This window comes from Ignatzschineria cameli, from assembly GCF_003121895.1.
Lineage (GTDB): Bacteria > Pseudomonadota > Gammaproteobacteria > Cardiobacteriales > Wohlfahrtiimonadaceae > Ignatzschineria > Ignatzschineria cameli.
Genome location: NZ_QEWW01000008.1, coordinates 1 through 57671, shown reverse-complemented (window position 1 = coordinate 57671; position 57671 = coordinate 1). Strand labels below are relative to the sequence as shown.

Genomic DNA, 57671 nt, shown 5'->3' with positions numbered 1-57671 from the left:
CCTAATGCTTTCGCTAAAGTCACAACATCTGCCTTCAATGGAAGCTGATCAGAATAGAGAACCGTTCCTGTACGAGACATCCCACATTGAATCTCGTCAAAGATTACCAACGCCTGATGTGTTTTTGCCAAACGCTCAATCTCTGCGATAAATTCTGCGGTCGCCGAGGTCAATCCTCCTTCTCCTTGAATAGGTTCTAAGATGATCGCACAGACATTGTCATTAAAGCTTGCTTGTAATGCTTCAATATTATTAAATTCGATCTCAACTGTATTAGGAATAAGAGGACGATAATCTGCTTGATACTTTTCTTGCCCTGTTACCGCCAAAGTTCCTGTCGTCCGCCCATGAAAAGAATTTTTCATATAGAGAATGACATTTTTCTCCAAAGAGAGCTGCTTTCCATACTTTCGTGCAATCTTCAGCGCTAACTCATTGGCTTCCGCACCACTATTGCAGAAGAAGACTCGATCATAACCGGTCGCGGTAAGAAGCTTCTCCGCGGCTCGATTTTGTGCTTCATTGTAGTAGAGATTGGAGACATGAAGTAAGGTCTCTGCTTGCTTTTGAATTGTTTCAACCATCTTTGGATGGGCATGACCTAATGCATTGACTGCAATACCGGAGACAAAATCGAGATATCGATCCCCCTTATCATCAATCAATGTTAATCCTTCACCCTTTACAAAATTGACCGGAAACCGATTATATACATTGAGTAGCATCTCTTATCCTTTTGGTTCTATCGCCTTAAATTATTATTTATAAAAATATTCTCTATTAAACTATTCTTTGTTAAATCTATTCATTCTGGAGCTGATATTTTCTCTTCAACTCATTACGCACTCATACGCGGATTAATCTTTATAGATCATTGTTCCACATCCCTCTTCGGTAAAGAGCTCTAATAAGATGGAGTGACGAATCTGTCCATTTAAAATAATGACATGATGAACACCACGCTCAATAGCTGCAAGACAGGTATTGACCTTAGGAATCATTCCACCACTGATAATTCCATTATCGATATAGGATTTTGCCGTCGATACCGACATATCAGCAATCAGGGAACTCTTATCTTCAAAGTCTCGATAGACACCATTCACATCGGTTAAGAAGATAAGGCGATACGCTTCTACCGCAGCGGCAACCTCGCCGGCAACATAATCGGCATTAATATTAAATGTCTCCCCTGATGGGCCGATACCGATCGAAGAGATCACAGGAATATAATCTTGCTCCACTAAGATATCAATCAAGCTTCGGTCAACTGATTCGATCTCGCCAACAAAACCGATATCGATCATCCCCCCCTCTTTCTCAATATATTTCTTGCGAGCCGTTAACATCCCCCCATCTTTTCCACTCAAACCGACCGCTTTAGCGCCTAAACGATTGAGATCAGCCACGATCCCCTTATTGATTTTTGCCGATAAGACCATCTCTGCAATCTCTACCGTTTCCGCATCACTGACACGATTACCCTCGACAAAACGGCTCTCCTTATTAACCCGCTTTAACATTGCGTTAATTTCAGGCCCGCCGCCGTGAATGATGATAGGACGTAGACCGACATACTTCATCAGAACAATATCCTTCATAAATTCATCACGCACCTTTTCATCCACCATCGCGGCGCCCCCATACTTAATGACAACCGTTTTATCTGCATATTTGCGAATAAATGGTAGGGCCTCAACTAAGATGTGAGCTTTATCGTGGTTGGTAATCATCCTCTATCCTTCTTTGATCATTTTATATTGCTATCTTTAATTATTACTGTGAGTGATTATTTTCAAACTCTATTTCAAACTCTATTTCAAACGCTATACGTCTATTATTTAGCGTTCATCTGAAATCTCATCAGAAGCTGATAAAACAGCCTATTCTGATGAGGTTTCATCGCTCAATAATCACAATCTTAGGTGCGATAATCAGCATTGATCTTGATGTAATCATAAGAGAGATCACAGCCCCATGCCGTTGCTGTACTCCCGCCATTCATCAGATCAACAAAAATCGTGATATTTTCCTCTTTTAAAAGCGCATCGAGCGCAGCAGGATCAAATGACGCGCCAGCACCATCTGCAACGATCTGTACTGATTGACCACCTGCTTCGATAAAGATCTGTACTTTTGCAATATCATACTCTGCGGTTGCATTACCTACGGCACAGATAATTCTGCCCCAGTTTCCATCTTCACCAAAGATCGCTGTCTTCACAAGGCTAGAGGTAACAACTGATTTTGCCACACTTTGAGCATCTGCTAAGGAGCGCGCATGTTCAACGCGAACCTCTAATAATTTTGTTGCCCCTTCTCCGTCACGTGCAATCTTCTTCGCTAAAAGCTGATTAACGGTATCTAATCCCCGTTTAAATTTAAGATAAGCATCACCGCTTGCCTCAATTTTGGGGTGCTTCGCAAGTCCATTTGCAAAGATAAAAGCGGAATCATTCGTACTGGTATCTCCATCAACAGAGACCATATTGTAAGAGGTATTCACACTAGCGGAGAAAGCCTTCTGTAACATCTCTTTCGAGATATTAGCATCGGTCGTTAAAACAGCGATCATCGTCGCCATATTAGGATGAATCATCCCTGATCCCTTCGCCATTCCCGCGATTGTGACAATCTCACCATCAAGCTCAAAGTAGATCGCAACCTCTTTAGAGACTAGATCGGTTGTCATAATCGCCTCTGCAGCCTCATTACCCCCTTCACGACTTAATGCCTTTGGAACTTCCGCGAGCCCTTTACGGATAATCTCCATCGGAAGTTGCTGTCCAATCACACCGGTAGAAGCAACAAAGATCGATTCTGTCTCCACTGCCATCTCTTTAGCGATCAACTCACACATCTCTAGCGCATTTGCTGCGCCCTCTTCACCCGTACAGGCATTCGCATTACCACTGTTGATAATAAGACCGCGGTGAGTCTCATTTGCTAAAAAGCCGGCACAAAGATCGACCGGCGCTGCACGAAATTTATTTTGAGTGAGTGCCGCAGCTGCTACTGCGGGTGTTTCACTCCAGATAAAAGCGAGATCTTTCTTCCCGCTCTCTTTAATTCCTGCCGTAATACCGGCTGCTTGAAATCCCGGGGTCGAGGTAATTGTCCCGTCTTTCAAAATTGTAATCATGATTCTACACTCCTAATATTGAGAATCTTACTTCCCTAAAACGTCCCCTTAATCAACCTAGCGGCTTAAATAATTAACAGCTAAATAGGTTAGATCTCTTCAAGTTTAGTTGAGTTAATTGAGATCTTTAAGGTCGATATAAAATAGAAACTGCTTGTAAAAAACGGTAACGCATCATCAATCATGCGCAAAAAAGGATTCTATTATAGCGGGATAGTAAAATCGATGAGATCTTATCTAACCCACCTGTTGTACCTGTTGTAACATCAAAATTTACCGATCAATCTCTAATGCACTCTACAGATAGCAGTAGATAGAGGTGAATATTGAGGTCGATAATTTTTAAAGAGTCTTTTGTTAAGAGCCTTTTTCTAAAAATATTGAGTATTGAGTATTGAGTATTAGGTATTGAATATTGAATATTGAATGTTGAGTATTGAGGATTCAGTATTCGATAGACCACTTTAGATATACATCGAAAGCGTCTTTAATCCTTCATCTTCTGGTCGTTTAAACATAATATTCATACTTTGCATTGCCTGCCCTGCGGCCCCTTTAATAAGGTTATCAATCGCTGAAATCACAATCACTTTTCGTCGCTTCATATCGACGCGTAACGCAATATCACAAAAATTGGTACCCCGCACATGGCTCAATTCAGGAAGGTTTCGGCGAACCCGAATAAAAGGTTCATCTCGGTAAAAATCTTCATAGAGCTGATAAGCTTCTGCCTCGTTAAAATCGGTATGATCGTTAAAATCAAGATAGATCGTTGAAAGAATTCCACGATTGAGCGGCAATAGATGGGGTGTAAAGAGCACTGTGATCTCTTTTCCCACAGGTTGCAACTTAGCGAGCTCCTTCTCCATCTCCGGCGTATGGCGGTGATGGAGAAGCCCATAGGGCTTGAAATTTTCATTCACTTCACAAAAAAGTGAGGCGGTTTTCGCATCTCTTCCGGCACCGGTTGTCCCTGTTTTAGAATCGACAATCAGATCAGGTTTTACCCATTGATGCGCGATCAATGGCGCTGCACCTAAAATAGCAGATGTGGGGAAACAGCCTGGAGAAGCCACTATTGGCGCATCGATAATTTTTTCACGATGAAGCTCCGGCATACCATAGATAGCGTGATGCGCGAGTTCTTTAGCCTGATGGGGTACTTTATACCAAGATTCATATTGAGAGATATCTTCAAACCGGAAATCGGCACCTAAGTCGATCACCTTCACACCGGCGGCATAGGCCTCTTTTGTTAAACCTTGCGATAATCCATGGGGAAGTGCCATAAAGAGAAGATCGATCTCATCAAGTCGCGCCATAAAGTCACGATCTTTTAAGAGTATGTGGCTTAAGCGCCCCTCATAGTTAGGGTAGACCTCAGCAATATTCATATCAGCGTAAGATTTTGAAGAGAGAAGCCTTATCTCAACCTCGGGATGCTGCTCTAGTAACCACAATAGCTGCTGGCCGGCATAACCCGTCACCCCGATAATTCCAACCCTGATCATTTCCTCTCCTAATTGATGATGTGATACTGATAATTTTATAGATACTTATAGATCATTTTCGGCAACCACCCTCACAATATCATTACGTTGCCACAAAATATTTTGTGATACTTATGAGTGACAATTATAGTGATACATATGATAATGATCCTTGTGATACTCATTTGCGATATAGAGAATCTGCAAGATAGATCTGTTGCCAGTTTCTGCTTCTTGATCCTGCTCTGAACATTATTTTTCTTATCTCTCAATGTAGCAGGAGTTATTCTCTTTGAAAAGAGGCGATCTCTTTTAATTTAATAGCTGATCTCTTTTGGCGATAACTTGATATAATCTCCCTAATTCGGCGCGACTTCATGGTAGAATCATTTTTCACAACCCATTTTTCACAACCGGGGGAATCCGTATTGTGATTGCTGTTGTGTATTGTTGATTTGCACTACTGAATTTTCGCTATTGAAGTTGCACTATTGATGACACCCGCTAGATTGATCGATGATATCAAGGAACTTAAAAGCAACCCTATGAAAAAAAAGCTGCTCTTAGTCAAAACCTCCTCTATGGGAGATTTAATCCACACCTTTCCTGCATTAACCGATCTTTCACGGGAATATCCCGATCAATATGAGATCACTTGGGTCGTTGAAGAGTCCTTTGTCGATATTGCTAAAATGCACCCTATGACTAAAGAGGTGATCGTTTTTGGTAGTCGCCGTTGGAAGAAGCAGCTCCTCAAACGGGAGACTTGGCATGAGTTTGCTACCTTTAAGCATGAACTACGGCAACATCAATGGGATCTAATTATCGACTGCCAAGGCTTAATTAAGAGTGCCATCATTACCAAAATTGCAGCTCAAAAAGGCACCGTTCCAACATATAGCTACTCTAAAGCATCTATTCGAGATCCTTTTGCCGCACGCTTCTACCAACATGGTATTACGGTCGCAAAAGGATTGACGGCCATTGAACGTAATCGTCAACTTTTTGCCGGCATCTTTCATTATCAGATTAAGACGCCTGTAGATTTTGGCATTCAACATTGGCAAACAAAATCACCACTAACTCCGGATCGCCCCTTTGCAGCGCTGATTCATGGAACGAGTGCAGAAAATAAAGAGTGGCCTGAAGAACGTTGGATCTCCATCGGCAACTGGCTTGATGAACAGGGGATTGCTTCTGTTCTCTTTTGGGGCAATGATCGAGAAAAAGCGCGAGCAGAACGGCTAGCTGAAGAGATTCCCGGCGCCATATTGATGCCGAAGGTCTCAATTGCTGAAGCAGGGCTAATTCTTTCCCAAGCAACACTTATTATCGCCGTAGATACCGGTTTTGCCCATCTTGCTAATACACAAGATCGCCCAGTTATTGGTCTCTTTCTCGGCAGTGATGCGCACTATGCAGGCGTTATTCCAACAGCCCACAATCCTCATGCTATCAACTTAGGGGGAAAGGGAAAAAATCCTGAGGTTTTAGAGGTTATCCGCGCTATTGAGTCATTTAAGATATTGCCGGAATAATGATTACAAAGTAATGATTTGAGGTAATTATAAGATTTACTCTTTCGCTCTAACGGAGCTCTCTAACGGAGCTCTTTAGGGGCAATCTCTGACGTGGAATCACTTTGGAGATCAGAACGAAGATCAGCACGAAAATCTACATTCATATCACTCTTAATATGAATATCTCTGATACCCTCTCTTTGAGTATTCTCTTCTCTATTCTCTTCTCTCTCTTTAGCAAGATTCTCAATTGAACGCTCCCAATAGGTCAAAAGAGAGGAGATTCCCCATGCTGTTAAAATGCCGGCAAAATCAACAAAAAGATCACTAAACTCTCGAGTCTTTCCTGGAATAAAGTATCCCTGTATCAACTCACTCAGTAGTGCAAAGTAGGCAATTAAAAGCAACATGCATCGCGCGGAGTAGAAAAAGCAGAAATGGCAATAATACTCCTGCGTGACTCGTTCACGTCGACGATTTTCAATATGAATTCCGCGCAATACCAAACCCGTTAGCGTTGCAAAAGCACCAAAATGGAGCCAATTATCGAGCCACTCATCTTCCATTGTTAAAAATGGGATATTCTCACCTGGATAGAAAAAGATAATATTCATGATTAAAAACCAAATGATTGTTACAACCTTATAGAATCTACCTTTCATGATATCTTCTCATTATTTCCCATCTTATTTTATTGTTCTGTTGAAGTGCTATCAGAGCGCTCTTTCAGAGTCTTCTCTAATAACAGATATTCTCCTAAAGATCCGTCGAGCAAATTGCGCTCTTATCATGATCTTAGCCTCTTCATCACCTCTATCATAAACCGAATATAACAAGGGATACAAAAGAAACTACGGAGTATTGTACCCCTAAAAGAGAAGAATCCTAGATCAACCTATTGACCTAAATCACAACTAATTGAAATATAGATGAGTATTAAAATTATTTTTTACGATATGTTTACATAAAACTTACAGATTCAACTTTCGATATAATATATTGACAACTCTATAACCTATTGGCAGCTTGATATTAGTAGCTAACTACCGATTCTCTCATGAAGCGTTCATCTAGAGATATCAAAGCAGATTAAATCAATGAAAAGAGATAGAGAAATCCATTAAGGGCGGCAACCCCAACAATGACACTTAAAAAGACATTACGCCAACGTCCATAGCTCGCCAAGACGAGTAAAAGTGCTAATATCTTCGCAATAATAGAAAACCAATCAGGAGCGGAAAAATCGATCTCCATACTATGAATAATCAATACCGCCATAACACTTAGAGGAAGTGCATAATTGAGATAACGCAAGAGATGTGAGTCTAGGATACGTTTCGGTACAAATGTTGGAAAGGCGCGTAAAACAAAGGTGATCATCCCCATTGCGATAATTGCTATGATCAAAGCATTGATTGTCATATTCCCCATTATCTCTGCTCCCTTTTAGATTGAAGTGCCGCGCGAAATAGAATCAAGAGTACTGCGAAAAGTAGTGTCAAAATCAGCACATATTTAGGTGCTATTAGTAGCATCAAGAGATAGAGCCCTATCGCAATAAGTGACGGCCACCAGATCCGCTTACTACGCATCTGTTCAAACCACAAGATGACAAATAACGCCGGAAGTGCAAACTCTAAATTAGGGATCAAGCGCGCTAACTCCTCACCGGCAATAATCCCCACAATTGTAGCAATAACCCAATAACTATGAACTAAGAGTGAGACTTTAGGAAAGAGCCCCCTCTGATCCTCTTTTGTTAGGCTAGTCATCACAGAGAAGCACTCATCGGTTAAACAGAAGAGGCAGTAAGCGCGCTTTAAACGGTTTTTAGGAAGAATCTCTACTAAAGGTAATGCATAGAAAACATGGCGCAAGTTGATCACTAAAGTATTGACACTAAGATTGAGAATACCCGCTCCCGTTGCGATCAGTGGAATCGCAGCATATTGCGCCGCACCAGAGAAGACTACAATAGAGATAAAGATCGATATCCACCACGGGATTCCCGCTACACTCGCCAAAACACCAAAGGCCATTCCTGCTGGCGCATATCCCATCGCAACAGGCGAAGTGACCTTCAATGCCCGCTTCCAGCTAAAATCTTGCGAACCTTTTTCTTCCACCACCAATTTCAACTCCTTCCCCAACCTGGCTGAATAGTCAATCAACCATTATTCATCTTATTATTACTTATATTGATTACTTATATTGTTACTTGCTACTTATATTGCTCTTTAAGCATTTATTCTACTCGACATTCTACCGGATCTCTCCACCACCTCTCTATCAAATATCGATTAATCTGACATCAACTAGCCTGATCAGTTACCGCTACTGACTCTCTTTAGTTCAGTATCTTTAGTTCAGTGCCTTTAGCTCAACGCTTTTTTGCAATTGTACCGGGTCGAGATAATACTCTAAATATGCGACTAAACGCTCCGTCACCTCAGGCAAGGTTACTGTCGGAACGAAATCCTGCATCTGAATAACCTCAAGCCCCTCATATCCACAAGGATTGATGCCAGAGAAAGGGGTTAAATCCATCGCAACATTGAGGCTCAATCCGTGATAGACCGCCCCTTTACGAATACGCAAGCCTAAGGCTGCGATCTTTTTTCCATTCACATAGACACCAGGAGCAGAGACATCTCCGCAACTCTCAATACCATAGTCGGCTAAAGTCGCGATCACAGCATTCTCTAAAGCACGGATAAGAGAGCGAACACCACAACCGCGTTTCTTAAAGTCGATCAATGTATAGACAACAATCTGTCCAGGTCCATGATAGGTCACCTGCCCGCCTCGATCGACCTGCACAATAGGGATCATCGCCGGATTGAGGATATGCTCCGGCTTGCCATTTTGCCCTTGGGTATAGACCGGCGGATGCTCTACAACCCACAGTTCATCGAATGTCTCTTCCGTTCGACACTCTGTAAAATGCTTCATCTTGTCATAGACATTTTGGTACGGAGCTAGCCCTAAGTAACGCACTATCATCGGATTGATCCATCTTCTCTCTATTGTAAAAGCATTTATTGTACCCGAAATTCCTCTTAAGTGACGATAAGCTCTCTTTTTCGTCCACCAATAAAGAGATAGATAACCGGCACTACAATGAGTGTCAGCAATGTTCCGATACTCATTCCTCCTACAATCACCCAACCGATTGCGGATCTTGATTCAGCGCCTGCACCAACAGAGAGCGCTAGCGGCACCGCCCCTAAAACCATTGCCCCTGTCGTCATTAAAATCGGACGAAGTCGCAATGTTGCCGCCTCAATAATCGCCTCTCTCTTTGCAATCCCTGTTGCTCGAATCTGATTGGCAAATTCAACAATTAAGATCCCATGTTTGGTGATCAGCCCGACTAAGGTGACGAGCCCGATCTGACTATAGATATTGATTGTTCCCCCTGAGAGATAGAGTGCCCCTAAGGCTCCAAAGCCTGCTAAGGGAACAGAGAGAAGAATGATAAAAGGATCAATCCACGACTCAAATTGCGCTGCTAAAACGAGATAGATAAAGAGCAATGCCATCACAAAGATAAAGAGCATCGAAGAACCGGACTCCAAAAATTCTCTAGAGGAGCCCTGGTAATCGAGCATTGCATCGAGGATTACTTCTCGGATAATCTCCTCCACTAGAGCAATTCCCTCCCCTTGCGAAACGCCTGATTGCAGGTTCGCAGAGATGGTCACTGATCGGAGTTTATTAAAATGGCGTAAATTTTGTGGCGCAATGGTCTCTGTTACAGTGACAATATTGGAAAGGGGCACCATCTCACCATATTTTGAGCGAACATAGATCCCCTCAAGATCTTTTGGCTGACTCCGTTTTTGAGGATCAACTTGCACCATAACATCATACTGCTCTGCCCCCTCTTTAAAACGTGTGACATTACGCCCTCCTAAGGCAGATTCCAACGTTCTTCCTACAACTGAGACATCGATCCCTAAAAGCGCAAGCTTCTCACGATCTACCGCTACTTCAAGTTGTGGCGTATTCATTCGTAGATCATTATCGGGCGAGATTAAGAGATCATTTTCTCGCATACGCTCCATAATCTCGGTGACCTGTTGATCGAGCTTTTGAAAACTCTCATTTGAGCGAATCACAATCTGCACATCTTTGGAGTCTCCCCGTTGCCCTAAAGATTGTGGGTTACTCGCAAAGACCCGTAAACCTAGCGCAATATCTTGAAAGCCACGGTTGAGTCGGGAAGTGATCTCCATCTGTGATTCTTCTCGATCATCCCAATCCGGAAGTGTCACAAAACCTAATGCGCCCATAGATATCCCCGAAATGGCATAGACCACTGTTCCCTCATCAAGATTGTCGAGCAGATACTCTTCAACCTCTGAAAAGTAGCGATCTGTAAAATCAACGGTCGCCCCCTCCGGAGTAATGGCAGCAACACGAATCATTCCTCGATCCTCTGTCGGTGAAAGCTCTTGTGGCAACATCTGATAGAGGAGATAAGCGCCCCCTAAAAAGAGAACCATTCCCACCAAAACGAGATAACGCATCTGCAAACAGAAACGCAAAATGGCGCTATAAACTTTTGTCATGCCCTCTAAGAGCGCTTCAATCCATTGAGAGATCCCGGCAAAGAAGCGAGCGATCGCCCCTCTTTTTGCAATATCGCTCTCCGGCTTTAAAAGGCGAGAGCACATCATCGGGGAGAGTGTTAAAGCTGTAAACCCTGAGATTAAAACTGTAATAGAGAGGGTCACGGCAAATTCTACAAAGAGCTGTCCGATTCGGCCTTGCGTAAAGGTGAGTGGAAGAAAGACCGCCGCTAAGGTAATGGTCATTGCGATAATAGCAAAACCAATCTCTTTCGATCCCTTGAAAGCCGCTTCTAGCGGTGATAAACCTTCTGCAATATGGCGATGAATATTTTCTAGCATCACAATCGCATCATCCACTACCAAACCAATAGCTAAGACAAATGCTAAGAGGGTTAAGGTGTTGATGGAGTAATTGAGAAGATACATCGCAAAGAGAGTACCGATCAGTGAGATGGGGACTGTCACCATCGGAATCAAAGTTGCGCGCCAATCTCGTAAAAAGAGGAAGATAATCACCCCGACAAAGAGTAGCGCTTCAACAATAGTGTTGTAGACAGAGGTTAAAGATTTATTAATAAAGACGGAAGAATCGGAGGTTACTGCAATCTCCACATCACCGGGAAGAGATTCTTGTAATTGGGGTAAAAGCGCACGGATATCGGCTGAGAGCGTTAAAGGATTAGCGACAGATTGTTTAATAATCGCAACCCCCACACCAGGCTTACCATTGAGCCGAGGGCGAGAAGTCTCATCCACTCCCCCCAACTCAACCAATGCCACATCACTCAATCGAACAATAGGACGATTCTCTTCTGCAGCATTATCGGCAACTTTGATAATAATATTGCGAAATTCATCAACTTGATTGAGATCGGTACGCGCTACAATAGAGAACTCTTGGGTAGAACTCTTAATGGTGCCGGCAGGAATCTCCACATTTTGCGCCCGCAATGCAGCTTCCACATCACTCACAGTAACATCTAAAATTGCCAATTTTTGAGGATCAATCCAAACACGCATCACCGGTTTACGCCCACCCCAGAGCGTCACATTCGCGACCCCTTCCAATAATTCAATCTGAGGCTGGACGATAGTCTCGATCATATTAGTCAGCTCAATGGCATTATATTGATCACTCGAGAGCGCTAAGATCACCACCGGATCGGCATCAGAATCACTCTTCTGAATGATAGGATCATCCACCTCATCAGGTAATCCCCGTTTCGCTCGAGCAACCCGGTCACGGACATCATTTGCCGCTTCTTCAATATTTTTAGTGGGATTAAAGGTGATATTGATGGAAGAAAAACCCCGGCGAGAATCGGAGGTAATAAAATCAATACCGTCGATACTGGTCACAGCATCTTCTAAAATTTTTGTCACCTGCGTCTCAACAATCTCTGGACTCGCCCCTTGATAGGTTGTCCGAATACTGATTACCGGCACATCGATATCTGGGTATTCTCGGATCGAGATTCGATCTAAACCGATCAACCCCAATAGAATCAGAAGAATATTGATAACAATGGCAAAGACAGGTCGTTTAATAGAGATATCAGAGAGCTTCATTATTCACCCCCTACCTGCTTTGTCGGAGCGGGGGCCGGGCGCAGATCGAAATGCTTTCCTGAAGCATCTTTCATCTTCGCACCCGATTTAAGACGGATCTGTCCAGCTTTAACCACCACATCATCTGCTTGTAGACCAGAGAGAATCTCAACATTAAATGCCGATCGCTCACCTATCTCGACCGGCACTAACTCGGCAATATAGACCCCCTCTTCCTCACTCGCTTTTGCGCGATAGACAAATTGGGATCCTTCCGAAGCAAAAATCGCCTCTTCGGGAATTATAATTACTCGATAATGACGAGGAACTAAGAGATTTAAACGAGCAAAAGAGCCGGCAATTAAAGTTTGATCCTCATTATGAAAACGTGCTAAGACGGTCAAAGAGCGCCCTTTCTGCTCAATCTCAGGGCTAACAGCGTAAACTTCCCCCGTAAAGAGACGATTTGGGTAGTTATCCACGGTAAAGTGGACATTTTGTCCCTTCTCTACAACATGGGCAACTCGCTCTGGAATATTAAACTCTAATCGAAGTTGATCGATATTAAGAAGTCGGACAAGATCCGCACCCGCTTGCACATAATCGCCTACCTCAACACTCTTTAAGCCGACAGTACCGCTAAATGGCGCATAGATAAAACGGCGATCATACTTTGCTCGGGAGATCGCTTCATTGGCAACCGCCTGTTCATATTCTGCTTGAGCGATATCTCTCGCTTGTGCGGTGGAACCTCCTCGAGCAGCGAGTAGGCGATCTAAGTTCTGTTTCGCTAATTGCCGTTTTGCCTCCCGCTCCTTTAACTCAGCGGCTTCAATCGCAGAGTCAAGTTCTATCAGAAGGTCTCCCGCTTCAATATTCTCCCCCTCTTTAAAGGCTATTTTAACAATCCGACCAGCAGCTTCAGGCCGAATCATCACCTCTTGATAAGGATAAAGTACGCCGACCGCATAGATCTCTTCATACTTCTCCTCTAAGAGAACTTCCGATAATTCGACATTAGTCACTTTCGCCCAAAGAGCGGTGGGGAATATTAAAAAGAGAATACTCCATAATAGGGTTGCTACAATCTGTCTATCTACTCTTAACATCTACAAGTTCCCATCTAATTTAGTCATCTATCTAATTTTGTCATCTAATCAATGAGACTACAAAGATCTATCGCATGACTGAGTCTCTTAAGACTATCAACAAAACTATTAATAAGACTATTAATAAGACTATTAATGAAGCTATTAAGTCTCAAACCAACTTAAGCTGATTGATCACCCCTTGTCATCAACTCTCTCGGAATAACCAACCTTTTAGCCCTGATCTCTCAGTCCTCATTTTCAAGTTATCGTTTTCAAGTTCTAACAAGTTTTAACAAGCTCTAAAGATAGCAGTAGACACAATGAATCTTAAGGGAACCTTAAACAGATCGCTTTAAATACACTATTATATTTTTTCTGAAAGAATAGCTTTAAGATAACCCCAAATAGATCCTTAAATCATTAAGTGATTAAGTCATTAAGTGCTTAAGCGTCAATGGTTGATGGTGCGCTTATGGCTGATTATCTTGAATATTTTGCGTGATCAAAGTCTCTTCATGTACCCATTCGCGCCAGAGCGCAACTAATAGCGCCATCACTACAGGCCCAATAAAGAGACCGATAATGCCCATCGTCTTCACTCCTCCCACTAATCCTAAAATAGTAGGTAAGAATGGGAGCTTAACAGATCCGCCTACTAAGCGAGGACGAATTGTTTTATCAACAATAAAGAGCTGCATTCCCCCCCAACAGAAAAGAATGATTCCATGAGTATACTCTCCGGTTCCAGCTAAATAGAGAGAAACCATCGTCATCGACAGTGGCGCTCCCCCTGGAATTAAGGCAAAAATACCGGTAATAATCCCTAATGTTACCGGCATCGGCGCGCCCACAAAGTAGTAGACGATTCCGAAAACAATACCCTCTCCAATGGCAATAATCACCATTCCTGATACCGTTGAGCTGACCAACGTAGGGACAATACGAGAAATTCTCTTCCATCTTCCGGGGAAGACCCGCTCCCCTACCTTATCGAGCTGCCGACTAAAACGACGACCATCTTTGTAGCAGAAGAAGAGAATAATCATCATAAAGAGAATCGTAAATCCTAAAGCACTAAAGCTCTTGGTAACAGAACGGGTTACAGTGGCAAGATAACCAAGTTTTGCCAAACCAATTTCTGCAAAAAAATCATGAATCCCACTCGGCGTTCCCAAGTAGGTCATCCAGTAGGTATTGATCTGATCGCCATAGGGAAGATTCAATACCCAATTAGGGGTCGGGATGCCGTAAGTATTCGCTTCAATCAACCATGCACGAAGAAGAACCACTTCACCATAGAGATAGTGAACTAGCCAAAAGAAGGGAATAACAATCACTAAAACAATAAAGGCGGTTGCAAGGGAGGCCGAGACCATTGTATTCCCCCTGCAGAACCGCACTAAATCTGAATATGGGCGCCATGTTACAAAAGTGATAATCATTGCACCCAAGGCAGGAACTAAAAAACCATGAAAGAAGACAACACCTAGCACTAAAATTAAGATAATAATCCATTTTGCTACGGGATTTGCTGTCAATGCCTGCATAATTCTTCTTCCTGCTATCTATTGATGAGTATTAATCAGAATACGCCTACCCATTACACCACTTGGCACAACGATACTAAGCGCTCTATTAAATATGCTCGACGCTGATCACTTCATACTCGCGATCACCACCGGGTGTTTTAATCACAATAAGATCATCAACCTCTTTCCCGATCAATGCTCTTGCAATAGGGGAGGCGATTGAGAGTTTATTCTTCTTCACATCCGCTTCATGCTCCCCGACAATCTGGTAGGTAACTTCTCGATCTTCCGATAGATCAAAGAGCGTTACTGTCACCCCAAAAATGATTTTACCACTATTCGGGATCTCTGTAATATCAATTACCTGTGCATTTGCCAATCGAGCTTCAAAGTCAGCAATACGTCCTTCAATAAAACTCTGTTCTTCTCTTGCAGCATGATATTCCGCATTCTCTTTTAAGTCACCATGCTCTCTTGCTGTAGCAATCGCTTCAATAACGCGTGGTCTTTGCACCTGTTTTAATTCATCTAGTTCACGACGAAGCGCTTCTGCGCCCGCTTTAGTCATGGGGTATTTATTCATTCACTAACATCCTTTATTTTTTATTCTTATCTAATAATTCAAGATCCAATTGATAGCTCATCTTCAGCTATCAATTGAACGATGAACTATTTTAGGATTAATTTACCACCAGCCTACATTTTCCATATCTTTCCATGGCGCCGCTGGTGCTTTGGGTTCGCCTTTTTGAAGTAATTCAATAGAGATATCATCGGGCGTTCTAAAAAATGCCATCCAACCATCTCTCGGAGGAACATTGATCTCAATGCCGGCATCCATCGCGCGCTGACATACCTCATAGATATCATCTACTTCAAAAGCTAAATGTCCAAATGCACGACCAATACCATACTCCTCTTTAGAATCCCAGTTGTAGGTCAATTCAATCTCAACATCCTGCCCTTCACATGCGAGATAGACAAGTGTACATTCCCACTGCGGATACTCTTTTCGACGAGTCTCTTTCAATCCTAAAATCTCAGTAAAAAACTTAATAGACTGCTCAAGATCCGAGACTCGAATCATTGTGTGTAAAAATCGCATAATATTTTCTCCTCAAAAAGATAACGGGTATGATCAATAATCTCATACCCGTTCATTACAACATACCATTATGACATATGTGGTACGGGATTTCTCCTATCCACATATCTCTCTGTGATAGAAGTCTACTCTTTTTTCTCTGCTTCTGCAGCTTCAACAGCTTCTTGTTCGATCGCTTCTTTTTCAACAAGCTCTGCATCTTCTGTCTCAACAGCCTTCACTTCTGGCTCGCCAACTTCAGCTTCCGTTGCGCTCTCTTCAGCAACAATATCTTCTGCGGGATCATTAGATGCAACTTCAATACCACTCTTTGCTAACATGAAGTCTACGGTATTCATTACCTCTTCATCTGTTAAGCGTGGGTCACCCCCTTTTGCCGGCATCAAGTTACGTCCTTTGATGGCACTTGTATGAAGCCCATCAAGCCCTCTTTCACTAAATCTTGTTGCCCATGCAGCATTATCGCCTGTTAATGGTGCATCGTTAAGCCCTGTATCATGACAGCTTGCACAGAGCGCAGCGTAAACATCTTGAGGAGCTTTAGCTTTTACCACATCCGATACTAAATTCCCTGTATTGACCCGCCCATAGGGTGTTAAACGCTCCGCTACGAGCTCTCTATCATTAAATGGTTTACCGTTAATATCAGTATTGTTACTAATAAATTTCACAAATGAGATCACTAATACAACGACAATTGTCAATAATGATAGCGATGCTAATATAGTTAGTAACGAAAATGTAAACTTATCTGACTGCTGATTTTGCACGATCTGCTCCTAGAAAATACAAGCCATTTTTATAATTTGAATGATTCAATACCCGTCAATGATAAATCAACTTGTTATCTTTTACTAGTGTACTAAATCAAAGAAACGCGCTTTTTATTTTGCAACAATTACTTGCGCGGCTCTAATGAGTCGGTCATTTAATAGATAACCATTTTGTGCGACCGTAATGATCTGATTGGTCTCATATCCATCATGAGGAATCATAGAGATTGCCTGATGAAGTTCTGGATTGAGTTTCTCCCCTTCTGGTCTGATCTGCTTAACGCCATATTTTTCACAAACCCCAAGGAGCATTTTATACATCAATTGTGATCCTTCTCTAAAGCGCTTCAACTCTTCAGATGAATTCTCATCAACCGCCTTCATTTCCAACTCCATTGCATCAATGATTGGAAGAAGGTCTTTTACAAACTTATCGAGCGCATATTTGTGAGCATTAGCAACATCAATCTCTGCGCGTCGAGCAATATTTTGTGATTCTGCAACTGCACGAATATATTGATCATAGAGCGCCTCTTTTTCAGCCTTCAATGACTCAATCTCAGCAGCAGTATCAATATTTTCCTCTTGAGCTTCCGCATCAAGATTCTCTTCTTCTACAACAACATCTTCTTGCTTTTCTTGAGCTTCTGTCTCTGTTAATTTCTCTTTTGTCATGGCTATCTCCCATTTATCTATTGAATAATGTACAACATTATACAATGAAAATGTTGCGAATATTGATCTCTCATATGAAACATCTCAATTTATAGGGTTATTGTCTTAGAATCTAGAACTCTTTACGCTCTTTTACCCTAACTCACCCCTCTCCCCGATCCCTTCTCAGATCGATTCTTTCCTAAAGATACTCGCCTGATTAGAGCTCATCGAGATCGTCATCAAGAAGAAGGTCATCAAAGCTATCAAGATCAAACTCTTTCGCAAGCTTCTTCTGAAGTGCTCTCTCTTCCCTGATCGCCTCAATACTTCTCCAGGCTTGAGATTTACTTCCCTTTACATCACTAACATCGGGGACATCTTCTTCAATGATATCCTCATCATCTAATAAATCATCATCGTAATCGCTAGACATCGCTAAACTCCTTTAAAACAGCAAATATTATTTTCTCTGCATGCTTATATAATATTTAAAAATAAATGCAAGACTTTTCTGATAATTTTCTCTCTAACTTGCCCCAAATCGCTCCTCAACGTCCTATCCCTATCATCAATTCTCTTCTGTACGATAGAAAGGGTAAAACAGTCAGTTACAGGAATGCATCATGGATCAAAAAATATTTTTTAGAGCCTATTTTTACAATCTAACTACAATAGATAAACCCTATAAAAAATAGCGACTCTATTCACGCCCTTAAAGCTGTCCCTAATATGGAGTTTCTATCCTCAAAGACAAGTATCTGAACAAAAAAGAGTCACTCATTGATAGATCTCTTTCATCCCTCCCCCTATTTAAGAAATAGCGCTCAATAAAAATATGTCTCCCCTTCTAATTACTATAAAACACTATAAAACTATAAAGAATCGTCAATTCCAGATACAATACCTTCAATTTCAACCAAATAATTTATAAATTATTTATAAAATATTCATAAAGATTTATTGAATATTCAATACTGCAAGTTGTTGAAAATAAGTAACGTGACTCAATCTCAATCTCAATCTCAATCTCAATCTCAATCTTCACATTGAGTTTCACATCGAGCTTTTAACAATCTCATAACCCCAAATTAAAAGGAGCTATTTAGATATGATTTCAGGATTTGTTCTTACAGAGAATCGTCTACACCAGATCTCAATTCAAGGTCAAGATGACTTTAGAGATGAGATGATCTGGATCGATCTCGTCGACCCCACCGATGAGGAACGAGAGCTCGTCGAAGAACATTTTAAACTTGAGCTTCCGGAGAAAGCTGAAATCAAAGATATCGAAGCTTCTGCCCGCTTCTATGAAGATGAGGATGGACTCCATGTTCACAGTTTCTTCCTCAATGATTTTGATAATAGTGCTCGCAATATTACAGTCGCCTTCTCTATTAAAAATAATCGCCTCTTCACCATTCATGAAGAGGATCTCTCTGCTTTTAGACTCTATCGACTACGTGCAAGACAAGTGCAGTTAGAACTCACCGATGGCAAAGTGGATGTGATGAATATCTTGATCGGGCTTCATGAGACCGCAATTGAGCATGTTGCTGATGTTTTAGAACGAATCTATGCCGAGCTTGAAAATACAAGCCCATATGTTTTAGCACTTGATGATAAAGAGAGTGAGAAGGAGAAGAAAGGAGAAAAACGACGCCGCTTAGAATCTCAGGATGATGAGAGCGATAAAGAGCCAACAATGGAAGAGGTGCTTCAAAACATTGCATTACAGGAAGATATGAATGGAAAAGCGCGACTCTCCTTAATGGATACCCGCCGCTCCTTCTCCTTTTTAATGCGCACACAGTTACTCAGCGAGCAACAAAAAAGTGATGTAAGGGAGATTTTACAAGATCTAGAATCATTAACCGGGCACACAACCTTTCTCTTTGATAAGGTCAACTTCCTACTCGATGCCGCTACAGGAAAGATCTCATTAGAGCAGAGCCGCATTATCAAAATCTTCTCAATCGCGTCAGTTGTCTTTCTTCCCCCAACACTAATTGCCAGTATCTATGGGATGAACTTCCCAATGCCTGAGCTCAACTACGCAATTAGCTACCCGCTTTCGATCGGGGCTATGATTCTCTCTGGAATTGCACCTTATCTTCTCTTTAAACGTAAGGGCTGGCTCTAAATCAGGTCATTATTGTAGTCATATACAATAGTCATATCAAAAAGAGAGAGTCTATCGATGATGAACTCTCTCTTTTTTTCCTTCTGCAGATCCTTTTCTAAAGATACTTATTTAAGATCATCCCTATTAACAATGCCTGACAATGCCTGACAATGCCTGCAGCAATGAAGCGTAGACTCTCAAAATCATTCAATCAATGGCATCTGCTTCAAACTAATTTTACTGAGAATCACCTTCAGATAATGCCCCTACCGGAATAACTTCTCCCTGCTCTACAATCATATCTAAGACATGCTTCACAGCGCCCTCTTCAGCTTCATACTCTTTTAGACGAAGGCGGTACTCATAATTCTCTGCCGGCACAAACCCTTCAATCTCTCCGGTATAGGTCTCCCAGTCACTATTTTTATCTTCCCTGACCTGCAAACATCCTGCCGCCTGCTCTTCACAAAGGATTCGCTCTGCCGAGATATAGTAGAAGACACGCTCATAAGGCTTCGCTTTAATATCGAGATACTCCCCCTGATCTAACTCTACAGGTAGATAATGAGAGACTTTTTCTCCCGGGACTGTTCCTACTAAATAGAGCGCATCACCCTCTCTTACCATCTTAGGGGTTGCGATAATAAATTGTGAAATTCGCTCATCCAGTTTTTGAAGCTCTGGCTCACATGCCATCATTGTTGAAGCTAAAGCAGCACCACCGCGCCCCTCTTTTACTCTAAATGCCCCATTCTCTTTAAGGTAGACCTGCCCCATCAAGGTATTACATCCTCCTTGTACAGAGAAGTGATGCTCCTTCTGATCTAATACCACTTTTACATCATGCTCTTTCGATAGGGGTGTAATATTCAATGTCTCCGCTGCCACGCCAAATAGTGTAATGCTACTTCCTAGTAATCCTGCAACGGCGATCTGACGCCATCTAGTGCTACAGCTGCTTAATTTCATTGCCTTTTCCTCTTATTGCCTAAAAGAATATAATAGATCACTCAAACATCGAAAGATGAAAAAGTACCCTCTATCGATTGTAGCACGCTTTTCTTTACCACTAACAATCACGATTAGCACCGTGCTTCTCTAACTTCATTGCGCTATTATTAAACAATCCCAAAAATAAAGATGACAAATGAAATTTATTTCGTATAATGACAATCCTTGTTTAAGAGGAAGCTCAGAAACAAGAATAGCGGAGTGGTAGTTCAGCTGGTTAGAATACCTGCCTGTCACGCAGGGGGTCGCGGGTTCGAATCCCGTCCATTCCGCCACTATTTTAAAATATAGAGTTGTAAAGAGTTGCATAGTTCTTCAAGAGTGATTAGAATAGCAGATCGTTAGGTGAAGCAATAAGATCGCAAAATCGATTAACTCCCTAACTAACTTTATATTAGATATTATCTAACACGGAGTGGTAGTTCAGCTGGTTAGAATACCTGCCTGTCACGCAGGGGGTCGCGGGTTCGAATCCCGTCCATTCCGCCATATTTTTAAGTTGTTAAAGATCTTTTAAGATATTTAGCAAAGCTATTTAGAGTAGCAATTCTAATCTCGGAGTGGTAGTTCAGCTGGTTAGAATACCTGCCTGTCACGCAGGGGGTCGCGGGTTCGAATCCCGTCCATTCCGCCATTATCAAAGAGCCTAGATTGAAAAATCTAGGCTTTTTTGTTATCACTAAATTCTATTCTGCTCTTCTAGCTTGCCGTAGCTTGGGCTTTTAAATCTTATTTCATCTGATACTCGATAGGAGAAGCCATATGAAGCACCTCCCTAGCCCACAGCTTTTCAAACTTACTACCCCCATTAAACTCATTAAACTCATTAAACTCATTAAACTCATTAAACTCATTTATATGATATCTACTGTGATGCTCTTCATCACTATTCCTTCCATAGCACATGGATGGCACACGATTTCTACCCCCTCCATCACCGATCAACAACAGACAGAGATTTGGGGTAGCTATGCTAATGGCTGTATCGATGGCGCTATTACGATCCCCACCACAGGATTGAGCTATCAACAGGTAAGACCTAGCCGTAATCGCCACTATGGTACGCCACAAATGGCAGATTTTATCGCAGCAATCGACCGATGGGCTCTTAGAGAGAATCAGATTCTTATTTTTGGCGATATCTCACAACCTCGCGGAGGACCTGCTAACTTTGGGCACGCGAGCCATCAAACTGGCCTTGATATCGATATCTGGTTTGAAGATCGCCATGAACCACTTCCTCCGTCACTCATTGAGAAGCTGGTAACCCCTTCTGTTGTTAACCCTAAAACAGGAACCCTCAATCAACATTGGTGCCCATTCTATCGCGATCTACTCTTCTATAGCGCGACGGATCCCCGCACAGAGCGAATTTTTGTCAATCCTGTCATAAAAGCAGCACTCTGTCATAGTGAAAAAGATCGAAGCTGGCTACGAAAATTGCGCCCTTGGTTTGGCCATGATTCCCACTTTCATATTCGGCTACACTGCCCTAAGGAGAGTCAAGGTTGCATTGCTCAAGCACCAATTCCTCAAGGTGATGGCTGTGATCAAGATTTACAAAATTGGGTTAATGATCAGATCAACTGGCATCTGAATCCCCCTAAAAAATCAGCGTCTACAAGAGCAAAAGTCCCCAAAATATTACCGAGCGAATGCCAGGTTATAAAAACAGAGTAGAGAGTTGCTTTATGAGACTATTTTCGGTAACTTTACCCCTCTCGATTCGTTTCTCTCTAAACACGTTTCAATGAGTCTATCAAATAAGGACATATCAATTGTGACTAATAAAAAAGCCTCTATCATTGCTATTATTGCCGTTGTCATTATCTTTATGATCTATGATCGCTTTAAGCCCCTGTCGGAAGAGAAGATCATTGCCAAGCAAGGGATTGCAACTCTCTATCTTGATAATAGCTACAAAAATATCGATTCCACACAAGCGCCGGCAGGCACGCTTTTAGCACAATACTCTAACCGACACGACATGACAGTAATGGTAACAGGTAGCCACTTAACAGAAGAGGAAGCGAAAGATTCCCTTGAACGATATAGTGAAAGATTGATCGCTGATGCACCTGCTGGAGCAACAGTAGAGATACTTGAGATTCTCCCGCAACCAGAGGAGATCTACTACACCATTACTGTGCCACAAAAACTTTATACCTGGCAGCGATTAAAGCGCGATAATGACCAACTGACCGTTATTGCGGTGACCTCTGAAGAGGAGACTCCTAAAGTTGACCCTCTGCAGATTCTTAAAGAAGCCCAATTTGGTGCCTACTAGTGTCAAAATCGAGCAGATCCACAACAATATACACCACAAGGGTCTACGCAGAGAATAATCGCAATTAGGACTTATACTTTGCCTCTCTGATAGAGGATAGATTATAAAAAGGGAAGCATTACGCTTCCCTTTAACTTTGCCTTTAAACTTTAATTTTAAACTTTAGCTTTAACTTTAACTTTAACTTTCAATAGAGTCGCAACACTTATAATACTCTATCCTGCTAGCAACCTATCAAGAGTTAACAGCTGATTAAAATAGTTTGATTAACATAACTTTTACGAAAGAGAATTAATATCCCCAAGCGCCCCAGGCAAAAGGTCCATCGAAGAACATCCCATTATCCCATGCCATATCAGCATTCGCCCAAGCAGCCATCTGCTCTGCTTGCATCTGATTCTCTTCACGATAATCTTTCCAAGCCATATTGTAGCAAGATTGGAAGAGCGGATTATTCACTGCTGCGACATATTTAGCCTCAAAAACTTTACGTTCAGCTGCGGTTAAGTGACCTACATTCGGCATCTCTTTCATCAACTCCGCAGCTTGTGGACTACATTGTGAAGCTAATGTAACTTGTGTCTCTAACATCTGTGCCGCTTGCTCTTTTGCCTCTGCCGCCTTTTCTGCTGGCGTCACCGCACATGCAGCAAGAAGCACAATAGCTGATGATAAAACTGCAACTTTCATAATCGATTTCATATTAAATATCCTCTATTTAAAGTAAATGTGAAGTACTTTCTATGCTCACTTCTATGCCCAATCGGGCAACTTCAAAGTAGTAGCGACCTATCGCAAAATTAAAATCCTTCAAAACCTTACGTCCGATCCTGACAGTGCGATCTCAACGCTCAACAACTTAAAATTCTAAAATTAAGACTTAAAGATTAAGCATTAAACTCCCAATAATTCATTAATAACTTATTAACATTCCACTAACAATCCATTAATAATTCATTAACTTTAACATTATTTTACCATTACTACGATAGTAGAAAATAGTCTCCATGATGCCAAAGCTCAAATAGAACTCAAATAGAATTCGAATAGAATTCAAATAGAGCACAAATGAAAACCACATAGAGATCAAGTAGGATTAAATAGGAATCAAGAAGAAAGTAAATTTGGCAGACACAAAAAAGGCAGCGCCCTTAAAAGACGCTGCCCTACATCAATCATCTACTATCTATTCTCAATGGATACTCGATTGATCAATTCATTGATTTGAATAGTGATGGTTATTGATCGATCTCGACGAGCAGATCCTCTGCTTCAACCACATCTCCTTTCTCAACAAGGACGCGCTCAATTGCGCCAGAAGCTTCTGCACGGATAGTTGTCTCCATCTTCATCGCCTCTAAGGTTACAATCGCATCACCCTCTTTCACAATATCGCCCACTTTAACATGAACTGTTCCAACAACGCCCGGCATCATTGCCGCAACATGATAGGGATTTCCCTTCTCACGCTTCTCTCTGAGAGGAAGGTCGGAAGCTAATTCATTTTTAGGAATTGAGAATGCACGAATCTCTCCATTGAGCTCAAAGAAGACATTACAATGCCCTGTTGCATCAGGAAGTGAGATCGCTAATAGCTTAATCAAGAGATCCTTACCCTGCTCTAACTCTACGGTATGATATGTATCTTTCTCAGGTCCGTAGAAGAAGATTTTTGAAGGAATATTGGAGACATTTCCATACTTCTCTTGATGCGCCTTAAAGGCTTTAAAGACCGCAGGATACATCAGATAAGAAGCAAGATCTGTCTCAGAGACTTCATAGCCTAATGCTGCCTCTAGATTCTCCTTCTCTGCAACTAGATCAACCGGTGGAAGATGCGCCCCAGGACGCCCCTCGATCGGTTTCTCCTCTTTTAAGACTTTTGCTGTGATATTCTCAGGGAATCCACCCTCTGGAATACCAAGCTCACCCTTTAAGAGCCCTACAACAGATTGTGGGAAGGCAATTTCTCGATTAGGATCTAATACATCTTCGGCAGTAATATCTTGCGTAACCATCATTAAAGCCATATCACCAACAACTTTGGAGCTTGGTGTTACTTTAACAATATCGCCGAGCAATTGATTCACTTCCGCATAAGCCTTAGAGACCTCATTCCAACGAGGCTCTAACCCCATCGAACGCGCTTGCTCTCTTAGGTTAGTATATTGTCCGCCCGGCATCTCATGATTATAAACATCAGAGGTTCCTGAACGTAGTGTTGATTCAAAAGGCGCATAGATCGAGCGAACACCTTCCCAATAGGTAGAGATCTGATGCATTGCATCAACATCGATTCTAGAAGCGCGCTCACTTCCTTTTAATGCATGAATAATTGAACCCATCGGCGGCTGGCTCGTCAATCCAGAGAGACTATCCATTGCCGCATCAACTGCATCAACTCCCGCGTCAACAGCCGCAAGGACTGAGGCTGCCGACATACCTGATGTATCATGTGTATGGAAATGAATCGGTAATTCAATCTCCTCTTTTAGAGCTTTTACTAACGCTCTTGCCGCTTCAGGACGACAGACTCCCGCCATATCTTTAATACCAATAATATGCGCGCCGGCCTTCTCCAACTCTTTTGCTAATTTCACATAGTAATTGAGATGGTATTTAGGACGCTTCGCATCGAAGAGATCTGCGGTATAACAGATGGTGCCTTCAACTAACTTTCCGGACTCTAAAACGCTATCGATTGAGATGCGCATATTGTCAACGATATTGAGAGAGTCAAAGATACGGAAAAGATCAATCCCCTTCTCTGCAGCTTGTTTTACAAAGTATTGAATGACATTATCGGGATAACTGGTATAACCCACCCCATTGACGCCTCTTAAGAGCATTTGGAAGAGTGTCCCCGGAATCATCTCTCTTAGACGAACCAAGCGCTCCCAAGGATCCTCATTTAAGAATCGCATCGATACGTCAAAGGTTGCGCCGCCCCAGCACTCTAAAGAGAAGAGTTCCGGCATTAATTTGGCATAATAAGGGGCAATTTCCCATAGATCATGGGAACGCATTCTTGTAGCGAAGAGCGATTGATGCGCATCACGCATTGTGGTATCGGTAATCAATACCTCTTTCTGCTCTCGCATCCACTCAGAGAATCCTTTAGGACCTAACTCTAAAAGAAGATCACGTGAACCTTTGACCGGCGCGCCCTCTCTTCTCTCTATTGCGCCTCTCTCTATTTGTGGCAAGATCGGTTTAATAAAGTGTTTAGGGATTGAGCGTCCCTCTAACTCAGGATGGCCATTAACGGCAACATCCCCTAAAAATTTCAAAATAGAATTCGATCGATCTTGACGCTCTTTAAGATCGAAGAGCTCAGGATTTTGATCGATAAATTTGGTTGTATAATCCCCGGCAATAAATTTAGGGTGATTGATCACATTCTCAACAAATGAGAGGTTTGTAGAGACACCTCGGATACGGAATTCACGAAGCGCACGATCCATTCTCTCAATCGCTTCTAGATCATTATTGCCCCAGGTTGTGACCTTCACTAAAAGTGAATCATAGTACGGAGAGATCACAGCACCAGAATAAGCTGTTCCGCCATCAAGACGAATCCCAAATCCTGCCGGTGAGCGATAAGCAATAATTGTTCCGGTTCCAGGAAGGAAGTTATTAGCGGGGTCTTCTGTCGTCACACGACATTGAAGCGCACTGCCTTTTAGCTTAATCTCTGCTTGAGGAGGAACAACCATCTCAGATGAGCCAATCTTTGCACCCTCTGCTACCTGAATCTGTGCCTTCACAAGATCAACACCGGTCACCTCTTCGGTAACAGTATGTTCTACCTGAATACGGGGATTGACCTCAATAAAGTAGAATTGTTCGGTATCGGCATCCATTAAGAATTCAACCGTTCCGGCATTACTGTAGTTAACAGCCTTCCCTAACTTCAATGCACTTTCGCAGATCTCTTCACGCTTCTCTTGAGAGAGATAAGGGGCCGGCGCACGCTCAACAACTTTCTGATGACGACGCTGTACCGAACAATCTCGCTCCCAAAGGTGAACAATATTGCCATGTTGATCCCCAAGAAGCTGAACTTCAACGTGGCGCGCGCGTTCAATCAGTTTCTCAAAGTAAACCTCATCATTTCCAAATGCAGCGAGAGATTCACCGCGTGCTTCACGTACTGAATCCATCAAGGTTGATTCATCATAGATAGCCCGCATTCCGCGACCACCACCGCCCCAGCTCGCTTTTAGCATCACCGGATAGCCGATCTCTTTCGCAATACGCTTAATGGACTCTTCATCACGAGGAAGCGCTTCAGATGCCGGCATCACAGGGACACCTGCCGCAATCGCCGCATTTCGAGCAGCTACTTTATTTCCTAAAGTATTTAAAACATCATAGGAAGGACCTATAAAGATAATGCCATTTTCTCGGCAAGCCTTGGCAAAATCTGGATTTTCCGCTAAGAAGCCATAACCTGGATGGATCGCATCGGTATTGGTCTCTTTCGCAATACGGATAATATCCTCAATATCGAGATAAGCTTCTAAGGGTAACTTCCCTTTGCCTACCACGTAACTCTCATCAGCATTAAATCGATGTGCAGCACGCCGATCCTGCTCCGCATAGATCCCTACGGTTTTAATCCCTAGCTCTGCTGCAGCACGGATAATACGGATAGCGATCTCGGAACGGTTCGCGACTAAAATCTTTTTAATCTTTCTATCTGATGATGATTCTACAGACATAGGTCTTCCTCCATTTTAAGTTTGTCACTTTAATATTTTTATATTGCCTCTGTTAGGCGCTACCTATTTTGTTTCACATTTTAAACTACACAAACACTACAACAATACAACAAACCCCCTCTCTTTCATAATATTTTCTCCTTATTGATAAAAAAATTAACGATTAAATCGACAATAAGAGACACAATTATTCATTAAAACTAGATAAATTGATAAGGATATATTGTTAAAGAGGTAGCGGATATATCATAAATCGAAGGGAATTGCCTAATCGCTCTCTTTTTCTTCTAAGTACTATGATGAATAATAATTGTGATCCGTGATGCCAATTGCGCCAAAAGATCACAATGAGCAATAGCCTATCACCAATCAGCTGTTGACCTATGATCGCGCTAACCACAATATGGTCAACCAAAAATTGATCTATCACTAACCTGTAAACAAAAACTGAATGAAATGAAGAAAAATAAAACAAAAGAAAAACTGAAATTAAAAATAAAATGGGATAAAACAGATTTAATAAAAATTATTCAATAAAATAAGGTTTATTTAATTTTAAATAATTCTACAAACAGAGAACTATTTAGGTAAATATTTCCCATCATTTACCACTTCGTGTAAAATTTTATGCTTAGCCATTAATATTGAGTTATAGCCTTAAGTAGAGCTCAATTATGACTTTAGATGGCGTACAATCTATTTTTAGCGCATCATGTCGCTTCTTATTGAGATTTCAATCTCATACTTATGACGATTAACGATTACATTATGGCAAATCACAAAAATCATCTATTTCGGTTTACCTCTAATCAGAATGGGAAGGAGACACTCCATGGTGAGACGCGTCTTGATCGTTTCTACCCCTTCTCAAAAGATAATCGCCTAACAGTGATGGTTTGGAATATCTATAAACAGCAGAAATTGAATTGGCTGCCTATTTTAACCGAGTATGGAAAAGATCGCGATCTCATTCTCCTGCAGGAAGCAAAAGCCTCTGAAGAGCTGATTCAATTCTCTAAAACCCACTTTTTGGTGGGGGATCAAGTGCCGGCAATTGAAATTACAAAAGATGCTTACGGCGTTATGACACTCGCCTCAAGCTATCCTCTCTACTCCCGCCCTTTTCGAACAACAGAACCTTTTTTACGCCTAGCAAAATCAGCGCTAGTTACGGTCTATCCGCTCCATGATAAGCGACTTCTGATGGTCGTTAATGTTCACTCAGTCAACTTCAGCTTAGGGGTAAAGATTTACCGCGAACAGATTCAATCGATTGCTGAACATGTTATCAATCATAATGGACCTGTCATCTTCGCCGGTGATTTTAATACTTGGAGTCGCAAGCGCCGTCATCTCCTCTATCTCTTCACTCGAAGAATGGGGTTAAAACCGGTGATTTTTAATGATGATTATCGCAAGGCTTTTTTTAATTCCCCACTCGACTTTGTCTTCTATCGTGGATTACGTCTAGAAAAAAGTGAAGTAATTAAGACCGATGCCTCCGATCACAACCCTCTTTTAGTCGATTTTAGACTCTATTAACAAATAGTCGGTAATGGGTTCAATAGAGTAATAGATAATTGGTAATTGGTAATTGGTAATTGGTAATTGGTAATAAATTAAAGCTCATGCTTATGAGAGATAAAGAGGGTATCGATCTTCTCTAAACGGGCTAATAGTTCTGCATAATCATTTGCACGAACTTTTAGCGTCATTTCACAGTTGACGCCATAATTCTCTGCTACTTTAGTTGCATTAAGATCATTGATCACGTGATTGACCTCATTCGTTGCCGGATAGTCAAAAGTGAAAGTAACATCGAGTCCTATTGTTTTCGTTACAATATTTGCACTCTGTAGTGCATTACGTGCGCCCTCCTGATAGGCAGAGACTAATCCCCCCGTACCTAACTTAATCCCGCCAAAATAGCGCACGACAATTACTAAAACATTAGTTAACTCAAAGGAGCGGATTTGCCCCAAAATAGGTCTTCCGGCAGATCCAGAGGGCTCTCCATCATCATTAGCTCGATAATGTTCATAGCGCTCACCTAAGACATAGGCGTAGCAGACATGACGAGAATCATTATAACGTTTACGATATTCATCAAGCAGTGTGTCGATCTCCTCTTCAGAGCTGACCGGCAGAGCGAAAGTGATAAAGCGACTACGTGAGATTACAAACTCATCTTCACTCATGGCAGTTATCGTCTTATACTGATCACTCTTCATCTTGCACTCTCCCAAAATCCCTACAACTCGATCAATCTCTTCACCGCTATCTGTAAAGAGAATCAATAAAATAGGGAGTGATTATACCATATCGCGACCCTTCTCTATCCCTAAATAGAAATCGGGTATACAGGGATGAAAAGAATAAAATAGGCTGAACGCTGCCGGAAATCACTATCGCGTACTTCCATAAATCACATGCCGGTAGTAGGCGATACTCCATCATCCCCAAAAAAATTGATTCATTAAAATAGGAGAGGCTGTTGAGTTGCCGGATCTCACTATCTCGCTCTTCCAAAGATTACGCGCCGGCAGTGAGGGCTCTTCTATCGCCGGAAAAATGATTGATTTATTGAAGTAAGAGCGGTGGATGAGTTGCCGGATTTCACTATTCAATGTTCTTCTATCGATCCCATGCCGGCAAGAAGTATGACTTTAGTGCCATTAAGATCGGTATCGAAGATGCCGATTGGCGGGCATGCAGGGGTTAAAAGAACGAAATAGTCGGTTCCCGCCACTCCACAGCTTCTCTTAAGAATAATTCATTAAATATCATTGATCAAAACGAAATAGGTCGAACGCTGCCGGATCTCACTATCTCGCTCTTCCAAAGACTACGCGCCGGCAGTGGGGGCTCTTCTATCGCCGGAAAAATGATTGATTTATTGAAGTAAGAGCGGTGGATGAGTTGCCGGATTTCACTATTCAATGTTCTTCTATCGATCCCATGCCGGCAAGAAGTATGACTTTAGTGCCATTAAGATCGGTATCGAAGATGCCGATTGGCGGGCATACGGGGGGTAAAAGAACAAAATAGCCGGTTCCCTCCACAGCTTCTCTTAAGAATAATTCATTAAATATCATTGATCAAAACGAAATAAGCTGAACGCTGCCGGATCTCACTATCGCGCTCTTCCAAAGACTACACGCCGGCAGTAGGCGATCTTCCATCGTCGGAAAATGATTGATTTATTGAAGTAAGAGCGGTGGATGAGTTGCCGGATTTCACTATTCAATGTTCTTCTATCGATCCCATGCCGGCAAGAAGTATGACTTTAGTGCCATTAAGATCGGTATCGAAGATGCCGATTGCTGGCATGCAGGGGTTAAAAGAACGAAATAGTCGGTTCCCGCCACCCCACAGCTTCTCTTAAGAATAATTCATTAAATATCATTGATCAAAAGAGAATGAAAAAAGGCGAGACTTAACACTCGCCCTTCTACTGATCTCGCTGACAATAAACTTACAATAAGCTGACCGCTCTTAGTTATCTATCACGACTTTTACTATGCTTTCGCCATTGCCGCTTCATAATTTTTAAGAGCGAGCGCAAGACGTTTTCCTGCCTCTTCTGCACTCTCTTCGGTCACCGTTGCAAAGGAGAGACGTAGCGTATTATCTTCCGGCGTACCGACATAGAATGCAGCACCAGGAACAAAGACAACTTCAGCATCAATCGCATGCTTTAAGAGTTCGGTCGCACTCATTCCTTCTGGCAATTTAGCCCAAAGGAACATCCCTCCTGTTGGCGCTTCAAAGGTGATCTTTCCATCAGTATGCTTCTCTAAAGAATCGATCAGATGCTGACAACGCTCCTGATAGGCTTTAGAGATCTCCTTAATTCTCGGTTGAAGACGACCACTCTTAAGATAGTTTGCCACAATCAGTTGCGATAAAACGGGGGTATGGAGATCCACCGATTGCTTACAGATTACAATCTTCTCTCTAATCTTACGACTTGTAACAATAAAACCTAAACGAAGCCCCGGTACCAACACTTTAGAGAATGAGGAGAGATAAACAATATGCTCTTTCTCCTCTTCACTCTTAACTAAGGAGTAGATCGGCTTGGCAAGCTGATCTGTAAAACGGATCTCTCCATAAGGATCATCTTCAAAGATCACAAAGTTATGTGCCATCGCTAACTTCAAGAGACGCTCACGCTTCTCCAAAGAGAGTGTAGATCCCGTAGGATTAGCAAAGGTTGGTACAATATAGAGTGCTTTAATCGGCCCTTTTGCAAGACGCGCCTCTAAAGCATCAATATTTAATCCCTCTGGACCACCCTCAATATCCTCAACTGTCGCACCAGTTAATTTAAAACCTTGAATTGCAGCGAGGTAAGTTGGGCGCTCAACTAAAATCACATCCCCTTCATCAAGAAAGGTTCTCGAGATAAGATCAAGCCCTTGCTGTGATCCACTTGTAACCACAATCTCATCACACGCAGCATCGATACCACGATCTTGAATCAGCTTAACGATCTCTTCTTGCAATACCAACTCACCATCGGTTGTACTGTATTGATAGGCGCTGACCTCTTTCGATTCAATCACCTCATTAAGAGCGGCATTAATCCCCTCCATATCGAACATATCTGCTGCCGGAATTCCCCCCGCAAGTGAGACGATATTCGGCATCTTGCTATATCGTAAAAGATCTCTCACTATCGAGCTTTGCGATCCTTGAATTCGCTTTGCAAACAAACTTTCGATTCCAGCCATAATCAGCTCCTACTCCTCAATTTTCTAGTCTTAATTAATAAAGTGTATCTACCTGTAACTATCTATACTATCTGTACTATCTGTACTATCTGTACTATCTATTGATAATTTATATACAGGTATCTATCAGTATACATAGGCATATATAGGTATATATAAAATATAGAACTTCTAACTCATCTCTATAAATTCATTTAAGCAACATCAATGCGCTCAATACCTGATTGAACAGATCAAAATTGATCCCGTCAATGAGATATCGGTCGGAAAATGATGAACTTTGCTATACTAATGTAGCAGATAAACTCAACCTTAGAAGGACTTTTTTAAGGAAGAAAAAATCGCGAGTAAAATCACTCAAAATTGTTTTTATCTAGCACAATTCTTAAAATGAATCTGATCGATATAACCCCAACTAAGAGCAACTAACAACTGCTTAATCCCATTTCGATCACACAATAAATAAGGTCAAAGAGACCGCTTTCTCTCTACCAATTCATCGATTATGCAGGGGATCTCCTCTTATGAGCTTTCATCTCTACTACTCCAATCATCTCGATACATTACAATATATTGCCGGCTATATTACTCAAGTAGACCCACAAGACTCCCCTTTTGAGCAGGAATATTTCCTGGTCCAAAACTTTGGGATGGCAAGATGGATGCAGATAAAGCTCGCAAAACAGCTCGGGATCTTAACTCAAGCGGAATTTCTGCTACCCTCCAAAATGTTGATCAACCTTCTAGAGCGAATCTTTACCAAGGAGGAACTTGAAAAGCACCCGATTGAGCGCCTCTCCCAGGATCAACTCTTTTGGCCATTAGTCAAAATTTTACAAGAGATTGTTGAGTCGAGAGATGAGCGTGAACAGCAACAATATCAACCCATTTTGCAATATCTCGATAAGTATCAGCAGCAAACAGAGATCGAAATAGCAGCATTAAAAGCGGATGATAATAGACTTCCGGAAGAGCAATATCGAGCCATACTCCATCTCGCAACTGAGCTTGCCGCGATTTTTGATAAATATATTGTCTATCGAAGTCAATGGATCAATGCCTGGAGTCAAGGTCAACTAGCACCGCCCCATTTTGATGAATCGCTCCCCCCCAATCTTGAAAAGTGGCAAGCTTCCCTCTTTGAGCGCCTCTATAATAGTTTAGGTAGACCGCGCCACTTAGGCATGATGCATCCCCTTATTGAGCAGAAATTGGCAGATCCCAATATTAAAGCGCATCTTCCTAAACGGATCTTTATTGTTGGGCTCAACTCGCTTCCCCCACTCTTTCTAGAGTTAATCGTTCAATTTTCAAAAGTGATCGATATTCATCTCTTCTTCAATAATCCATCCCAATATTATTGGGGGGATCTGATTAAAGGTCATTCCCCTAATTTCAACTACTACAACTTCTTCACCCAACATGAGAGCGCTGTCGATCCCCTCGCACCCCACTTGCCGGCAGCAATCGATCAGCTCGATGAACATTGGCAAAATAGCTACGGTCATCCGCTTCTTGCCTCATTAGGAAGAGTCGGCCGAGATCATCTCCATCTGCTACAACAATATGATGGCACACTAGAGCTCAATATTACGGAAGCTTTCGCTGAGCCTGAGGTGAATAACCTTCTCTCTAAGATTCAGCATGAGATCTACCATCTTCGCCCACTTCGAGAAAGTGAGCCATTTCGACTCTCTGGTAATGATCGCTCTATTCAGCTACATATCAACTATAGCCCGATGCGAGAAGTAGAAGCGCTCTACAATCAGATTTTACGAGAATTAAATGAAAATCCCGATCTCTCACCGGAAGAGATCGTGGTTATGACCCCCGATATTGAGCAGTATGCCCCCTTTATTGATGCTGTTTTTGGAAGCGCTCCGAAAGAACGTTATCTCCCCTACTCAATCTCCGATATCAGCCTTAAAGAGAGCGATACAATCTTTTCGGCTCTCTTACAGATTCTCGCACTACCTGAAAGCGCATTTAAAGCGAGTGATCTCTTAACATTCCTTCAACTGCCAGAGATTATGGAGAAATTTGATTTTTCCGAATCTGATATTGCGCTCATTCAATTTTGGATTAGTGATGTCAATATTAAACAAGCGATCGATGGACTCCATCTCACAGAAGAATTAGCACTCCCCTACAATGATCAATTTGAGTGGGATATCAATACATGGCGCTGGGGATTGCAGCGAATGCTACTCGGTTATGGATCGACGCGCACCGCTCTATTACACACAATAAGCGATGAACAAAAGAGGGGCGATAAAGCGCTTAATAGTGCAATGCATCTTGATGAAAAAGAGTTTCATCATGCAGAACATGCGCTCCTTCCTTACCCCTATATTGAGGGGAAAAATGCAGAAATTTTAGGACGACTCTGCCATCTGATCGACCTTCTTATCGAAACAAGAGAGAGATTAACGGGTGCAAGAACAATTGCCGAATGGCTTCTTATTCTGCCGGAGATTTGGCAACGATTCTTTACCCTCTCTGCAGCCCATCAAGATAAGCTCCACTTCACCCAAAAGATCTGGCAAAACATCTTATCTGGAGCGATCTCTCTCGACTTTACCACGCCACTGCCTCTCAATGCCCTCGTTCCCCTTCTAGAACAGAAACTTTTAGAGGAGAAGCCTGAACAGAACTTTATTCAAGGGAAGATCACCTTCTGCTCCTTTATTCCTATGCGAACCATCCCCTTTAAGATGGTAGCTATGATCGGAATGAATCAAGCAGATTTCCCTAAAGCCTCTATTCATCATAGCTTCGATCTAATGCAGTATCAGCGCATGCGCGGTGATCGCCAACGAAGCAGTGATGATCGCTACCTCTTCTTAGAGGCGATTCTCTCGGCAAAAGAGATTCTCTATCTCAGCTATATCGGTCGCTCTATTCAAGATAATAGTGAGCGTCTCCCTTCACTTTTAATCGATGAACTACTTCGCTATATCGATCAAATCGCCGAAACAGAGGATCAGCAATCGCCAGCCAAAAGCATTACGTTTGAGCATCCTATGGCACCCTATAATGAGAAGCTTTTCACCCCAGACTCACCAATTCAAAGCTTTCAGAGTGAATGGGCGCTCTCCCATGATATCACCGACTTCTACCATGCACCCTATCAATATCACACACTGATAGAGAACTATCAGAAGGCTCAGGAATTGACGCCATTGACTGAGATCTCCCTTCATACGCTCATTAAGTTTTACCAAGATCCGAGCCAATATTTTGCCGAGCATCGCCTAACAATCCCCGCCTATAGTAGTCAAAGTAATACCATTGAAGATGATGAGATCTTCTCTATTCAGAATCACCTAGAGCTCTATCAATTCAACCAACGCGTCACAAATGATCTACTGCAAGAGGTACTAGCTCACAAGGAGAAAACAGATGAAGTGACTGTTGCACAATATGCCAAACAGCTCTTTAAGCGCTATCGCTTAGAAGGGTCACTCCCCAAATTTGCCTATGGTGATCTGCTATGGGAGGAGAAGCGTCAACTCCCCATCCTTCTTGCTACAAAATTATTAAATGCACAATACCCTTATGGGCAGTGGCGCAGTGAGCGTTTCCAAAGTGGGATTACCCTCTATGGACAGTTGCCGGAACTCAACCCTGAAGGCTTGCTCATTATGTGGGATGTTGGCGAGTTTAATGAAAAACGGCGAATTGCTGCCGCCATTACCAATCTCTTCTATCATGCAACCAAAGAGACTGATCAGCTCGATGAGAATCTTGTCTACTTTTCCCGTAAAAAAGAGAGCATTGAAGAGCATCGTCTCCCCTACTATCCACAAAGTGATGCAGCTGAACTCCTGACCCATCTCATTGATGGCTTTCTCTATGGAATTAGCGCACCGATTCCTTTCTACTATACGAAAGATTATAAACCCGCCTTTATCGATCCCTCATTCCTAGAGGCATTAGAATTATTGCAGCAGATGCTTCCACTCTTTAGTGATGAAATCAGGGATAATTTTAAAGGCGATTCTAAAGGTGGTTCTGAAGAGGGGGCTGAAGATAACTCAGCAGATAATACTGGAAATAGTTCTCAAAATAGTTGGTCGCCACAAACCTTTGCGCTCATACTGCAAGATGAGCACTATATCGACTCATTGCCGATCGCTACCCGAAACCTTTTAAATAGGGTAAAATCATCTCTCACGATTCAACCAGCCTTTGAGCGACTCTTTTTCGATAATGGTCCTAAAGAGATGCTCGCTTTCTTCCTTTTCTATCACCACTATCTTCGTGAGTTAGTAACCTATGAATGATGATCAGCAGCTACTAAAAGAGACGCAATACCCCACATCAAAATATGATTATGATGGGATTACTGGCGTCTGGCTTCTTATCCCCCCTAAATTTCATCTGCTTATTTTAGCAATCCTCTTACCCCTGATTTTATGGGTCTTTCCCCATATTAATTTTAAAGGGAATTTCCGCTATATCTTTGCCGATTATCGCTACTATTTAGCAGGTGGCATCTCCCTCTTCTTTATCGCTTCAGCGCTCTTGAGCATTATTAAAGCAAAGCAAGTTGGCGGAAAGGTTCGCCCGACCAGTAATGTGGGCGCCCAAGTCGTTCCTAAAAAAGGACGTGCTACCAAAAGAACTCCCTTGCGCCAATCAACACGCCAATTAACACCTAAAGCGGGAGAAAGCAATATCAAGCCGACGGCAGGATCAAAACTAACCGTTAAAAAGAGTAAAGTCACCACAGTAAAAGAGAAGATCACGCAACCGAGTCAGGCGAAAAATCTCTCCAAAGAGAGTGATTCAACCGGAAAAAAGCGAAGAGTGACGCTCAATAAGACAAACAGCAATCATTCCCCAAAACAGAGCTCTCCTAAAAAAGGAAAAAGTACAACGGCTAAGGGGAGTAATAGCGATAAATAACACCGACATATAGATGTCTAGATATATGAATGAACGAATTGACGAATAGACGCATGAAGATATTATTAAATTATATAGAAGTTATATATAGAAGTTATATCGACACCTCCATATACCCAATAATATACCCAGTGATATCCCCAATGACTTTAAGACACAGATCACGACGATAGGAGTCAACCTCACAATGCAAAAGATGATCATTATCAGCGGATTATCGGGATCAGGAAAATCGATTGCACTACAGACCCTCGAAGATGAAGGGTTTTTCTGTATTGATAATCTTCCCATTACCTTTATTCCCCGCTTTTTAGAAGAGATTCAACAAAAAAATAATATCCGCAAACTCGCTATCGGCGTTGATGCTCGAAGTTTTCCTGAGGATCTTGCGGAAGCTGAAGCGATTCTCTCCCTTATTGAACAGAAGCTAGCTGTTAGGCCTAGCATTCTCTTTTTAGAGACAAGTGATGAGATCCTCGTTAAACGTTATAGTCATACTCGCAGACGCCACCCTTTAACAACGTCGCAAATGACCTTAATTGAGGCGATCACTAATGAGCGTGAACTCCTCTCACCACTCCGAGCTCAAGCTGATATCATTATCGATACTTCCCATCTCAATGTTCATGAGCTACGCGCCATTCTAACGAATCAGCTCTTAGATAAATCTCAAAAGAAGCTTTCTATCTCCATTGTCTCATTCGGTTACCGAAATGGTATTCCGCTCGATGCGGACTTTGTTTTCGATGCCCGAATGTTAACAAACCCCCATTGGGTTGCTTCCCTTCGAGAGTATACTGGGCTTGATCAGGAGATCATCGACTTCTTTGCAACAACCGATGATATTCAAGCCTTCTACCAAGATATTGAAAATTTTATCTTAAAATGGTTGCCGGCTTTTAAACAGGGAACTCGCTCTTATCTCACCATTGCTATCGGCTGTACAGGAGGTAAGCATCGCTCTGTCTATCTTGCACAACGACTCTTTGAGAGATTACAAGAGGATGATCATGTCTTAGTTAAACATCGTGAAATTAATGTCTAGCAATGTTTAATTCTTTAATTCGATAATAGTTAACTCAATGGGGTTTCGATTCAAATCTCGATCAGGGTTTTATCCTAAGAATTCCGATCTAAGATTTCTAAACAATACTACCCCTCTCCTTTAAAATGAATTACGAAAGCACCACACGTTTATCCCCTTTCATATCATCAATCACAAGAAGGAACTGAATATGTCGCAACAAGCACAACTTATTGATGGAAAAGCATTTGCTGCTCATCTACGCCAAACAATCGCCGAGCAGACAAAAACAATTGAAGCACAACACGATATTCGCCCAGGTTTAGCGGTAATTCTTGTTGGAGAAGATCCGGCAAGCCAGGTCTATGTCCGTAATAAAGAGAAATTTGCTCTCGAATGTGGCTTCAAATCTGAGACTTTCCGTCTCCCAGAAGAGACAACGCAAGAGGCGCTTCTCACCTTAATCAATGACCTTAACCAAGATTCAACCATTCATGGTATTCTTGTGCAATTGCCTCTTCCCAAACATTTTAATGAAGAGGAAGTCCTCAATGCGATCAATCCTCTCAAAGATGTAGATGGGTTCCATCCTGTCAATATTGGGCAACTCTCCATTGGTCAGCCTTATCTTATTCCCTGTACGCCGCTAGGGTCATTACTGCTTCTCCAAGATAAGCTAGGTAAAGATCTTTCTGGTAAACATGCCGTTATTGTAGGACGTTCCAATATTGTTGGAAAGCCGATGATGCAGCTGCTTTTATCTCAGAACTGTACAGTTACTATCGCACACTCACGTACTAAAGATGTTGCCGCGCTTTGTCGCGAAGCAGATATTGTTGTCGCTGCGGTTGGAGTTCCTAAATTAATCAAAGGTGATTGGATTAAAGAGGGCGCAACGGTGATTGATGTCGGTATCAACCGTATTGAAGAAGATGGAAAAACACGCTTAGTGGGCGATGTAGACTTTGACGAAGCGGTAAAACGCGCCGCATATATCACTCCCGTCCCTGGTGGCGTCGGCCCAATGACAATTGCCTGCTTGCTTCGAAATACCTTAACGGCGATGTGTTTACAAAATAAGATCGAAGATCCTAATAAGCTCTAATCGCTAAAAGCAGACACATTACCTCAATCTGGTATCGAATACGATATCAACTCAACAGAAATTAAAGCCTCTCTGTTTCTATCTAGAGAGGCTTTTTTATCTCCGTTTTCAGCATGTGATTGATGGAAGAACGCGATAGTAAGATCCGGCAGCGTTCAGCCCCTTTTCAATCGATCATTCTTAAGAGAATCTATGGAGCGGCGGGAACCGACTATTTCGTTCTTTTAACCCCTGCATGCCCGCCAATCAGCATCTTCGATACCGACCTTAATAATATTAAAGTAATACTTCTTGCCGACACGCGATCAGTGGAAGAACGCGATAGTGAGCTCCAGCAGCGTTCAGCCCCTTTTCAATCGATCATTCTTAAGAGAATCTATGGAGCTGCGGGAACCAACTATTTCGTTCTTTTAACCCCTGCATGCCCGCCAATCGGCATCTTCGATACCGACCTTAATAATATTAAAGTAATACTTCTTGCCGACACGCGATCAGTGGAAGAACGCGATAGTAAGATCCGGCAGCGTTCAGCCCCTTTTCAATCGATCATTCTTAAGAGAATCTATAGAGCGGCGGGAACCGACTATTTCGTTCTTTTAACCCCTGCATGCCCGCCAATCGGCATCTTCGATACCGATCTTAATAGTATTAAAGTAATACTTCTTGCCGGCGCATGATCGATGGAAAAGCGCCAACTGCCGGCGCGTAATCTTTGGAAGAACGCGATAGTGAGATCCGGCAGCGTTCAGCTCTTTATTTAACCAAAAAAAATCCATAACAGTAGGATGAGCTACTGTTATGGAAAGTGTGTTGCGATTTCACTCAATCGCATCAGCTGAATGGAGAAGGCCTGTGATGGGAACCTTCTTATCCGATTTAAATCGGTATTATTGTTATAGTTATATTCATAGGACCATATATTCAGGTTGATGCTCTAAGCGTTAATTTTAATCCATTAACTCTGATTGATTAAACGCGAGCATAAGGCTCTAATCCTAACGCCATCCGACCATTTTTTGTTGCGATATTGATCGCCTCTTCAAGATCTGTATAACGACAACCAGTGATAAGAAGTTTTAACTCTTCCCACATATCACCGTCACTAAATGGCAACATATAGTCAGCAATATTATCTGTCCCAACCGCAACTGGAATACCTGCTTTAGCTAACTCATCTGCCGGCGTAATTGCATTTCGTGTCGGACCATGATCTTCGCGTCGTGGGCTATCGATCCAAGCAAAAGGGCAAGCAATTACCATCATCTTAGCATCAAGCATCTTCTGATAGAGCATTTGACGATATGCTTCATCATGCGCCGTAATAGAGATACTATGGATCGCTACAACGCGCCCTTCCATACCGTGCTCAATCGTCTTATCGGCAACTAACTCAGTCTCTTTCTCTTCTTTAGAGTTAAACTGATCCACATGCACATGCACCATCTTTCCTTGAGATTTTGCCGTTTGAAGGAGAACATCCATATGCACCGCATCCATGCCCTCACCATGATCACGAAGATCACGACGTGGTAATCCACCAATAATATCTACTTTCTCAGCACCCTTATCGAACCAGTAGCGAGCTTCTTTATCAATCACCCCTTTTAGAGTCTGATTCACAAGCTTGATTGTAATATCACCTTCATAATTTTTTCTTGCACGAAGCGCTGCATTGATCGCACGCTCTTCAACAATCGGATCGACATCAATAAAGCTACCAACAGCAGTAACTCCCTGCTCAATCATCCGCTCAATACCCATGGAGAATTGGCGATAGTAATCCTCTTCTGTCATATTGTGCTTAATGCGATCTAATGTATCCCACTTCTCTACTAATGTCTGTGTCTGATAAACCTCAAACCCTTCATAATCGATTGTAAAGGCACGATCTCCATGCATATGCGCATTTACCCAACCACCATTTTCACGAATACTATTTAATAGATACGCTTTCAAGCTTCTTGTATCTGTATAGATGCGATGTTCTTTTGCCACTAATGTTGTCATGAAAATCTCCTTTCCTTAATGTCGATAATATCTCTGTCACTGCTATTAGTAATAGAAAATTGGGAGAAAAATGTAGAAGTCTCTCTGCTGTTACCTCTAATCTCTTCCTTGTCCCTCTTCTGACTACCCTCTTTGCCACTACTTTTCTTGAGGCGAAAAAAAACCTCCATTGGAATAACGGAGGTTTTTAACAATTATTTTGAAGAATGAATTTAAGATCGATAAAGCTAGAAAAATGAAATGAATTAACTGGAATAGAAATATCTGCGATCTGCATCATCCCTACTTCAGCTCTACCATTCATTCGTCGCTTCATTCTCTTCCTCAATTTCATCATCGTTTAAACAAACGAGTACATTCTAAGGGGTAAAAAAATAAAAGCAATCTTTTTATATTTTTCTGTGAGATTTTATCGACACTTCCTAATATCAAGTTCATAAAATAATACTTAAAAGTGATTTCTAGCAATGATGCTAACCGTGATGCTTGAAAATATTATGCCTAAATTATGAATAAGAAAATTGTCTAGCTCTCGAGTCTAAAAGAGGATTTTGGAAATGCTCATTATCGCCGAATATTAGGGTGATCTCCCCAATTGAGCTTCTCTCTTAAAATAGAGAAATAATGATAATTTTTAGAGTGAAGTAGTGTTAAAGGATGAGTGGAAGGCTCAATCGTTAATCGTTCTCCATCAGAAAGGGAGAAGAGCTCTTGCCCATCACATGTCACATGAACGGCCTCTTTCTCTCGATCACTTGTTACAACTTCAATTTCACAATCTGCCGGGATTACTAAAGGGCGATGGCTAAAAGTATGGGGGCAGATAGGGGCGATAATAATCGCCGGTAGCGTAGGATACATAATAGGCCCACCTGTTGAGAGCGAATAGGCGGTTGATCCCGTAGGTGTGGCAATAATTAAGCCATCTGCACGATAAGTTGAGAGGTAGCGCTGATTGACATAAACATCAATCTCAATTAATCGAGAGAGCTCTGTTTTATGAATTACTACATCATTCATTGCGTAGGAGCGCAATTGTTGATCGATAGATGCCTTCAATAAAAAACGCTCCTCATAAACAACATCACCTTCTAAAATAGTTCGAAGATGAGTATGGAGCATCTGCTGATCAATATCAGTTAAGAACCCTAGTCGCCCTAAGTTAACCCCTAAAACAGGGATATTGAGCTGGTGTACCTTACGCGCAATTCCTAAAAAGGTACCATCTCCCCCAAAGGCGATAATCAGATCACAAGTCGATATCTTCTTAAGGAGTGCCGAGGGATAATTGAGTCGTTGTCGATATTCAACATTATTGACCTCAATTGTTGTGGCACCACACGCCTCTATCACCTCTTTAGTACGTTGAACCGCTTTTTGAATCTCATCCGATTCTCGATTACTTAGAATTAGGGCGATTTTTTGAAATTTTCTCATATTTTGTGCTATTGTAATTTCATTTGATATTGAATTAATATTGGATTTATAGCATAGCATGATCGCTTATTCATCTTTAAGCTACAAATATATCTGACTGCGCTAAGATCCTCACACTATCAAAAAAGATAGGCACTAGTTTAATTCTATTCCAGAATTAACTCACTACCTCACTCAAAACAGTTAAAATCTGCTCTTCTTAGAGCGGATCACTTCTCTATTTTCAGTAAGTTAGTGAAGAATAATGGCTATCAGAAGATTAAACCAGTTTAACCGTAACCTGTTAAAACTTCGAGGTTATTGGTCAACCGATCTTACTAAAACAATGTTCAAACCAATGAATCAGGCCCTATTTACTTGAATTATCCAAAACTGCAAAGATCACTACAAAATGACTACTAAGAGAAATATTTGCAAGTGTAATATTCACAAGCTCATCAGTCATTTAAGATATTGAAAGGCAACTAATCGGAGAATGAGAAGAAGCTATCTCTTATCAAAATCAATTCTACAAACTACAAACGCAACAAAAATGCCAAGTAGAAATAGCGAGTAAAAATAACGAGTAGAGATGCAGATAAAGTTAGCAAAAGCATTCGATCATCAGCTTTTCAGCTTAGTTAAGGATATAATTTGAGGATATGGTTTAAGAATATGATCAAAGAAGAATTGATCTAAGGTGACCCATTACAGGACTTCCTAAAATTAGATTTCCTAAAATTAGATTTTCTAAAATGGGGGTTACTAAAATTCATTGAGATTCATTAAGACTCATTGAGATTGAGAAATTGTCGCAAGGTCATATCAATAAATGTATGAGCAGAAGTTCTCATCAACTACGCAATAATATAATCGGAGGTAAAATGCGTAAAGCCCTTTTCTTTCTACTAATAAGCGTGCTGCCTGGCATTGCTTTAGCGGGAGGTGAGCTCTCTTTTGATGGCCCAAGCCTCTCTCCTCTCTGGTCCATCCCCTTTATCGGGATTATTCTCTCCATTGCGGTTCTTCCCCTCTTTGCCCCGAAATTATGGGATCATCATTATGGGAAGATTGTCTTTGGCTGGACCCTCCTCTTCTTTATACCGCTACTATTGACCTACGATATGAGTATCACGGCAAATATCTTTGCTCATGCACTCATTAAAGAGTATATCCCCTTTATCCTCCTACTTTTAGTGCTCTTTGCAGCATCTGGAGGAATTCATATCTCTGGGAATTTAGTGGCAAGCCCTAAATTTAACGTCTCCCTTTTAGCAATTGGTACTGTTTTAGCTTCAGTGATGGGAACAACCGGTGCTGCGATGCTCCTTATCCGCCCGATTCTGTCAGCTAATAGAAATCGAAAACATCGAATGCATATTCCGATCTTCTTTATCTTCCTAGTTGCTAATATCGGTGGTGGTTTAACACCGCTTGGGGATCCACCGCTCTTTTTAGGTTTCTTAAATGGGGTTGATTTCTTCTGGACATTACAACATATGTTCTTCCCTGTTTTAATCTTCTCGATAATCTTATTAGGACTCTTCTATCTTATCGATAGCTACTACTTCAAAAAAGAGAATATTGCGCCCTCCGATGAGAAGACTACGGTTGTAATTGTTGGAAAACAGAACTTTCTTATTATCTTAGGAGTTCTCGTTGGAATTATTATCTCCGGCATCTGGATTCCTGGTATCTCTTGGGAGGTTTTTGGCGTCGATGTTCACTTAGAGAATGTTCTCCGTGATCTCTTCTTTATCTTCTTAACGATTGTCTCTCTGAAAATTACCTCAGATAAAGTTCGTCAAGATAATAACTTCAATTGGCATCCTATTATTGAGGTCGCTAAGATCTTCGCCGGGATCTTCTTAACCATCGTACCGGTCATTACAATCTTAGAAGCAGGTAAAAATGGTGCCTTTGGTTCAGTAGTCGATATCACTCACACAAGTGATGGTGAACCAATTAATGTGATCTATTTCTGGGTAACCACGGTTCTTTCTGCCTTCTTAGATAATGCGCCAACTTATCTTGTCTTCTTCAAGATGGCGGGGGCTCAAGCGCCTGAAGGTGTCGCAGCTGCTGATTTCTTAATGAATGGCATCCCGGCAACCCTACTTGCGATCTCAATGGGTACCGTATTTACAGGACCATTAACCTATATCGGAAACGCGCCGAACTTTATGGTTAAATCGATGGCAGAGCAGGAAGGAATTAAAATGCCTTCATTCTTCGGATACTTCTTCATTGCAATCATTGTTTTAGTACCGATCTATATCCTGCTCAATTTCATCTTCCTCTAGCTTTAGATTAACCCCAATTAATCTCTATTAGAGGTTGTGAGGAGGTTGTGAGATTTATCGAAAAAGCGCTAGATTTTCTAGCGCTTTCTTGTAATATTTATAGGTCGATCTTTTAATCGTATCGTCCTCTAATCACCGTACTTATAACAATAAGGCAGGATAAAATAAATGACTCTGTTAGTACAAAAATATGGCGGCAGCTCCGTGGCAAATATTGAACGCATTCAAAATGTTGCTCGCCGTATTCAAAAACATCATAACGAAGGCCACCAAATGGTTGTTGTTCTCTCGGCGATGTCCGGAGAGACCGATCGACTTTTAGAGTTAGCCCACGCTATTACCAAACGCCCTAATCCAAGAGAGATGGATGCTCTTGTCTCCACCGGCGAGCAAGTGAGTATCTCTCTTCTCTCTATTGCTCTTGAAGCGATGGGAATTAAGGCAAAATCATATAATGGTGATCAAGCACGCATTCTAACAGACCAGGCGCATACCAAAGCGCGCATTAAGAATATTGATACCTCTGCTATTGAAGCCGATCTTGCAGCAGGTTATGTTGTTGTCGTTGCAGGATTCCAAGGCGTTACAGAAGATGGTTCTGTCACAACTTTAGGCCGTGGTGGCTCAGATACGACTGCGGTTGCTTTAGCTGCAAGCCTCAATGCAACAGAATGCCAAATATTTACCGATGTTGATGGGGTCTATACCACCGACCCACGTATTGAACCAAAGGCTAAGAAGTTAGATAAAATCGCTTTTGAAGAGATGCTAGAGCTCTCAAGCTTAGGTTCAAAAGTTCTACAAATTCGCTCTGTTGAGCTTGCCGCTAAAAACAAAGTTCCAATCCGCGTACTCTCCTCTTTAGTGGAAGGAGGCGAAGGAACACTAATTACTACAGAAAAGGATATTGACATGGAAGCAGCCATTATCTCAGGTGTTGCAACGAGTAAGAATGAAGCAAAAATCACAGTTTTAGGGGTTCCTGATCAACCCGGTATTGCTTTTAATATTCTCGAGCAGATCAGTGATGCCAATATTGAGGTCGATATGATCGTACAAAATATCTCCCAAGATGGTACCACTGATTTCACCTTTACCATCAATGAAGTCGATTTTGATAAAGCACTTGAGATCACAGAAAACTCAGCAAGAGAGATGGGTGCTCGTAAAGTACTCGGTGATAAAGATATCGTTAAAGTATCACTCGTTGGTTTAGGAATGCGCTCTCACGCAGGGGTTGCAAGTCTTATGTTTAAAACTTTAGCCAATGAGAAGATCAATATTAAGATGATCTCTACTTCTGAAATTAAGGTCTCTGTTGTCATTGATAGCAAATATCATGAACTGGCGGTTAGAGCCCTTCATGAAGCCTTTAAACTCGATGAGTAGATTTTAAGTAAAGGTTTAAAGAGATCAATCGGTATCATCAACCTCAAAATCGATTCCATTTAGAAGCTATAACAGATATCCCTCAATGAGATTCTTTCAAGAAAAACCGTTTCCGGTTATACTTTATGAATACTCTTTGAGGGATATTTATATCTTTAAATTTTTGTATTTAATTTCTATATCTAACTTTATATATAGTTCTATATATAATTCTATATAGAGTTCTTTATAGTTTTTTATGAAGTTCTATATAGAGTCTAAATTGAACTTTTGAACTTTTGAACTTTTGAACTTCAATAAGAAAAAGGATATTAAAATCTTTTACCATTATCCCTTTAAGCCACTATTACGATCTGTGCCTTGAATAAACTTAAAATTCACACGAGGATTTACACGATTAAAGAGTCGTAGTGATACTATTTTATGAAAAAAACAAAACTGTTTACTCTTCTTCTCATCTCTCTCTGCTCTCTTCCCATAATCACTTTCGCTGAGCGAAAAATGATGGTGAAGATTGAGGGAATTGATAATAAAAAAGCGTTAACTAATGCCAAAAATGCAACAGCGATCTATGCACTCAATGATAAAGAAGCCCCCCCTGATCTACGAATTGAGTGGCTCTATCAGGAGGGGATCAATCAAATTGCAGATGCATTGCAACCCTATGGTTACTATCGTGCAAAAATTGATGCGGATCTTCTCTATCAAAAAGAGCAAGTCACCGTCATTTATCATGTTAATCCCGGTCCACAGATTCCAATCGGCTCCTTAGTTTTAGAGGTGACCGATCTTGAGGCGATCAAAGAGCGCGATACGCCCGAGGCAGAGAAAGAGTATCAAGCATTTGAGAAGATTATTACCGGAACAAAGATGAAGGTGGGAGCACCCTTAAATCATACTCAATATGAGTCAACCAAAAGTAAGCTCTCAGAAAAAGCCTCTGCTCTGGGTTATTTTGATGCTTACTATCCTCACCATCAGCTCTTGGTCAACCTTATTACCTATCAGGCAGATATCGATCTTGTCATGACTTTAGGTCCTCGCTACCACTTTGGCGATACCACCTTTCACCAAGAGTATTTTGCAACGGAATTTTTAGATCGCTTTTTGCATAATATGCGCTCACAGAATGATTACAGCGATCAGAAGCTGATCCAATTACAATCGACATTTAATGAAGCTGATTATTTTGAAGATGTCGTCATTGTACCGCGTCCAAACTTTGAGGAGAAAGAGGTTCCCTTAGATATCTATCTTCGCCCGCGAAAACAACGAACACTATCGCTTGGGGTAGGTTACTCCTCCGATATAGGCTTAAAAGCGATGGCGGGAATGAATTGGCACTATATCAATCGCTATGGTCATAAACTCTTTACCAATCTTCTCTGGGCGCAAAAGAGACGGGATGCGCTCATCAATTACCAAATTCCAGGCAGCCATCCAGTTCAAGATCGCTACAATATCTTCTTTAACTATAACTTTGAGGATACCTCCACAAAAGATTATACAACCTATCTTGTAGGAGCCTCTAAAGAGCGCGTACGCGATCAATATCAATATGGTTTCTCGCTTCACTACCAATATGACCGCTTTAGAGATATCGAAGGAGTACGACAAAATAGTAAGCTCTTAATTCCAACTCTCTACGGGGAGTGGAAGAGCTCCCCTAACCTCCCCTTTGATCAATTTGGTTTCAAAATTGAGGGGCGCGTTAGAGGTGCCATCAAGAATGTCGCTGCCGATATCAGCTTCCTACAGACAAGTGCCACGATTCATACCTATCTTCCCATTACAGATAGTGATCGATTTGTCTTACGCGCAGGTGCCGGCTACACCAAGATTCGCGATAATGATCTGCATAAACTTCCACCAAGTCTCCGCTTCTATACCGGAGGAGATAATACCGTTCGAGGTTATAAATATGATGGGATTGGCGATAAAGGCTATAACGGCGATATCTATGGCGGTAAAAAGATGGTGATGGCGAGTGTCGAATATGAGCACAAAATTACACCAAGCTTTGCAGTGGTCGGCTTTGTGGATGCCGGCGATGCTTATAATGGTCATGCCAATTTAAAATATGGTGCAGGAACAGGGATTAGATGGTATTCCCCAATTGGATCGGTAAGACTCGATATTGCTCATGGTTTTAATAAAGAGTTTGGTGAAACGGTGAAACTTCACCTCAATATTGGAACTGACCTATAAATAATGATCCCCCTTCCTAAAATGGGGTGCAGGATCGATCAGTCATCAATAGGAGTTATTAAATGCAACAGAACGCCCTTCCAAAATGGTATTTTGAAGTCTTCGAGCGCTATCGTGAGATATTACAGCAGAAAGAGGCTCTCTATTTAGCGCTCAGCGCCGGGGTAGATTCTAATACATTGCTCCATTGGCTCTATACCTTCAGATCTGAGCTTCCTCCCATCTATACGATTCATGTCAATCATAACTGGCATGATAACTACTCCCACCTATGGGCTAACTTTGCACGACAACGCGCAGAGTTTTATGGCTTTACCCATTACCATTATGAAGCATTTTTTGACTTAGAAGAGACATCGGGGTTAGAAGCGGCCGGCAGAGAGATGCGTTATATTAAATTTGGAGAGACAATGAAGCCTAACTCTCTTCTCTGTGTTGCCCATCATCGATCAGATCAAGCTGAAACATTGATGCAACGGCTGTTACGAAGCTCTGGGACACGGGGTCTTGGTGCGATGAGAGATTTTAATACCGTTCAATTTGGGCAATATCAGATCGATCTCTTTCGCCCTTTTCTCTCTATCTCTAAAAAGAGTCTCTATGAAGCGGCAATCGCACTCAATCTTCCCTGGTTAGAAGATTACACCAATCATGAAGCCGATGATATGGAGCGTAATATTATTCGCAATGATCTCTTCAAGCGGATGGAGACACCCTTTCCGCAATATGAAGAGGCATTTTATCAAGTTACGCAATTTATGCAGGAGGCAGACGATCTCCTTTTAGAGCTTGCCGCGATCGATCTAGCAAAGATTGCCCATAACACAACTACCGAGGGAGAAGAGACTCCACCGCTTCATCTCCCCTCTTTAAAAAAATTGAGCCATGCCCGCCAAAAGAATCTGCTGCAAGCATGGATCCGTCCCTACAATCTTATCTTTTCTCAGCGCCAACTAACGGAATTTATCCGAGTCTTTATAGAGGAGATGCCAACCCATCAGACACGTTTTGAACTCGCCCCCTATCTCATTCTCTATTTTCAGGATTATCTCTATCTACAACGAAAATCTCAAGAGAGATCCCTCTTTCAATCATTTCAACTTATCCCTAGCAACAATGCGCCAAGCCATGATTATTGGCAACAATTTTCAACAGAGGATCTACAACTGGTAAAACGACAAGGAGGCGAACGCTTTCACCCGCTCTATCGGGAGCGCAGTCAACAATTAAAAAAATTACTACAAGAGGCAAAAATTCCTGTTTGGGAACGAGATAATTGTTGGTTGCTCAAAATAAGAGAGAGTGGGGAGATTTTATGGATCAACCATCTGGGTTTTGCTAAATCGCTAGAGAATGAGATCAAAGAAGAGGGGTTAGCGCCGGCATTAATCGCGGCAATCCCCGCTTCAGATAACTCATCATCAAAATAGAGATCCTTGAAGCTGACGCCTCAACTTTTTTAAAAACGGCTCAAACTACCCCCGTCAAAACATCTCTTAGATAATAATTTTAAACAATAAATAGCATTTAACTATTGACAAGCGCGCTATAATATTAAGTAGGCCTATCAAAAGGTCACTGCAAAGAGTAGTCGATTCTTTCGATCGACTCTCAAGGAAACATTTAAAACTATTATTTGAGGATATCAATAATGAAACGTCTCTTAATAAGTGCTATAGGCGCACTTCTATTTCCACTCTCTATCTCACTGGCAGAACCCTTAAAAGTGGTTACTAGCTTCTCTATTTTGGAAGATTTCGCTCAAAATATCGGCCAAGAGAAGATTGATGTTGAAAGCATCATCAAGGCAGATCAAGATGCCCACAGCTTTGAACCAACCCCCAAAGATATTATTAAAATTCAGAATGCTGATGTGGTGATACTCAATGGTGTGGAGTTTGATAGCTGGCTCAATAAAATTTTAGAAGCTAATCGCTATGAAGGCATTATTGTCAATGCAAGTCATAATGTCCCTCTCCTACCTTATCATGAGGATGAGAATCATCATGATCACGGTCATGACCACGACCACGACCACGACCACGACCACGACCACGACCACGACCACGACCACGACCACGACCATCATCATGGTGAGTTTGATCCCCATATTTGGCAAGATCCTAAAAATGTCATCATTATGACTGAAAATATTCGTAACGGCTTAACGCTTGCGCAACCTGAATCGGAAGCTTATTTTGAAAATAACTTCGAAGCCTATAAACGTGAATTAGAAGCCCTCAATAATTATGCGAAGCATCTCCTCAAAGATGTTAATCATAATGGGAAATTGATGATTCTTCACGATAGCTTTGGATACCTTGCGAAAGCCTATGATCTACACTTTGTGGCAGTTTCTCATCTCAATCCACTGGCAGAACCTTCGGCAAAAAGAATGTCTGAACTCTATCAGCTTGTTAAAAAAGAGAATATCCGCGCTATTTTCAGTGAAAATATTGCACCTTCCCGTTTCATTAAGACATTGGCAAAAGATCTCAATTTGCAAGATGGGGGAATTCTCTACTCTGATGCGTTAACGACAACACCGCCGGCAAATAATTATATTGGTCTCTTTAAACATAATATCGATCAAATCACCGCTGTTCTGCAAGATTCAAGCTTAACAAAAGCAGATGATGCGAATAAGAAGTAGCCATTTTAAATAATCGAAATATAGGGATAAATATGCTACTATCTTAACCATTTGATCCACTATTATTTACCAAAGCAGAGGCAACTAGAACTATGTCTGAAAATATTGTTCGCACTAACTTTATTCGCCAAATTATCGATAAAGATTTAGAGAGCGGAAAATACCAGCGTCCATCGGATATTCATACCCGTTTCCCACCGGAACCAAATGGTTATCTGCATATTGGGCATGCAAAATCTATCTGTCTCAACTTTGGCATTGCGAGAGATTATGGCGGTCGCTGTAATCTCCGCTTTGATGATACTAACCCGACAAAAGAGGAGATCGAATATGTTGAAGCGATCAAAAAAGATGTCGAATGGTTAGGCTTTAAATGGGATGATCTCTTCTATGCTTCTGACTACTTTGAGAAGTTTTATGAAGCAGCAGTACACTTGATTAAGAAAGGGCTTGCCTATGTCGATGACAGCAGCGCTGAAGAGATTCGTCAAATGCGTGGAACCTTAACTGAACCTGGTATCAACTCACCCTATCGAGAGCGCTCTATTGAAGAGAACTTAGATCTCTTCGCACGGATGCGTGCTGGGGAATTTGAAGATGGCGCAAAAGTGCTTCGCGCGAAGATCGATATGGCATCGCCTAATATGAATCTTAGAGATCCAGCGCTCTACCGTATTCGCCATGAAACCCATCATCAAACAGGCGATCAATGGTGTATCTACCCAATGTATGACTTTGCCCATGCTTTAAGTGATGCTATTGAAGGGATTACCCACTCAATCTGTACATTAGAGTTTGAAGATCATCGCCCACTTTATGATTGGTGTGTTGAAAATGCAGATATGCCTCATACTCCGAGACAGTATGAATTTTCACGTCTCAATATTGAGTACAACGTGATGTCTAAACGCCTCTTAACTCAATTAGTGGCAACCGGCATTGTTGATGGCTGGAATGATCCTCGTATGCCAACCATTTCAGGACTTCGTCGCCGCGGATGTCCTCCAGAAGCACTTCACCTCTTCTGTGACCGGATTGGTGTTACAAAATCTGAAAATATGATTGAACTTCAACAGTTGAGTCAATCGATGCGTGATGTACTCAATGAGATGGCAGATCGTCGTATGGCGGTACTAGACCCCTTAAAAGTAACTCTTACAAATCTTTCTGATGATGAACAGTTAGAGATCGCTAATCATCCTCAAAATGAGAGTCGTGGTACTCGTACTGTCAACTTTAGCAATACACTCTATATCGATCGAGCAGACTTTAAAGAGGAAGCTAATAAAAAGTATAAGCGTCTTGTGCTTGATGGATATGTTCGTCTTCGCGGTGCTTATATCATTAAAGCAACGGATGTGATCAAAGATGATAATGGCGAAATCAATGAAATTATCGCTGAAATTGTTCCGGGAACACTCGGTAAAAATGTGGAAGGTGTTAAAGCACGTGGTGTTATTCAGTGGGTATCCGCTAAAGATGCAATCGACATTACCATTCATAACTATGATGTACTCTTCACTGAAAAAAATCCACAAGGTATGCCGGGAGATATGCTCGATTACCTCAATAAAGATTCTCTCACTATCGTTCATGGAAAAGGTGAACCTGCACTAGCGGAAGCACCGATTGAACAAGCTTACCAATTTGAACGTATCGGTTACTATGCTCGTGATTCTAAAGCAGAAGGATTAGTTTTCAATCGGGTTGTCGAACTGAAAGATAGCTTTGGAGAATAAGTTTGAGTGAGATAATAAAATATGGCCCCTCACTCCTTGAGGGGTTTTTCATCACTATCGCTTTAGGGGTTCTCTCCTTTATCATCGCTGTTATCTTAGGATTTGGCTCTGCCCTATTGGCAATGAGCAAGAATCGTCTTTTGCGTTCAATCTCAAAGATCTATACAACGATCATTCGAGGAGTACCTGATATTGTCCTCATCTTCTTAATCTTCTTTGGATTACAGGAGTTGATGAATCAATTAACTGAGCTTCTCAATCTCAGCCCTATCTTTCTCGATCCATTTGTTTCGGGAATTATTACCATTGGGTTGATTTTTGGAGCATTTATCTCAGAGACCTTTCGTGGCGCTTTAATGTCCGTTCCTAAAGGTCAATTTGAATCTTCTATCGCACTTGGAATGTCAAAACCTCACTTCTATCGCCGAATTATCTTTCCTCAAGCGATGCGCTTTGCATTGCCCGGATTGAGCAATAACTGGTTAGTGATGTTAAAGACAACAGCACTTGTCTCCTTAATTGGGCTCCATGATCTTGTATTTATTGCAAATAATGCCGGTAAAGCAACGCGGCTCTCTTTCGACTTCTATCTCGTCACAGCTTTAGGATTTTTACTCTTAACATCAGCTTCCATTCTGATTATCAAATATCTAGAGCGGCACTATAGTACAGGATTCAATAACGAGGTTTCACTATGATGGATGCGCTAGATGCCATTATTCCAGAACTGCCCGATCTATTGCCGGCAGTCTGGTTAACCATTAAATTAACAGTCATCGCTTCTCTTTTAGGGTTACTCTTTGCAGTACCTCTCTCTATTTTAGCGCTCTCTAAAAATCGCTTGATCACCCTACCGATTGAGCTCTTTAGCTACTTTTTTAGAGGGACGCCTCTTCTGGTTCAGATCTATCTAATCTACTTTGGATTGGGACAATTTGAAGCGGTTCGCAATAGTGGCTGGCTTTGGGATCATGTCTTAACCGATGCCTACAAATGTGCATTGATCGCCTTTACACTCAATACGTGTGCCTATACCATTGAGATCTTTAAAGGGGCGTTAAAACATACACCGAAAGGAGAGATTGAAGCCGGCATCGCCTTTGGAATGAGTAAGTTTACGCTGTTTCGCAGAATTATCTTTCCTTCAGGATTTAGACGAGCACTGCCCGCCTATAGCAATGAGGTGATCTTTATGCTTCATGGAACAGCACAAGCCTCCGTACTTACACTGATCGATATATTAGGATGGGCACGTCGCGTCTATAGCATCACCTACTCCCCCTTTATCCCCTTCCTTATCGCTGCAATTGTCTATCTACTCCTAACATTTGTATTAGTAGCGATCTTTAGATATTGTGAAAAACGGTGGTTATCACATCTAAAACCAACATTCTAAATACCGGAAAATAGATATACTAAAGCCCCTAAACCAAAGACCACTTTCTCTTAAGGTAAAATGGTACTTCCTAGGGGCTTTTATGTCACTTTATATAACAAAGAGTAGATTATAAATAATCTTTGCTATCACTCTCTACCATTTATTATTCTTTAGTACTTCTTACAACTCTTTAATTTATAGCTTTAAATCTCAGCTATCTAATCTTCTTCATTAATAGCAGCCTTACGCTCCGTTTGATTCATTTGAACACGCAACAGCTCCTGAATTTGATTTAAGAGAGCACAACTATCTTCATGACCATTACCACATGGAATCTCTAATATTTGAAGTGATCTTTCAATATCAGGATCAACCCCAAATCCCATCGCATAGATAAGAGCTAACTCATATTGCGCCTGCGCTGAACCCTGATTTGCCGCTATTTGGTAGAGGTTAAACGCTAATGCAGGATTTTGATCCGTTTCACTATAACGATAAATATTAGCTAAATTTAATACCCCTTCCAAACTCCCTCTTTGAGCAGCTTGTGAATACCAATATTTCCCTGCTAATCGATCATTATCAACAAGAAGGTTCCCCAGGAGTATCATGGCATCCACATTATCAAACTCAAAGGCACTTCGCTCTAATGATTTAACAGCCTTCTCCCCACTCACTTCTGTACCAAGCCCATAGAGATAGAGCTGCCCTAAGACAAATAGATCATTTCCATTGACTGCTTTACCATCGGCTACTTCAGCTATACAGTTAAATGTTTCCTCATTCGTTAAACCAACACAACTTTTGGAATCTTTTACAGGAGCATCTGTTACATGAGCTCCATTTAATGCTAGCTGTGGATAGTATAAATCTACATACTCTTTCAGAAAATAGCCTGACGCATTTCCGACAAGAAACAGTAATATCATTGTTATAATTTTTTTCATTATTTACTCACTCACTGTTAGAAAAATAAGAGCATATCGAAACAGATACGATATGCTCTTTATTTTATTGGGTACTAAAAATTATCAATTAATGACTATTGACCATTACAGTTCAAATGCCATACCAACACCTACACCTACCTTATTTTGCGTGTCATAAGATCCTTGAATTCTAAAGCGACCATTCTCACTCATCTTAAATTCAAAACCTAACGACAATGCATGCTCTCCATCATAGCTTGCAACCCCCATACCGATCGAGTATTTAGCATAATCGATATAAGGAATGGAGCTCATCGCCATTGCACCTGCGATACCCGCACTTGCAACCTTACGATTTTGATGTACTTTCTTTTCAAGATTATTGATGCGGTTATTGTAATGACTCAAGGTGTTATTAATGTGTTTAATCTGATTAGTATTAGATGCCACTTGTTGGTTAGTTTCCCAAAGTTGACCACCATTAACAGCCTCTTGTGATCCCTTTTCTACCTTACCATTAGCAACGCCTACAATCTTACGATTCCCCATATTAACAACGGTCTCTTTGTTGATATCTTTATTGTCAGCAATGATAATTTGATTCTTCTCACGATCTAAACTAAAGATTCCATGTTCTTGGACCTTGTTGTTTAAATAGGTCAATGAATCACCCACATTATTAAAGACATTATTATCACCAAAGTTGTACTCAGGCGTTGAGACATAACCATCTTTATCAACCGTTGCACCACCACCGAACATATCTGCAATAGATTGGTTTGATGCATATAATTGACCACCGTTAATAGCGTCTTTCGAATCTTTTGCAACTTTACCATCATTAACACCTGTTAAAGTACGACCTTCATCACCATTAGAGATGTCAAAAGTATTCGCATCTTTTGCAAGCACATTATCAACAACTAAAGATTTACCATCTTCAGAGAGTTGGATAAGACCCGCCTTACCTCCAGTAATATTATTAATATCACCTTCAATATTGGTAATACGATGCTCATGGTTCTCAAGTTTTGTATCATGCCCATCTAAACGACTTTCATGATCATCTAGACGTCCTGTGACATAACCAAATCCATCATTAACATTGGTGATAGGTTTATCTGCTTTTAAGGCATCTGTAAAGTCTACACCTGATAAAACACCATCTTTAACTTCTGCATTACCGCCAAAGGCATCAGCAATCCCCTCAAGATTTTGACCGTTGAGATTCGTAATATTCTCAATCTTTTGATTAGTTTCAAAAAGTTGAGAACCATTTACTGCATCAACCGAATTCTGAGATAATTCACCTTTCGCAACCCCTGTTAAAGTACGCGGATTATTATCATAAGAAGAGAAATCGAAGGTCATCGCATCTTTAGCTAAGCTATTATCAATCACGATTCGATTACCATCTAACTTGACCAAACCTGCCTGACCATCCTTGATTTTATTGATGTTAGTTGTGTTTTGGTCGATTCGGATTTCATGATCTGCAAGCTTGCCGCCCACATACTTAAACCCTTCTTCAACACCATCATCAATTGCTTGATCTTCTGGAAGACCTAATGCAGCTGTATAGTTAGGAGCTTTTAATTGACCCGTCTCCTTATCATACTCTGCACCGCCACCAAATGCCTCAGCAATACCCTCTAACCCAACATCTCCTTTGGCTTGAACATCTTTAAGTTGAGCCACATTTACCGCATCGGTGTCTGCTTCACCTTTCGCAACGCCGATGATTTTCTTGTTACCCGCATTGATACCATCTTGCGTGATGCTTGGGCCATCTTTGATACTTAAGCCTTGATCGCCAAGCGTAACGTTCTCGCCTACTTTCACACCGTCGTTATTCACAACAGTCTTACCAGTAGTGACTGAACCTTTCTCACCAAGGTTGATATTTTCAGCAAGTTTAACATCAAGAGATTTAAGCATTCCCTTCTCATCAATATCAGCAACAACGCCGATATTGTTATCAGTTAAATCACCTTCTGCACCACCTTTAAGGTTAACAACTTCATTTAACTTAACGCCACCTTTGACATCAGGGTTATCACCTGCAAACTTGAGACCATCGTTAAGGTTCGCGATCTGCTGTTGATCACCATTCTTGTCTTTGTAAACGACTCGAACTTCTGTTTCACCATCCTTACCATCCACGCCTGGTTTACCATCGTTAATGACTGTAATAGTCGTCGATGCACCGGGTTTACCATCTTTACCAACAGGACCTGTTAAGCCGATGGAACCATCTTTACCGTTAATCACAACAGCAGCCCCATCTTTACCGTTAA

At 41.5% G+C, this 57671-nt stretch carries 45 protein-coding genes and 3 tRNA genes (1 of these 48 running past the window's edge); 22 read left to right on the top strand and 26 right to left on the bottom strand.

The features are described from left to right. The 4 genes from DC077_RS09045 to argC form a co-directional block, all read right to left on the bottom strand. Window positions 1-725: the 5' portion of an aspartate aminotransferase family protein gene (locus DC077_RS09045; RefSeq protein WP_109217980.1), read on the bottom strand. The gene continues 442 nt to the left of window position 1, outside the view; the window shows 725 of its 1167 coding nt (coding positions 1-725); the start codon lies at window positions 723-725; its stop codon lies beyond the left edge, outside the window. 132 nt (window positions 726-857) lie between these two features. Further along, window positions 858-1733 carry an acetylglutamate kinase gene (argB, locus tag DC077_RS09040; RefSeq protein WP_109202331.1) on the bottom strand — a complete coding sequence of 292 codons (876 nt, stop codon included), beginning with the start codon at window positions 1731-1733 and terminating at the stop codon, window positions 858-860. 188 nt (window positions 1734-1921) lie between these two features. Continuing rightward, window positions 1922-3142 carry a bifunctional glutamate N-acetyltransferase/amino-acid acetyltransferase ArgJ gene (gene argJ / locus DC077_RS09035; RefSeq protein WP_275663941.1) on the bottom strand — a complete coding sequence of 407 codons (1221 nt, stop codon included), beginning with the start codon at window positions 3140-3142 and terminating at the stop codon, window positions 1922-1924. A 464-nt stretch (window positions 3143-3606) separates the two neighbouring features. Continuing rightward, window positions 3607-4653, bottom strand: a complete 1047-nt coding sequence (argC, locus tag DC077_RS09030; RefSeq protein ID WP_109202332.1) for an N-acetyl-gamma-glutamyl-phosphate reductase — start codon at window positions 4651-4653, stop codon at window positions 3607-3609. A 524-nt stretch (window positions 4654-5177) separates the two neighbouring features. Here argC and waaC point away from each other — a divergent pair. Beyond that, window positions 5178-6170, top strand: coding sequence for a lipopolysaccharide heptosyltransferase I (waaC, locus tag DC077_RS09025; RefSeq protein WP_157953531.1), 993 nt, complete (start codon window positions 5178-5180; stop codon window positions 6168-6170). Window positions 6171-6232: 62 nt separating this feature from the next. On the opposite strand, the gene DC077_RS09020 is transcribed toward waaC, so the two are convergent. The 12 genes from DC077_RS09020 to DC077_RS08965 form a co-directional block, all read right to left on the bottom strand. After that, complete coding sequence (locus DC077_RS09020; protein ID WP_109202334.1) at window positions 6233-6814, bottom strand: VanZ family protein; 582 nt, start codon at window positions 6812-6814, stop codon at window positions 6233-6235. 427 nt (window positions 6815-7241) lie between these two features. Next, on the bottom strand, window positions 7242-7583 hold the full coding sequence (locus tag DC077_RS09015) for an AzlD domain-containing protein (RefSeq protein WP_239990250.1): 342 nt from the start codon (window positions 7581-7583) through the stop codon (window positions 7242-7244). After that, window positions 7583-8281 carry an AzlC family ABC transporter permease gene (locus DC077_RS09010; protein WP_239990251.1) on the bottom strand — a complete coding sequence of 233 codons (699 nt, stop codon included), beginning with the start codon at window positions 8279-8281 and terminating at the stop codon, window positions 7583-7585. Before DC077_RS09010 ends, DC077_RS09015 begins: the two co-directional genes overlap by 1 nt. 232 nt (window positions 8282-8513) lie before the next feature. Further along, window positions 8514-9155, bottom strand: a complete 642-nt coding sequence (lipB, locus tag DC077_RS09005) for a lipoyl(octanoyl) transferase LipB (RefSeq protein WP_109202335.1) — start codon at window positions 9153-9155, stop codon at window positions 8514-8516. 56 nt (window positions 9156-9211) lie between these two features. Beyond that, entirely contained in the window at window positions 9212-12298 is a 3087-nt protein-coding gene (locus tag DC077_RS09000; protein ID WP_109202336.1) for an efflux RND transporter permease subunit, read from the bottom strand. Next, window positions 12298-13386: an efflux RND transporter periplasmic adaptor subunit gene (locus DC077_RS08995; protein WP_109202337.1), complete on the bottom strand. Its 1089-nt coding sequence runs from the start codon at window positions 13384-13386 to the stop codon at window positions 12298-12300. The genes DC077_RS09000 and DC077_RS08995 overlap by 1 nt, the downstream gene beginning before the upstream one ends. A 452-nt stretch (window positions 13387-13838) precedes the next feature. Next, window positions 13839-14915 (bottom strand): AI-2E family transporter, encoded by a 1077-nt coding sequence (locus DC077_RS08990; protein ID WP_109202338.1) that lies wholly within the window; start codon window positions 14913-14915, stop codon window positions 13839-13841. 88 nt (window positions 14916-15003) lie between these two features. Next, complete coding sequence (gene greA, locus DC077_RS08985; protein WP_109202339.1) at window positions 15004-15480, bottom strand: transcription elongation factor GreA; 477 nt, start codon at window positions 15478-15480, stop codon at window positions 15004-15006. Window positions 15481-15582: 102 nt separating this feature from the next. Further along, window positions 15583-16002, bottom strand: coding sequence for a VOC family protein (locus DC077_RS08980; protein ID WP_109202340.1), 420 nt, complete (start codon window positions 16000-16002; stop codon window positions 15583-15585). Between the two features lie 125 nt (window positions 16003-16127). Further along, window positions 16128-16772: a c-type cytochrome gene (locus DC077_RS08975; RefSeq protein WP_157953530.1), complete on the bottom strand. Its 645-nt coding sequence runs from the start codon at window positions 16770-16772 to the stop codon at window positions 16128-16130. A 114-nt stretch (window positions 16773-16886) separates the two neighbouring features. Further along, window positions 16887-17450, bottom strand: a complete 564-nt coding sequence (gene grpE / locus DC077_RS08970; RefSeq protein ID WP_109202342.1) for a nucleotide exchange factor GrpE — start codon at window positions 17448-17450, stop codon at window positions 16887-16889. Between the two features lie 199 nt (window positions 17451-17649). Further along, the gene (locus DC077_RS08965) at window positions 17650-17865 is read right to left on the bottom strand and encodes a PA3496 family putative envelope integrity protein (protein WP_109202343.1); all 216 of its coding nucleotides are present in this window, start codon (window positions 17863-17865) and stop codon (window positions 17650-17652) included. Between the two features lie 675 nt (window positions 17866-18540). Between DC077_RS08965 and corA the strand changes: the two genes are divergently transcribed. Continuing rightward, entirely contained in the window at window positions 18541-19572 is a 1032-nt protein-coding gene (corA, locus tag DC077_RS08960; protein ID WP_109202344.1) for a magnesium/cobalt transporter CorA, read from the top strand. 219 nt (window positions 19573-19791) lie between these two features. Here corA and DC077_RS08955 read toward each other — a convergent pair whose 3' ends face one another. Continuing rightward, complete coding sequence (locus DC077_RS08955) at window positions 19792-20523, bottom strand: DUF4377 domain-containing protein (protein WP_109202345.1); 732 nt, start codon at window positions 20521-20523, stop codon at window positions 19792-19794. Between the two features lie 240 nt (window positions 20524-20763). Between DC077_RS08955 and DC077_RS08950 the strand changes: the two genes are divergently transcribed. From DC077_RS08950 to DC077_RS08930, 5 genes are all read left to right on the top strand, one after another. Then, window positions 20764-20840: transfer RNA gene (locus DC077_RS08950), tRNA-Asp, on the top strand. 137 nt (window positions 20841-20977) lie between these two features. Continuing rightward, window positions 20978-21054: transfer RNA gene (locus DC077_RS08945), tRNA-Asp, on the top strand. Between the two features lie 68 nt (window positions 21055-21122). Then, a tRNA-Asp gene (locus DC077_RS08940) sits at window positions 21123-21199 on the top strand. 224 nt (window positions 21200-21423) lie between these two features. Next, the gene (locus DC077_RS08935; RefSeq protein WP_157953529.1) at window positions 21424-22245 is read left to right on the top strand and encodes a penicillin-insensitive murein endopeptidase; all 822 of its coding nucleotides are present in this window, start codon (window positions 21424-21426) and stop codon (window positions 22243-22245) included. A gap of 100 nt (window positions 22246-22345) precedes the next feature. Next, window positions 22346-22852, top strand: coding sequence for a hypothetical protein (locus tag DC077_RS08930; RefSeq protein WP_109202347.1), 507 nt, complete (start codon window positions 22346-22348; stop codon window positions 22850-22852). A 291-nt stretch (window positions 22853-23143) separates the two neighbouring features. On the opposite strand, the gene DC077_RS08925 is transcribed toward DC077_RS08930, so the two are convergent. Further along, a complete protein-coding gene (locus DC077_RS08925; RefSeq protein WP_239990252.1) occupies window positions 23144-23554 on the bottom strand; it encodes a hypothetical protein in 411 nt (136 codons plus the stop codon). Between the two features lie 536 nt (window positions 23555-24090). After that, window positions 24091-27576 (bottom strand): pyruvate carboxylase, encoded by a 3486-nt coding sequence (locus DC077_RS08920; RefSeq protein WP_109202348.1) that lies wholly within the window; start codon window positions 27574-27576, stop codon window positions 24091-24093. Between the two features lie 747 nt (window positions 27577-28323). Here DC077_RS08920 and DC077_RS08915 point away from each other — a divergent pair. Beyond that, a complete protein-coding gene (locus DC077_RS08915; RefSeq protein WP_109202349.1) occupies window positions 28324-29118 on the top strand; it encodes an endonuclease/exonuclease/phosphatase family protein in 795 nt (264 codons plus the stop codon). Between the two features lie 77 nt (window positions 29119-29195). Here DC077_RS08915 and DC077_RS08910 read toward each other — a convergent pair whose 3' ends face one another. Both DC077_RS08910 and DC077_RS11100 read right to left on the bottom strand, forming a co-directional pair. Then, window positions 29196-29807 carry an IMPACT family protein gene (locus tag DC077_RS08910; protein ID WP_109202354.1) on the bottom strand — a complete coding sequence of 204 codons (612 nt, stop codon included), beginning with the start codon at window positions 29805-29807 and terminating at the stop codon, window positions 29196-29198. A gap of 392 nt (window positions 29808-30199) precedes the next feature. After that, window positions 30200-30325 (bottom strand): hypothetical protein, encoded by a 126-nt coding sequence (locus DC077_RS11100; protein WP_275663937.1) that lies wholly within the window; start codon window positions 30323-30325, stop codon window positions 30200-30202. A 468-nt stretch (window positions 30326-30793) separates the two neighbouring features. On the opposite strand from DC077_RS11100, the gene DC077_RS10895 reads away from it, so the two are divergent. Beyond that, window positions 30794-30961 carry a hypothetical protein gene (locus DC077_RS10895; protein ID WP_157953526.1) on the top strand — a complete coding sequence of 56 codons (168 nt, stop codon included), beginning with the start codon at window positions 30794-30796 and terminating at the stop codon, window positions 30959-30961. A 133-nt stretch (window positions 30962-31094) separates the two neighbouring features. On the opposite strand, the gene DC077_RS08905 is transcribed toward DC077_RS10895, so the two are convergent. Continuing rightward, on the bottom strand, window positions 31095-32312 hold the full coding sequence (locus DC077_RS08905; protein WP_109202400.1) for an aminotransferase-like domain-containing protein: 1218 nt from the start codon (window positions 32310-32312) through the stop codon (window positions 31095-31097). Between the two features lie 524 nt (window positions 32313-32836). Here DC077_RS08905 and recC point away from each other — a divergent pair. The 5 genes from recC to DC077_RS08880 all read left to right on the top strand — a co-directional run bounded on the left by recC (window position 32837) and on the right by DC077_RS08880 (window position 40029). Further along, the gene (recC, locus tag DC077_RS08900) at window positions 32837-36598 is read left to right on the top strand and encodes an exodeoxyribonuclease V subunit gamma (RefSeq protein ID WP_109202401.1); all 3762 of its coding nucleotides are present in this window, start codon (window positions 32837-32839) and stop codon (window positions 36596-36598) included. Continuing rightward, complete coding sequence (locus DC077_RS08895) at window positions 36591-37223, top strand: hypothetical protein (RefSeq protein ID WP_109202402.1); 633 nt, start codon at window positions 36591-36593, stop codon at window positions 37221-37223. The genes recC and DC077_RS08895 overlap by 8 nt, the downstream gene beginning before the upstream one ends. Window positions 37224-37410: 187 nt before the next feature. Continuing rightward, entirely contained in the window at window positions 37411-38268 is an 858-nt protein-coding gene (gene rapZ, locus DC077_RS08890; RefSeq protein WP_109202403.1) for an RNase adapter RapZ, read from the top strand. A 190-nt stretch (window positions 38269-38458) separates the two neighbouring features. Next, the gene (gene folD, locus DC077_RS08885; RefSeq protein WP_109202404.1) at window positions 38459-39352 is read left to right on the top strand and encodes a bifunctional methylenetetrahydrofolate dehydrogenase/methenyltetrahydrofolate cyclohydrolase FolD; all 894 of its coding nucleotides are present in this window, start codon (window positions 38459-38461) and stop codon (window positions 39350-39352) included. Window positions 39353-39474: 122 nt separating this feature from the next. After that, window positions 39475-40029, top strand: a complete 555-nt coding sequence (locus tag DC077_RS08880) for a hypothetical protein (RefSeq protein ID WP_109202405.1) — start codon at window positions 39475-39477, stop codon at window positions 40027-40029. A gap of 292 nt (window positions 40030-40321) precedes the next feature. Here the strand turns inward: DC077_RS08880 and DC077_RS08875 are convergent, their stop codons facing one another. Further along, the gene (locus tag DC077_RS08875; RefSeq protein WP_109202406.1) at window positions 40322-41359 is read right to left on the bottom strand and encodes an amidohydrolase family protein; all 1038 of its coding nucleotides are present in this window, start codon (window positions 41357-41359) and stop codon (window positions 40322-40324) included. Between the two features lie 564 nt (window positions 41360-41923). Then, a complete protein-coding gene (locus tag DC077_RS08870; protein WP_157953525.1) occupies window positions 41924-42796 on the bottom strand; it encodes an NAD(+)/NADH kinase in 873 nt (290 codons plus the stop codon). A gap of 863 nt (window positions 42797-43659) precedes the next feature. Here DC077_RS08870 and DC077_RS08865 point away from each other — a divergent pair. From DC077_RS08865 to DC077_RS08830, 8 genes are all read left to right on the top strand, one after another. After that, entirely contained in the window at window positions 43660-45078 is a 1419-nt protein-coding gene (locus tag DC077_RS08865; protein WP_109202408.1) for a sodium:proton antiporter, read from the top strand. Window positions 45079-45246: 168 nt separating this feature from the next. Next, a complete protein-coding gene (locus DC077_RS08860; protein ID WP_109202409.1) occupies window positions 45247-46467 on the top strand; it encodes an aspartate kinase in 1221 nt (406 codons plus the stop codon). A 423-nt stretch (window positions 46468-46890) separates the two neighbouring features. Then, entirely contained in the window at window positions 46891-48675 is a 1785-nt protein-coding gene (locus tag DC077_RS08855) for an autotransporter assembly complex protein TamA (RefSeq protein WP_109202410.1), read from the top strand. Between the two features lie 62 nt (window positions 48676-48737). After that, a complete protein-coding gene (gene tilS / locus DC077_RS08850; protein ID WP_109202411.1) occupies window positions 48738-50105 on the top strand; it encodes a tRNA lysidine(34) synthetase TilS in 1368 nt (455 codons plus the stop codon). 221 nt (window positions 50106-50326) lie between these two features. Then, window positions 50327-51328: a metal ABC transporter substrate-binding protein gene (locus DC077_RS08845; protein WP_109217979.1), complete on the top strand. Its 1002-nt coding sequence runs from the start codon at window positions 50327-50329 to the stop codon at window positions 51326-51328. Window positions 51329-51420: 92 nt separating this feature from the next. Further along, a complete protein-coding gene (locus tag DC077_RS08840; protein WP_109202413.1) occupies window positions 51421-53067 on the top strand; it encodes a glutamine--tRNA ligase/YqeY domain fusion protein in 1647 nt (548 codons plus the stop codon). Window positions 53068-53069: 2 nt separating this feature from the next. Continuing rightward, on the top strand, window positions 53070-53765 hold the full coding sequence (locus DC077_RS08835; RefSeq protein ID WP_239990253.1) for an ABC transporter permease: 696 nt from the start codon (window positions 53070-53072) through the stop codon (window positions 53763-53765). Further along, window positions 53762-54463 carry an ABC transporter permease gene (locus DC077_RS08830; RefSeq protein WP_275663936.1) on the top strand — a complete coding sequence of 234 codons (702 nt, stop codon included), beginning with the start codon at window positions 53762-53764 and terminating at the stop codon, window positions 54461-54463. The genes DC077_RS08835 and DC077_RS08830 overlap by 4 nt, the downstream gene beginning before the upstream one ends. Before the next feature lie 200 nt (window positions 54464-54663). Here the strand turns inward: DC077_RS08830 and DC077_RS08825 are convergent, their stop codons facing one another. After that, window positions 54664-55392 carry a tetratricopeptide repeat protein gene (locus DC077_RS08825; RefSeq protein WP_109202415.1) on the bottom strand — a complete coding sequence of 243 codons (729 nt, stop codon included), beginning with the start codon at window positions 55390-55392 and terminating at the stop codon, window positions 54664-54666. A 105-nt stretch (window positions 55393-55497) separates the two neighbouring features. Continuing rightward, the coding region (locus tag DC077_RS08820; RefSeq protein WP_192874942.1) for a YadA-like family protein at window positions 55498-57671 on the bottom strand (2174 nt) is incomplete at its 5' end.

What these genes read in the sequence shown, in the direction of transcription:
- argC (WP_109202332.1), bottom strand. Translation starts at nt 4,653, where the DNA reads ATGATCAGGGTTGGAATTATCGGGGTGACGGGTTATGCCGGCCAGCAG.
- tilS (WP_109202411.1), top strand. Translation starts at nt 48,738, where the DNA reads ATGCAACAGAACGCCCTTCCAAAATGGTATTTTGAAGTCTTCGAGCGC.
- DC077_RS08825 (WP_109202415.1), bottom strand. Translation starts at nt 55,392, where the DNA reads ATGAAAAAAATTATAACAATGATATTACTGTTTCTTGTCGGAAATGCG.
- DC077_RS08925 (WP_239990252.1), bottom strand. Translation starts at nt 23,554, where the DNA reads ATGAAATCGATTATGAAAGTTGCAGTTTTATCATCAGCTATTGTGCTT.
- rapZ (WP_109202403.1), top strand. Translation starts at nt 37,411, where the DNA reads ATGCAAAAGATGATCATTATCAGCGGATTATCGGGATCAGGAAAATCG.
- DC077_RS08955 (WP_109202345.1), bottom strand. Translation starts at nt 20,523, where the DNA reads ATGAAATTAAGCAGCTGTAGCACTAGATGGCGTCAGATCGCCGTTGCA.
- DC077_RS08965 (WP_109202343.1), bottom strand. Translation starts at nt 17,865, where the DNA reads ATGTCTAGCGATTACGATGATGATTTATTAGATGATGAGGATATCATT.
- argJ (WP_275663941.1), bottom strand. Translation starts at nt 3,142, where the DNA reads ATGATTACAATTTTGAAAGACGGGACAATTACCTCGACCCCGGGATTT.
- DC077_RS08915 (WP_109202349.1), top strand. Translation starts at nt 28,324, where the DNA reads ATGACGATTAACGATTACATTATGGCAAATCACAAAAATCATCTATTT.
- DC077_RS09000 (WP_109202336.1), bottom strand. Translation starts at nt 12,298, where the DNA reads ATGAAGCTCTCTGATATCTCTATTAAACGACCTGTCTTTGCCATTGTT.
- DC077_RS08935 (WP_157953529.1), top strand. Translation starts at nt 21,424, where the DNA reads ATGATATCTACTGTGATGCTCTTCATCACTATTCCTTCCATAGCACAT.
- DC077_RS08870 (WP_157953525.1), bottom strand. Translation starts at nt 42,796, where the DNA reads ATGAGAAAATTTCAAAAAATCGCCCTAATTCTAAGTAATCGAGAATCG.
- DC077_RS08980 (WP_109202340.1), bottom strand. Translation starts at nt 16,002, where the DNA reads ATGCGATTTTTACACACAATGATTCGAGTCTCGGATCTTGAGCAGTCT.
- greA (WP_109202339.1), bottom strand. Translation starts at nt 15,480, where the DNA reads ATGAATAAATACCCCATGACTAAAGCGGGCGCAGAAGCGCTTCGTCGT.
- DC077_RS08830 (WP_275663936.1), top strand. Translation starts at nt 53,762, where the DNA reads ATGATGGATGCGCTAGATGCCATTATTCCAGAACTGCCCGATCTATTG.
- DC077_RS08910 (WP_109202354.1), bottom strand. Translation starts at nt 29,807, where the DNA reads ATGAAGAGTGATCAGTATAAGACGATAACTGCCATGAGTGAAGATGAG.
- waaC (WP_157953531.1), top strand. Translation starts at nt 5,178, where the DNA reads ATGAAAAAAAAGCTGCTCTTAGTCAAAACCTCCTCTATGGGAGATTTA.
- DC077_RS09015 (WP_239990250.1), bottom strand. Translation starts at nt 7,583, where the DNA reads ATGGGGAATATGACAATCAATGCTTTGATCATAGCAATTATCGCAATG.
- DC077_RS08875 (WP_109202406.1), bottom strand. Translation starts at nt 41,359, where the DNA reads ATGACAACATTAGTGGCAAAAGAACATCGCATCTATACAGATACAAGA.
- DC077_RS08990 (WP_109202338.1), bottom strand. Translation starts at nt 14,915, where the DNA reads ATGCAGGCATTGACAGCAAATCCCGTAGCAAAATGGATTATTATCTTA.
- DC077_RS08995 (WP_109202337.1), bottom strand. Translation starts at nt 13,386, where the DNA reads ATGTTAAGAGTAGATAGACAGATTGTAGCAACCCTATTATGGAGTATT.
- DC077_RS08845 (WP_109217979.1), top strand. Translation starts at nt 50,327, where the DNA reads ATGAAACGTCTCTTAATAAGTGCTATAGGCGCACTTCTATTTCCACTC.
- folD (WP_109202404.1), top strand. Translation starts at nt 38,459, where the DNA reads ATGTCGCAACAAGCACAACTTATTGATGGAAAAGCATTTGCTGCTCAT.
- DC077_RS08895 (WP_109202402.1), top strand. Translation starts at nt 36,591, where the DNA reads ATGAATGATGATCAGCAGCTACTAAAAGAGACGCAATACCCCACATCA.
- corA (WP_109202344.1), top strand. Translation starts at nt 18,541, where the DNA reads ATGATTTCAGGATTTGTTCTTACAGAGAATCGTCTACACCAGATCTCA.
- DC077_RS09020 (WP_109202334.1), bottom strand. Translation starts at nt 6,814, where the DNA reads ATGAAAGGTAGATTCTATAAGGTTGTAACAATCATTTGGTTTTTAATC.
- DC077_RS08905 (WP_109202400.1), bottom strand. Translation starts at nt 32,312, where the DNA reads ATGGCTGGAATCGAAAGTTTGTTTGCAAAGCGAATTCAAGGATCGCAA.
- DC077_RS08880 (WP_109202405.1), top strand. Translation starts at nt 39,475, where the DNA reads ATGGAAGAACGCGATAGTAAGATCCGGCAGCGTTCAGCCCCTTTTCAA.
- DC077_RS08860 (WP_109202409.1), top strand. Translation starts at nt 45,247, where the DNA reads ATGACTCTGTTAGTACAAAAATATGGCGGCAGCTCCGTGGCAAATATT.
- DC077_RS08855 (WP_109202410.1), top strand. Translation starts at nt 46,891, where the DNA reads ATGAAAAAAACAAAACTGTTTACTCTTCTTCTCATCTCTCTCTGCTCT.
- DC077_RS08840 (WP_109202413.1), top strand. Translation starts at nt 51,421, where the DNA reads ATGTCTGAAAATATTGTTCGCACTAACTTTATTCGCCAAATTATCGAT.
- DC077_RS08920 (WP_109202348.1), bottom strand. Translation starts at nt 27,576, where the DNA reads ATGTCTGTAGAATCATCATCAGATAGAAAGATTAAAAAGATTTTAGTC.
- recC (WP_109202401.1), top strand. Translation starts at nt 32,837, where the DNA reads ATGAGCTTTCATCTCTACTACTCCAATCATCTCGATACATTACAATAT.
- lipB (WP_109202335.1), bottom strand. Translation starts at nt 9,155, where the DNA reads ATGATAGTGCGTTACTTAGGGCTAGCTCCGTACCAAAATGTCTATGAC.
- argB (WP_109202331.1), bottom strand. Translation starts at nt 1,733, where the DNA reads ATGATTACCAACCACGATAAAGCTCACATCTTAGTTGAGGCCCTACCA.
- grpE (WP_109202342.1), bottom strand. Translation starts at nt 17,450, where the DNA reads ATGACAAAAGAGAAATTAACAGAGACAGAAGCTCAAGAAAAGCAAGAA.
- DC077_RS08865 (WP_109202408.1), top strand. Translation starts at nt 43,660, where the DNA reads ATGCGTAAAGCCCTTTTCTTTCTACTAATAAGCGTGCTGCCTGGCATT.